Annotated in this window: 49 protein-coding genes and 9 tRNA genes (1 of these 58 running past the window's edge); 30 read left to right on the top strand and 28 right to left on the bottom strand. The window is 39.4% G+C overall.

Annotation, left to right across the window (positions count from 1 at the left end; all coding sequences use genetic code 11):
• The 4 genes from ABD985_RS09710 to ABD985_RS09695 form a co-directional block, all read left to right on the top strand.
• Nucleotides 1-1008, top strand: the 3' portion of a protein-coding gene (locus ABD985_RS09710) for a PD-(D/E)XK nuclease family protein (protein WP_345371280.1). 1923 nt of this gene lie to the left of the window's left edge; the window shows 1008 of its 2931 coding nt (coding positions 1924-2931); its start codon lies off the left edge, out of view; its stop codon occupies nucleotides 1006-1008.
• An 895-nt stretch (nucleotides 1009-1903) separates the two neighbouring features.
• Nucleotides 1904-2476 carry a hypothetical protein gene (locus ABD985_RS09705; protein ID WP_345371278.1) on the top strand — a complete coding sequence of 191 codons (573 nt, stop codon included), beginning with the start codon at nucleotides 1904-1906 and terminating at the stop codon, nucleotides 2474-2476.
• A 520-nt stretch (nucleotides 2477-2996) separates the two neighbouring features.
• A complete protein-coding gene (locus tag ABD985_RS09700; protein WP_345371276.1) occupies nucleotides 2997-3551 on the top strand; it encodes a heme NO-binding domain-containing protein in 555 nt (184 codons plus the stop codon).
• Nucleotides 3552-3598: 47 nt separating this feature from the next.
• Nucleotides 3599-4930: a response regulator gene (locus ABD985_RS09695; protein ID WP_345371275.1), complete on the top strand. Its 1332-nt coding sequence runs from the start codon at nucleotides 3599-3601 to the stop codon at nucleotides 4928-4930.
• 154 nt (nucleotides 4931-5084) lie between these two features.
• On the opposite strand, the gene ABD985_RS09690 is transcribed toward ABD985_RS09695, so the two are convergent.
• A complete protein-coding gene (locus ABD985_RS09690) occupies nucleotides 5085-5696 on the bottom strand; it encodes a 1-acyl-sn-glycerol-3-phosphate acyltransferase (RefSeq protein ID WP_345371273.1) in 612 nt (203 codons plus the stop codon).
• Between the two features lie 449 nt (nucleotides 5697-6145).
• Between ABD985_RS09690 and ABD985_RS09685 the strand changes: the two genes are divergently transcribed.
• The 3 genes from ABD985_RS09685 (at nucleotide 6146) to ABD985_RS09675 (ending at nucleotide 9757) form a co-directional block, all read left to right on the top strand.
• Nucleotides 6146-6418, top strand: a complete 273-nt coding sequence (locus tag ABD985_RS09685; protein WP_345371271.1) for a hypothetical protein — start codon at nucleotides 6146-6148, stop codon at nucleotides 6416-6418.
• A 327-nt stretch (nucleotides 6419-6745) separates the two neighbouring features.
• Nucleotides 6746-9142 (top strand): TonB-dependent receptor, encoded by a 2397-nt coding sequence (locus ABD985_RS09680; protein ID WP_345371270.1) that lies wholly within the window; start codon nucleotides 6746-6748, stop codon nucleotides 9140-9142.
• 6 nt (nucleotides 9143-9148) lie between these two features.
• Nucleotides 9149-9757, top strand: coding sequence for a hypothetical protein (locus ABD985_RS09675; protein WP_345371268.1), 609 nt, complete (start codon nucleotides 9149-9151; stop codon nucleotides 9755-9757).
• Nucleotides 9758-9841: 84 nt separating this feature from the next.
• On the opposite strand, the gene ABD985_RS09670 is transcribed toward ABD985_RS09675, so the two are convergent.
• Entirely contained in the window at nucleotides 9842-11302 is a 1461-nt protein-coding gene (locus tag ABD985_RS09670) for a M20 family peptidase (RefSeq protein WP_345371266.1), read from the bottom strand.
• Between the two features lie 83 nt (nucleotides 11303-11385).
• A complete protein-coding gene (locus tag ABD985_RS09665) occupies nucleotides 11386-12084 on the bottom strand; it encodes a DUF1707 SHOCT-like domain-containing protein (RefSeq protein WP_345371264.1) in 699 nt (232 codons plus the stop codon).
• Between the two features lie 235 nt (nucleotides 12085-12319).
• On the opposite strand from ABD985_RS09665, the gene ABD985_RS09660 reads away from it, so the two are divergent.
• The 3 genes from ABD985_RS09660 to ABD985_RS09650 all read left to right on the top strand — a co-directional run bounded on the left by ABD985_RS09660 (nucleotide 12320) and on the right by ABD985_RS09650 (nucleotide 15420).
• On the top strand, nucleotides 12320-12805 hold the full coding sequence (locus ABD985_RS09660) for a glutathione peroxidase (protein WP_345371262.1): 486 nt from the start codon (nucleotides 12320-12322) through the stop codon (nucleotides 12803-12805).
• 82 nt (nucleotides 12806-12887) lie between these two features.
• Complete coding sequence (locus tag ABD985_RS09655) at nucleotides 12888-13430, top strand: 2'-5' RNA ligase family protein (RefSeq protein WP_345371260.1); 543 nt, start codon at nucleotides 12888-12890, stop codon at nucleotides 13428-13430.
• A 667-nt stretch (nucleotides 13431-14097) separates the two neighbouring features.
• Nucleotides 14098-15420, top strand: a complete 1323-nt coding sequence (locus ABD985_RS09650; protein ID WP_345371258.1) for a M23 family metallopeptidase — start codon at nucleotides 14098-14100, stop codon at nucleotides 15418-15420.
• A gap of 166 nt (nucleotides 15421-15586) precedes the next feature.
• Here the strand turns inward: ABD985_RS09650 and ABD985_RS09645 are convergent, their stop codons facing one another.
• The 4 genes from ABD985_RS09645 to ABD985_RS09630 all read right to left on the bottom strand — a co-directional run bounded on the left by ABD985_RS09645 (nucleotide 15587) and on the right by ABD985_RS09630 (nucleotide 19941).
• Entirely contained in the window at nucleotides 15587-16984 is a 1398-nt protein-coding gene (locus ABD985_RS09645; protein ID WP_345371256.1) for a hypothetical protein, read from the bottom strand.
• 120 nt (nucleotides 16985-17104) lie between these two features.
• Nucleotides 17105-17479, bottom strand: a complete 375-nt coding sequence (gene rbfA, locus ABD985_RS09640) for a 30S ribosome-binding factor RbfA (RefSeq protein WP_345371255.1) — start codon at nucleotides 17477-17479, stop codon at nucleotides 17105-17107.
• A 41-nt stretch (nucleotides 17480-17520) separates the two neighbouring features.
• Complete coding sequence (locus ABD985_RS09635; RefSeq protein ID WP_345371253.1) at nucleotides 17521-18645, bottom strand: DUF3137 domain-containing protein; 1125 nt, start codon at nucleotides 18643-18645, stop codon at nucleotides 17521-17523.
• A gap of 540 nt (nucleotides 18646-19185) precedes the next feature.
• Nucleotides 19186-19941, bottom strand: coding sequence for a tRNA pseudouridine synthase A (locus tag ABD985_RS09630; RefSeq protein WP_345371252.1), 756 nt, complete (start codon nucleotides 19939-19941; stop codon nucleotides 19186-19188).
• A gap of 281 nt (nucleotides 19942-20222) precedes the next feature.
• On the opposite strand from ABD985_RS09630, the gene ABD985_RS09625 reads away from it, so the two are divergent.
• From ABD985_RS09625 to ABD985_RS09595, 7 genes are all read left to right on the top strand, one after another.
• Nucleotides 20223-20308: transfer RNA gene (locus tag ABD985_RS09625), tRNA-Tyr, on the top strand.
• 47 nt (nucleotides 20309-20355) lie between these two features.
• Nucleotides 20356-20428: transfer RNA gene (locus tag ABD985_RS09620), tRNA-Gly, on the top strand.
• Nucleotides 20429-20465: 37 nt separating this feature from the next.
• A tRNA-Tyr gene (locus ABD985_RS09615) sits at nucleotides 20466-20548 on the top strand.
• A gap of 102 nt (nucleotides 20549-20650) precedes the next feature.
• Nucleotides 20651-20723: transfer RNA gene (locus ABD985_RS09610), tRNA-Gly, on the top strand.
• Between the two features lie 33 nt (nucleotides 20724-20756).
• Nucleotides 20757-20839 (top strand) — tRNA-Tyr (locus ABD985_RS09605).
• Nucleotides 20840-20903: 64 nt separating this feature from the next.
• A tRNA-Tyr gene (locus ABD985_RS09600) sits at nucleotides 20904-20986 on the top strand.
• A gap of 102 nt (nucleotides 20987-21088) precedes the next feature.
• Nucleotides 21089-21161, top strand: a tRNA-Gly gene (locus ABD985_RS09595).
• 227 nt (nucleotides 21162-21388) lie between these two features.
• Here ABD985_RS09595 and ABD985_RS09590 read toward each other — a convergent pair.
• Nucleotides 21389-21694: a DUF3817 domain-containing protein gene (locus tag ABD985_RS09590; protein WP_345371250.1), complete on the bottom strand. Its 306-nt coding sequence runs from the start codon at nucleotides 21692-21694 to the stop codon at nucleotides 21389-21391.
• 323 nt (nucleotides 21695-22017) lie between these two features.
• Between ABD985_RS09590 and ABD985_RS09585 the strand changes: the two genes are divergently transcribed.
• Genes ABD985_RS09585 through ABD985_RS09575 form a run of 3 tightly spaced genes read left to right on the top strand, consistent with a single transcriptional unit; the run spans nucleotide 22018 to nucleotide 25173 of the window.
• Nucleotides 22018-22437 carry a sugar 3,4-ketoisomerase gene (locus ABD985_RS09585; protein ID WP_345371248.1) on the top strand — a complete coding sequence of 140 codons (420 nt, stop codon included), beginning with the start codon at nucleotides 22018-22020 and terminating at the stop codon, nucleotides 22435-22437.
• Nucleotides 22438-22441: 4 nt separating this feature from the next.
• Nucleotides 22442-23542 carry a DegT/DnrJ/EryC1/StrS family aminotransferase gene (locus ABD985_RS09580; RefSeq protein ID WP_345371246.1) on the top strand — a complete coding sequence of 367 codons (1101 nt, stop codon included), beginning with the start codon at nucleotides 22442-22444 and terminating at the stop codon, nucleotides 23540-23542.
• A gap of 26 nt (nucleotides 23543-23568) precedes the next feature.
• Nucleotides 23569-25173 (top strand): DUF8201 family protein, encoded by a 1605-nt coding sequence (locus ABD985_RS09575; RefSeq protein ID WP_345371245.1) that lies wholly within the window; start codon nucleotides 23569-23571, stop codon nucleotides 25171-25173.
• Nucleotides 25174-25192: 19 nt separating this feature from the next.
• Here the strand turns inward: ABD985_RS09575 and ABD985_RS09570 are convergent, their stop codons facing one another.
• The 3 genes from ABD985_RS09570 to ABD985_RS09560 all read right to left on the bottom strand — a co-directional run bounded on the left by ABD985_RS09570 (nucleotide 25193) and on the right by ABD985_RS09560 (nucleotide 27832).
• Complete coding sequence (locus ABD985_RS09570; protein ID WP_345371243.1) at nucleotides 25193-26173, bottom strand: hypothetical protein; 981 nt, start codon at nucleotides 26171-26173, stop codon at nucleotides 25193-25195.
• Between the two features lie 40 nt (nucleotides 26174-26213).
• Entirely contained in the window at nucleotides 26214-27353 is a 1140-nt protein-coding gene (locus ABD985_RS09565) for a hypothetical protein (protein ID WP_345371242.1), read from the bottom strand.
• A gap of 113 nt (nucleotides 27354-27466) precedes the next feature.
• Nucleotides 27467-27832 (bottom strand): hypothetical protein, encoded by a 366-nt coding sequence (locus ABD985_RS09560; RefSeq protein ID WP_345371240.1) that lies wholly within the window; start codon nucleotides 27830-27832, stop codon nucleotides 27467-27469.
• 436 nt (nucleotides 27833-28268) lie between these two features.
• Between ABD985_RS09560 and ABD985_RS09555 the strand changes: the two genes are divergently transcribed.
• From ABD985_RS09555 to ABD985_RS09530, 6 genes are all read left to right on the top strand, one after another.
• Entirely contained in the window at nucleotides 28269-29618 is a 1350-nt protein-coding gene (locus ABD985_RS09555) for a Na(+)-translocating NADH-quinone reductase subunit A (RefSeq protein ID WP_345371238.1), read from the top strand.
• A 51-nt stretch (nucleotides 29619-29669) separates the two neighbouring features.
• Complete coding sequence (locus ABD985_RS09550; protein ID WP_345371236.1) at nucleotides 29670-30851, top strand: NADH:ubiquinone reductase (Na(+)-transporting) subunit B; 1182 nt, start codon at nucleotides 29670-29672, stop codon at nucleotides 30849-30851.
• A complete protein-coding gene (gene nqrC, locus ABD985_RS09545) occupies nucleotides 30838-31569 on the top strand; it encodes an NADH:ubiquinone reductase (Na(+)-transporting) subunit C (RefSeq protein WP_345371234.1) in 732 nt (243 codons plus the stop codon). The genes ABD985_RS09550 and nqrC overlap by 14 nt, the downstream gene beginning before the upstream one ends.
• A gap of 64 nt (nucleotides 31570-31633) precedes the next feature.
• Nucleotides 31634-32281 (top strand): NADH:ubiquinone reductase (Na(+)-transporting) subunit D, encoded by a 648-nt coding sequence (locus ABD985_RS09540; protein WP_345371232.1) that lies wholly within the window; start codon nucleotides 31634-31636, stop codon nucleotides 32279-32281.
• A gap of 23 nt (nucleotides 32282-32304) precedes the next feature.
• Complete coding sequence (gene nqrE / locus ABD985_RS09535; RefSeq protein ID WP_345371230.1) at nucleotides 32305-32919, top strand: NADH:ubiquinone reductase (Na(+)-transporting) subunit E; 615 nt, start codon at nucleotides 32305-32307, stop codon at nucleotides 32917-32919.
• A gap of 201 nt (nucleotides 32920-33120) precedes the next feature.
• Entirely contained in the window at nucleotides 33121-34215 is a 1095-nt protein-coding gene (locus ABD985_RS09530) for a Gfo/Idh/MocA family protein (protein WP_345371228.1), read from the top strand.
• A 136-nt stretch (nucleotides 34216-34351) separates the two neighbouring features.
• On the opposite strand, the gene ABD985_RS09525 is transcribed toward ABD985_RS09530, so the two are convergent.
• The 6 genes from ABD985_RS09525 to ABD985_RS09500 are packed head-to-tail and all read right to left on the bottom strand — an operon-like array spanning nucleotide 34352 to nucleotide 40088.
• The gene (locus ABD985_RS09525; RefSeq protein ID WP_345371227.1) at nucleotides 34352-35518 is read right to left on the bottom strand and encodes a nucleotidyltransferase family protein; all 1167 of its coding nucleotides are present in this window, start codon (nucleotides 35516-35518) and stop codon (nucleotides 34352-34354) included.
• Nucleotides 35490-37166, bottom strand: a complete 1677-nt coding sequence (locus ABD985_RS09520) for an ABC transporter ATP-binding protein (RefSeq protein ID WP_345371226.1) — start codon at nucleotides 37164-37166, stop codon at nucleotides 35490-35492. The genes ABD985_RS09525 and ABD985_RS09520 overlap by 29 nt, the downstream gene beginning before the upstream one ends.
• Nucleotides 37153-37842: a glycosyltransferase family 2 protein gene (locus ABD985_RS09515; protein WP_345371225.1), complete on the bottom strand. Its 690-nt coding sequence runs from the start codon at nucleotides 37840-37842 to the stop codon at nucleotides 37153-37155. Before ABD985_RS09515 ends, ABD985_RS09520 begins: the two co-directional genes overlap by 14 nt.
• Nucleotides 37843-37900: 58 nt before the next feature.
• Complete coding sequence (locus ABD985_RS09510) at nucleotides 37901-38608, bottom strand: glycosyltransferase family 2 protein (protein ID WP_345371223.1); 708 nt, start codon at nucleotides 38606-38608, stop codon at nucleotides 37901-37903.
• Between the two features lie 41 nt (nucleotides 38609-38649).
• Nucleotides 38650-39681, bottom strand: a complete 1032-nt coding sequence (locus ABD985_RS09505; RefSeq protein ID WP_345371222.1) for a hypothetical protein — start codon at nucleotides 39679-39681, stop codon at nucleotides 38650-38652.
• Complete coding sequence (locus ABD985_RS09500) at nucleotides 39678-40088, bottom strand: hypothetical protein (protein ID WP_345371221.1); 411 nt, start codon at nucleotides 40086-40088, stop codon at nucleotides 39678-39680. The genes ABD985_RS09505 and ABD985_RS09500 overlap by 4 nt, the downstream gene beginning before the upstream one ends.
• Before the next feature lie 191 nt (nucleotides 40089-40279).
• Between ABD985_RS09500 and ABD985_RS09495 the strand changes: the two genes are divergently transcribed.
• The 4 genes from ABD985_RS09495 (at nucleotide 40280) to ABD985_RS09480 (ending at nucleotide 45866) form a co-directional block, all read left to right on the top strand.
• The gene (locus ABD985_RS09495) at nucleotides 40280-41479 is read left to right on the top strand and encodes a M20 metallopeptidase family protein (protein WP_345371219.1); all 1200 of its coding nucleotides are present in this window, start codon (nucleotides 40280-40282) and stop codon (nucleotides 41477-41479) included.
• Nucleotides 41480-41749: 270 nt separating this feature from the next.
• Nucleotides 41750-42364: a nucleotide exchange factor GrpE gene (locus tag ABD985_RS09490; protein WP_345371217.1), complete on the top strand. Its 615-nt coding sequence runs from the start codon at nucleotides 41750-41752 to the stop codon at nucleotides 42362-42364.
• Between the two features lie 264 nt (nucleotides 42365-42628).
• A complete protein-coding gene (dnaJ, locus tag ABD985_RS09485) occupies nucleotides 42629-43789 on the top strand; it encodes a molecular chaperone DnaJ (protein ID WP_345371215.1) in 1161 nt (386 codons plus the stop codon).
• Nucleotides 43790-44132: 343 nt separating this feature from the next.
• A complete protein-coding gene (locus tag ABD985_RS09480) occupies nucleotides 44133-45866 on the top strand; it encodes a T9SS type A sorting domain-containing protein (protein WP_345371213.1) in 1734 nt (577 codons plus the stop codon).
• Between the two features lie 130 nt (nucleotides 45867-45996).
• On the opposite strand, the gene ABD985_RS09475 is transcribed toward ABD985_RS09480, so the two are convergent.
• From ABD985_RS09475 to ABD985_RS09425, 11 genes are all read right to left on the bottom strand, one after another.
• Nucleotides 45997-47232 carry an alanine dehydrogenase gene (locus ABD985_RS09475; protein ID WP_345371211.1) on the bottom strand — a complete coding sequence of 412 codons (1236 nt, stop codon included), beginning with the start codon at nucleotides 47230-47232 and terminating at the stop codon, nucleotides 45997-45999.
• Nucleotides 47233-47307: 75 nt separating this feature from the next.
• On the bottom strand, nucleotides 47308-47736 hold the full coding sequence (tsaE, locus tag ABD985_RS09470) for a tRNA (adenosine(37)-N6)-threonylcarbamoyltransferase complex ATPase subunit type 1 TsaE (RefSeq protein WP_345371210.1): 429 nt from the start codon (nucleotides 47734-47736) through the stop codon (nucleotides 47308-47310).
• Nucleotides 47737-47821: 85 nt separating this feature from the next.
• Complete coding sequence (gene fmt, locus ABD985_RS09465; RefSeq protein ID WP_345371208.1) at nucleotides 47822-48739, bottom strand: methionyl-tRNA formyltransferase; 918 nt, start codon at nucleotides 48737-48739, stop codon at nucleotides 47822-47824.
• A gap of 18 nt (nucleotides 48740-48757) precedes the next feature.
• Nucleotides 48758-49471, bottom strand: a complete 714-nt coding sequence (locus ABD985_RS09460) for a TrmH family RNA methyltransferase (RefSeq protein ID WP_345371206.1) — start codon at nucleotides 49469-49471, stop codon at nucleotides 48758-48760.
• A gap of 363 nt (nucleotides 49472-49834) precedes the next feature.
• Complete coding sequence (locus ABD985_RS09455; protein WP_345371204.1) at nucleotides 49835-51589, bottom strand: ABC transporter substrate-binding protein; 1755 nt, start codon at nucleotides 51587-51589, stop codon at nucleotides 49835-49837.
• A gap of 243 nt (nucleotides 51590-51832) precedes the next feature.
• Nucleotides 51833-53365: a glutamine-hydrolyzing GMP synthase gene (gene guaA, locus ABD985_RS09450; RefSeq protein WP_345371202.1), complete on the bottom strand. Its 1533-nt coding sequence runs from the start codon at nucleotides 53363-53365 to the stop codon at nucleotides 51833-51835.
• A gap of 304 nt (nucleotides 53366-53669) precedes the next feature.
• Nucleotides 53670-54239, bottom strand: coding sequence for a phosphatase PAP2 family protein (locus ABD985_RS09445; protein WP_345371200.1), 570 nt, complete (start codon nucleotides 54237-54239; stop codon nucleotides 53670-53672).
• Between the two features lie 211 nt (nucleotides 54240-54450).
• Nucleotides 54451-54524 (bottom strand) — tRNA-Arg (locus ABD985_RS09440).
• 139 nt (nucleotides 54525-54663) lie between these two features.
• Nucleotides 54664-54737 (bottom strand) — tRNA-Arg (locus tag ABD985_RS09435).
• Nucleotides 54738-55008: 271 nt separating this feature from the next.
• The gene (locus ABD985_RS09430) at nucleotides 55009-55632 is read right to left on the bottom strand and encodes an SPOR domain-containing protein (RefSeq protein WP_345371198.1); all 624 of its coding nucleotides are present in this window, start codon (nucleotides 55630-55632) and stop codon (nucleotides 55009-55011) included.
• Nucleotides 55633-55779: 147 nt separating this feature from the next.
• Nucleotides 55780-57387: a fumarate hydratase gene (locus tag ABD985_RS09425; protein WP_345371196.1), complete on the bottom strand. Its 1608-nt coding sequence runs from the start codon at nucleotides 57385-57387 to the stop codon at nucleotides 55780-55782.
• Nucleotides 57388-57671 lie beyond the last annotated feature (284 nt).

Genomic DNA, 57671 nt, shown 5'->3' with positions numbered 1-57671 from the left:
AAGCAAGAAGGAATACGTTTTACCTTGAGTGAGCGAATTCTGCAATTGGATATGCCTGACCTTTCGGCACGTGTTCCTCAACAGGTTATTAAAGATGAGGTATTACTGACTAAAATTAAGGAGAAACTAGCAAAGGGCATTAGTCCGTCTTCCTTGAACCGATATATCAAAAATCCTCTGGCTTTTTTGGAGGATAAAATATTGGAGGTGAGAGAAGGTGAGGAGCTGGAAGAAAGTCTCGATCAGCGTACTTTTGGAACCTTATTGCATGAGTCTCTGGAACAATTGCTACTACCAAAGATAGGACAGTGGATTGATGAGGATTTTTTAATGAATCATTGTACTGCTGAGGAGGTGAGTAAACAGGTAGAAGTAGTTCTGAGTATTACCAAAAGTAAGGATGTGGCGACTAAAAATATGCGCTATGGAAAAAACTATATCCTGAAGAAAGTGGCGGAGCGCTTAACATTGAATTTTCTTGAAAAGCAACGACAAGAAGCACCCTTCTTTTTGGTAGCACAAGAGTCTTTTCATGGGCATACGATGAAGATTCCATTGCAGGATAGCTCCGTAATTCCGTTTAGAGTTTCTGGTATGGCTGACCGTATTGATATTGTTGGAAATACCATTCGTATCGTAGATTATAAGACGGGAGCCTATCATAAGGAAAACCTAAAGGCAAATAACTATCAAGAGTTATTGTTTCATCCCGAGAAAGAAAAGATTGTACAATTACTCTCTTATAAGTATATCTTGATACAGAATATATTAAATGGAGAACTGAAAGATTACGCGTTCCCTGCTGGGTTTGATCTACAAACCTGTAAGGTGGAGGCAGGTTTTTATTTCTTCCGAAAATTATCAGATGGGTTTGTTCAGTATCAGATAGCCGATGAACCTACGGACCGGGAGGGTTTTGTGAACTATGCAGAGAAGTTCTTTACACACTTGATACAGCATATGATGCGAGAGGATATGGCGATTTCAGAGGAACAAGCATTTGTCTAGTGGACCAATTACTAGGTCTGCTTATAGGTAAAATATACTGGTCTTAGCCTCTAGGTTAAGACCTTAAGCATAACTTGAGCGTCTTCGCTCAAAAAAGTAGAGAGTTCCTTGCGTTCATTTAATATTTAGACCACTAGTGGTCTAAACACTAAGTTTTCTGATAGAAATAAAGGTGCTACTTCCAAATGGATAAAGGAGGAAGGAAGAAGGATAAAGGATTACTATCCATAGGTTCCTTCCTCCTTAAACCCCTTAAAAGTAGCACTTAACTATAAGTATACTTATTATCAGTCTACTAGCTATTATCGTGTATTGCTTATCGTTGAATGTTAATATAAAGGAGAAGTAATACACGATATGTTAACCCAAATAATCATACAGTATCTCAATTAAAGAATAGAGGATTCACTTAAAATAGTGATGTATTTTTTATTAATTTTTTGTAGGAATACTGGGGAAAGTAATATTATTTTGATAAAATAGTATTAAAGAAAGTAATCATCAAACCCAATGTTATGGTTACAACCTTATACTAAAAGCTAAAACTGATATTTTGCTGAAAACGGTAAAGTCTATTCAATACTCATAAGAAACATAATGAAAGGACAAAATTGTACTTTCTAAAGGGATAATGCTTACTAGCTAGAGAACTTTACGTGCTGCCATTGGAAAAGTGATTATTACACTCAGATAACCTTTCAGGTTACACCCCTGTTTTATTTATGTTCTGTGCGATTAGAGGATGAATGACTCCATTTTCAGATCACCAACTATAGAATTGATCAAGAAGGACAATTGCGTCCAGTTTGCTTTCACTTTTTATTAATATCGGAGTGATTGTCCCCAATTGATGAATATATATAAATTAGTTTAACGTAAACTAACTGACTATCTTATGATTACTGCTATTGTACTTAGTGTCATCGGCGTATTGATACTATTTGTTGCTTATCGTTTATTTGAAGAGCGTGCATTGCATGCTTTAGCTAAAAGAAGTGAAAACCATCTGTATAAGGGGGTTTATCATGGTATGTTAAGGAGTTATCTTCAAGATGATGAAGAACTGACGACTGCTAGTCCTTTGGGGGATGTTAAATACCGTTTTTATCGCTTTATAGAAGGGCATCAACTGAAAAAAAGAAGTGTGAAAACCAGAAGAGTAACGGGTGTGATTTTAGAGCCTACCTCTTATGAAGGGAACACTTCCTCTGTTGAAAGTTACTTACTTTCAGAGGGTTTCGAGTATTCAACCTTATCTGAAGAAGTGGGGATTGCTGATTTAAAACTTACTTCTCTGACGAATATAGGAGAGAATAAGTTGTTGCATCATCCGACCAAAGAAGTGGTGTACGTGATTAATCAGTATACCGGTAGTATAGTTATTTTCCAAAGTTTTTATCTTGAATACTTACTGGAAAAGAAGCGTCAACAGAAAAGAGATAAGAAAACTCATAAGGTCGCATCTTAAGGGTTCTTATAAGGAAATGAAGAAAAATGAGTCATCCCATATAAACATTTAAGGGGTGACTCATTTTTTTTTATTTAAAAAGTGCCTTTATATATCTAAAAATGGCCTTGAAGAATTGCCGTTAAAATTTTTAATCGTAAAAGCGTTAAGAAAATTCCATTGTTTGAGCGTAGCGAGTTTGGAATTTTTAGCTTTTACGATTAAAAATTAGGTAAATTCTTCAAAGCCTTGATTTTTTTGCTTCGTTTTTTCATCAAGGAAAAAATGAAGAAACTCATAAAGGGCTTGTGAGATAGCTATAAAGTGATGAATTCTCAGAAAGCTAAACCATTTGTTAATATGGGATGATTCATCTTTTTTCGTTAGCTGCTTAAACAAAGAATAGGGTAAAGGGACTCAAGAGAATATATCGGAATCGTACAAATGTAAGGATTGTATGTAATTAAAAAGGAACAGGCGGGTAGATCATAGTATGTTCAAGGTAGTGTTTGGATGAATAGATTATGGTTTAGAATATTTTATGAAAGGAATTTTATTTACAGAGTTATTGGAAATGGTAGAAGGTCGCTTCGGCTTTGATGTGGCTGACCACATTGTCGTTGAGAATACCTTTCCTCACTTTGGTGTCTATACTGCCGTAGGGGATTATCCTTATGCAGAGATAGAATGCTTATTGATTTCCTTGGAAAGTGCAACCAAGGTTCCTATGGACCAATTACTCTATGATTACGGTAAACATCTTTTTACTGTATTTAAAAAAAGTCGTATTGATTGGCTCAAGGAGTGCACGTCTTCTGTATCCTTGATAAAAAAGGTTCTCCTTCATTTTCAAGAAGTATCAAGATGGACTGCAGAGTATCAGGATTTTCCGGAAATCTTATTGGAGTTGGATGAAGTTGGGCAAATTGTATTTAGACTTAAGGGAGATTACATACAAAGTATCCCTGAGGTGATGAGGGGCTTCGTTGATGAAGTAGTGTATTATTATCAGGAGACGCTTACATTGGAAATAGCACAGCGAGTAGCAGATTCATCTATTAGTTTTTCTCTATATAATAAAAGTTGTGTACTATGATCGATGAAAGTATAAGTTCGATAAGAAGGATCCTATCTAGAGAACGATTGGCTAGAAAAGAAGCAGAGGAAATTATAGAGCAAAAATCGATTGAGCTTCAAGAATTAAATCAAGAGTTGTTGAAAGCGAATCACTGCTTGGAAGAAAAAGTACAATCCAGAACACTTGAGCTAGAAACAACCTTGAGAGAGCTGAAAGAGTTGAATCAGGAATTATCCTTGGCTAAGGAAAAAGCAGAGTTGGCAATTAAGACAAAGGATAATTTCTTGGCGACCATGACACACGAAATTCGAACACCATTGAATGCTGTTATTGGTATTGCTTATCAACTGTTGAGAGATAATCCTACTGAGAAGCAGTCCAAGCATTTGGAAACGCTTCGTTTTTCTGCCGAAAACTTACTTTCTCTGGTAAACGATATTTTGGATTACAATAAGATGGAGGCAGAAAAACTGGAGTTTGAGAAAATTCCTTTCAATATCAAGTCACTCTGTCAGAAGGTAAGAAATACCTGGGCTATTAAGGCCAATGAAAAAGGGGTACGTCTAAAGTATGTGATGGACTCTGAAGTGGATAGTTTAGTTTTGGGAGACCCTACTCGACTTTCACAAGTTTTGAATAACCTATTGGGGAATGCCCTAAAATTTACAGAAAAGGGCAAAATCGTCTTGACAGTAGAGGAGGTGTTTAGTAATCAAGAGAAGTTACATGTATGTTTTCGGGTGAATGATACAGGAATCGGAATACCGAGTGCCAAACTTGAAAGTATCTTTGATCATTTTACCCAGGCAGATAGCAGCACATCCAGAAAATATGGAGGGTCCGGATTAGGGTTAGCCATTTGTAATAAGTTACTATTGCTACAGCAATCCCAACTGAAGGTGAGTAGTATTGAAGGAGAGGGGACAACCTTTTCTTTTGTTTTGGTTTTTGATAGAGCTGAAGAGTATATGGAGGAAGAGCCTCCAACAGTGATTGATCCTCAAGCATTGAATGAGGTAACTATCCTGGTCGTAGAGGATAATCAAATTAATCAACAGGTAATTCGTTGGATGTTGTTGGATTGGGGGTGTAAGGTGACCTTTGCAGGTGATGGATATCAGGCCTTAGAGCTAGTAAGTAAAGAGACCTATGATATTATTCTGATGGACTTGCATATGCCAATGATGGATGGATTGGAAACAACTAAACGAATTCGCTCTACTGATAATGATAATAAACAGGTACCGATATTGGCCGTGACTGCTGCAGCTATGATGGGAGAAGTACGAAATGATATCCTGGAAGCAGGTATGAATGGCGTGATTAGTAAGCCATTCAAGCCAGAGGAGTTGTTTGTACAGATACAAGAGGCTTTATCAGGAAAGTATAGTAGTTAATATTGGAGCAGTTGAATATTTGGGATGTATTTGTTCATATTGTTTAATTGAGCTTCGCTCGTTGATGATGTTTAGTTATTAGGCTCACTAAAAGTGTATCAACTAAACAATATGAACGAGCGAAGCTCAATTAAACAATATGAACAAACATTATTTAGAGAGCTTCTTGCTCTAAGGGGCGTGGACTGAAACGCTTATCCAAAGCAAAATTTTCAGGAACCTTCGCCGTCATATCTTTATAGAAGTCCATGATAATTCTCATGTCTTCTTCAAAATTACCGCTAGGATGTAATATTCTTCCGACACCAGCTTCTTTTTTGGCATAGTCCAAATAAGCTAGGGAAATAGGCACCTGGGCTTTTAGAGCCGTCTGATAGAATCCTTTTTTCCATATTTCTTTTCTTGAGCGTGTTGCTTCAGGGCAAATCAAGACTACCTTTTCTTTCTCCCCTTCAAAAAGTGCAGCCATGTCGTCGACCATATTGGTTCTTTTACCTTTATGTGATGCAGAACGATCAATGGCAATACCTCCCATAGGACCTATTGCTAAATTAAATGGAAAAGTCATCCATTCTTTTTTAATAGCGAATCGTAAAGGAATTCCCAATTGTCGACATCCTTCCACGCAAAAAACAAAATCCCAGTTAGAGGTGTGTGGTGCTGCCAAAAAGATACTCTTTTTGACTTCGTCGGGATTTACTCCTTCGGCGTATCGTGTACGCCACCCTTTCAGTTTAAAAATGAGGGCAAATAGTAGTCTGATCATGAAATAAGTATGGTTACAATATACATCTGTCGCATCAAGTCAATTCTGTTAAGAATCTAATGATACTTCTATTAAGTATTGTAAAAATACAAAATTAAATCAGGGTATAAGAGGGTGTTTACAAAAAGTAACTAATGAATAATTATTCATTATAGAATATATCATGGAAAATGGCCTGCTTATTGGTAGATGTTAGAGGTGTCTTGTAAGGGGTTAGTTATCTCTGATTAGCCTTTCAAGACTTATCTTTTTTTCTTTCAAGTTGCTTGTAAGTAGAGAGAAGAAGTTAAGGAATCATAAAAATTTGAAAGTAATATGTCTCTTTTGTCTTATGATTTGTCTTTTAATTACAATTAGTAGCAATAGGCAACTATACTCTGTGATTTTACGTGTATGTAAGAAGTGACTGAAAAAGGAATGTTAATGTCAACCATCATAGCCTAAGTCTTATGAATACGATAACGAAAGACAAGGTTCGAATTCTTGTAGAGAACGAGATCCTTAACAAACACTATACTACCCCAAAAGATTTATTAAGAACCCTGGAAGAAATGAATTATGAAATTAGCCAGCCAATTTTGGTAGGGTGGTTGCATCAGTTCGTAAAGCAAGGACTATTGGATTATATTCCGGCAGGGTCATTCAATATATATTATTTTACAGAAGATACGATGAGCCATTTGATAGCGCTGGAAGAAGATTTAAAGAATACGATGGCCTAATGTCATCTGTTCATGATGTTTAATTGAGCTTCGCTCGTTCATGATGTTTAGTTGAGAAAAAATAAAACAACTAAACATCATGAACGAGCGAAGCTCACCTAAACAATATGAACAAAAAAGTACCAATTTAGCTAAAAACAGATTTAATGCTTCTCAACGCAAGTAGAGGAGTCGACTAACTTGTCTTTGAAATTAGGAAATAAATGCAATTCTGTTGCATTTATTTTTTTTCGTTATATTTTTGCAACTATGTCGCAATATTATTTTCACTTTATTTGTCAATAACCATATGATTATGTAAAACAATTGCTTCTGTACAAAATATCAATGAACTATAAACTAGGAGTAGCATTACTTATTTTTTGGAGTCTATATTTTTCTGCAATAGGCATTGCTCAACAACAAAATTGTATTTATACGGTAGAGGGAAGGGTCCTGGATGTAGAAAATAGACAACCAATACCTTTTGTCACGGTACGCTTGTTAGGAGAATCTAAGGGAGCGGTGACGGATGCAGAAGGGTATTTTCAGGTAAGACATTTGTGTGAAAAAGAATTCAATCTTCGGTTTTCCTGTGTAGGGTACAAGCCGATTGTGCATCATCATGATGGGCATCATGCTATGCCAACCATTTATATGGCGACAGATGTGTCACAGCTAGAGACTGTGGTCATAGAGTCAGAAGGGGAAGAATTATTTTTTGAGTCGGCGACTATAGATAAGATCGATTCCCGTAGTTTGGCAATACGTCCTGCTTCCTCGTTGGGGGAAGTATTAAGTGAAATTGAAGGAGTTTCCTTTGTGGCGATAGGGAGTAATGTACAGTTACCGATTATCCATGGGCTTTATGGCAACCGCATCTTGATCGTAAACAATGGGGTTCGTCATGGATTCCAGAACTGGGGAGTGGAGCATGCTCCCGAAATAGATCTAAATAATGTAGAGAAGGTCGCGGTATTAAAAGGAGCAGCAGCAGTACGTTTTGGTCCGGAAGCGATGGGAGGGGTTGTATTGGTAGAAGGAAATGGGATGGAGCTGTCCACACCCTTGAGCGGGATGATCAAAACAGGTTTGGAAAGTAATGGCAGGGGAGGATATACGGCTGCTAACATACAGTATGGAGGAGATCGTTGGAGTTATCACCTAGGTGGAGGATATACTCGTCTAGGAGATCGGCATGCACCTGATTATTCCCTGACAAACTCAGGTAAGGAAGAGGTGGCAGTGAATGCAGGTGTTCGATTTCACTTCAGAGATGGTGATGCCCGATTGTCCTATAGTTTGGTAGATCAAAAATTGGCGATATTGAGAACCTCCATATTTGGTAATGGAGAGGACCTGATAAGAGCATTGGATGCGGAGGAGCCGCTGATTATCCAGGATTTTTCTTATGAAATCAAACCACCTTATCAGTCAACAGCGCACCATTTTCTAAAGGCTGAAGCAGATTGGAACAGACCGGGAGGGGTATGGCACTTGATATGGGGTGGACAGTGGAATGCAAGGAAAGAGTTTGATGTTCGAAGAAACGCAGAACGCCCTGTGATTGATCTTGAATTATGGACCAATGATTTACAGCTAGAATGGGAGCATGTGACCTGGGGGCCTTTTGAAGGGGCATTTGGGGTGCAGTTATTTATGCAGGATAATGACAATAACCCAGGTACAGGAACTACTCCATTTATCCCGAACTATAATACGAATAGGGGAAGTGTGTTTGTGATTGAAACCTTGGAAAGGCCACATATACGCTATGAACTAGGGGTAAGGGGAGACTATGAAGTTACCTCTGTGCGAGGACGGGAAACTAATCAGGATACTTTCAGTAATGAGTATTCTTTAGGGAATGCGACTTTATCCTTTGGTGTGGTCAAGTCATTTATGGATTGGGAGTTTAGGTCTAATTTCGGTACCGCCTGGAGAGCCCCCAATGTGGCTGAGTTGTATAGTTTTGGTCAAACGGGCTATAAATTGTCCTATGGATTGTGGCGCTATCAGTTTAATGAAGATGGACAGTTACAAACCAATAAGATCTTGACGGAAGAAGATGAGGCACTACTTCCTGAAAAGGGATATAAGTGGATGAATGAACTTAAATGGGATAAGGGGATACATCAATTGAATATCTCAGCTTACCTCAATTTGATAGAAAACTTTGTTTACGAACGCCCTATCGGGTTGACTAGTACGGTGAGAGGGCCTATGCCAGCCTTTATTTATGACCGGAATGACGCCCTCTTTACTGGAGTTGATGTCACTTGGAAGACTAGTTGGTCTCCTAAACTAGAAGGTGTGCTAGGGGCAAGCTATTTATGGTCAAGAAACATCGATAAGGATGAGCCATTAATTAATCAGCCACCAAATTATTTGCGATATGACCTGAGCTATAAAGTTTGGACCACAGAAAAAGCACAATTGATCCTTGGAGCAGATGCACAGTATACCTTTCGACAGTATCATGCGCCCCAAGAGGTTAATCCAGAAGATATTGTTAATGGAGTAGTAGAAATCAATGAGGATACGCCGATTTTCGATTTTAGGGAAGCACCGGATGGTTATTTCCTGTTAGGAGGAAGCATTAATGGAACCTGGAAGAATTGGACAGGTCAATTGTCTGTCTATAATGCATTAAATAAAAGTTATCGTAACTACCTCAATGAGATGCGCTATTTCGCAGATGAGGTAGGGAGAAACCTTGTACTTAATATTAATTATAAATTTTAAACAACTATGTTCAGTAAAATCACTAAACCATTTGCTTACTTATTACTAGGGCTAAGTGTTATGACTTTCACTGCTTGTGATGATGATGACGATTTTCCAGAAGAGGAAAATGACCTGGAAGTGATCACCAGAGTTACATTGTCTTTCACTAATGATCAAGATGCGGGAGATGTAGTGACAGCACTTGCGGTAGACCCGGACGGAGCAGGTATTCAGGATTTGGAAGTACTGGAAAATATTGTATTAAAAGCGAATACTACTTACACGTTGGAAATGGAACTCCTGAATGAGCTTGACCCAAATGATGTAAAAGATATTACAGCAGAAGTGAAAGACGAGGATGATGAGCACCAGTTCTTCTTTGCTTTCACTGAAGGCGTATTTACTACACCTACAGGAAATGGAAATGTTGACGGAGAGGGAGAGGTGAATTATCTGGATCAGGATGGTAATGGAAATCCTGTTGGATTGGAGACTTCATGGACTGCTGCTACGGCAACAACAGGTACATTCAGAGTCATCCTTAAGCATCAGCCTGGCTTGAAAACTGCTACAAGTACAGTGAACGAAGGAGGTACGGATATAGACGTAACTTTCGATATCACAGTGGAATAATGGATCATTAAGAATGAAGAATTAAAAATGAAGAATTAAGAGTTAAATACATCTTACTCTTCATTTTTAATTCTTCATTCTTCATTAATAATTCACCATCAGTTGGTAATAGAATCTGATAGATTCTTCAAAGTCAGATAGTGCAATACGCTCATTGATGCCGTGTAGTCGATCCAGATCTTCTCCAGTGTAATGGGTAGGAGAGAAGCGATAGACGTGATCACAGATAGTTTCATAATATCGACCATCAGTCGCTGCAATCAACAAGAAAGGCGTAGAAATCGTAGTCGGGTAGATTTGATGAATCGTTTTGCGTAAGCTATTGAATTCCTCCCCTTGATCTGGCGAAACATTGGATGGGTTTTTTCCAGACCCAACCGTGCTAATACTCACCCTTTTATCATCAATTACCTTGGTGGCATGATTAACCACATCTTTGACGGTTTCTCCCGGTAATATTCTAAAGTTAATCGTCGCTTCTGCGGTAGATGGAATCACATTTTCCTTGATACCACTGTTAAATATAGTAGGGGTATGTGTGGTTCGGATAGACGCTCTTCCTGTATTACTTTGTCTATAGTTGTCAAGAATAATTGGTTCAAACAACCATTGGTTGGCCATGGCCATTTTTAGTACAAAAGGCATCTCAGGACCAAGGTAACGCAAGAAGCCTTTCACCGGAAGAGATAGCTGATCTTCCATAGGCGTCTCTTGTAGCTTGAGAATTGCCTGACTAATAACCTCAATAGAGTTTTCTTTACTTGGCATAGAAGAGTGACCGGCTTCCATTTTGGTTGATAGCTTTAGGGTAACGGCTCCTTTTTCGGCACTACCAATCAGTGCTACTTGTGATTCCTCAATACCAGGAACAATTCCTTTGGACACCATACCTCCCTCATCTACAGCCATTCCTACTCGCACACCTCTTTGCTTTAACAATTCAGCCATAGCCATTGCTCCTGAGCCTCGGGTTTCCTCATCGTGGCCAAAGGCAAGGTAGATGGTACGTTTTGGCGTGATACCCTTTGAAAGTTGTAGTTCAACTGCTTCCATAATGGCGATGATGGCATTTTTGTCATCGATGGAGCCTCTTCCCCAAAGGTAATCATCATGGATATTACCACTCCAGGGACCTTGCTTCCAGTTGGATAAAGTAGCCTCTTCTACTGGAACCACATCCATATGCGCGGCAAGTAGTAGTGGTGCTAGTGTTTGATCACTACCTTTCCAGGTATATAGTAAACTATAGCCATTGACTATTTCTTTCTTTAAATGCTGATGTAGCAATGGGTAAGTACTTTCCAGGTATTGATGAAACCCTTCAAAAGTACTATAGTCTATTGTGGAAGTATCGTAATGAGAGATCGTTTGGAAAGGAATAGCTTCTGCCAAGTGGTGGATGGCTTCCGTAGGTACAGATAGCTCCTCGGCAGGAGGTAACGCATCGGTATCCATCTGTAAAGATTCAAAAGTAAACGTATTATATAAGACAACACTTGTCAGGGAGAGTACTCCCAACAAGATAAAAAATAGCACTTTCTTCATGAGAAATTTAGTGAATAAAAAGTATAATTGAATAGTTTGTACGTTACTTTCAAAGATAGAGGGAAATTAGAAATAATTGTACATTATACATACATGATTTTGATCTCACTTAAGATATTTAATCCTTGCAGTGTTAGGGTATACTCCTGAGGAGGGGTAAGCTCTTCTTCTCTCTTGCCAAAAATGCCTCTCCATTTTTTCTTTGTCTTCTGTGAGAGATGCCCCAAAAAGTTCTGGGTATGGTCCATGATTCTTACGCCTTTTGGAAGAATAAGGCGAACTTCACTAGCTAAAGAGTTAATGTTGATCGTAATGTGTTTTCCTTCTAGTATTCCCTTACTCAAATCAATGTCGGTATTACTCAAACCTCCCCAGATCGTAAGCTCAAGGTTATTCTCTTGGATGTACTCTTCAACAAGTTGTAATTTACTTTCTCCTAACAATGTTTGTACAATAGTACCTTGGGGAGTTTTGGCAAGGGACAAACTCCTTTTACTACTGCTAAGAAAGGTTGTTACGGTAGATAGATTGCTACTGAGAGAGGAGGAAGAGGCTTGGGGGCGCTCAAATTCAAAGGAATGTGTGTTGTGTACTCTTTTTTGATACCCAGGGAAATCATGTACAATATCTTCCAAAGCCTCTATTGATTTAGCCTCATAGGCTTTTTGTAGGCGCTCTTCAAAGTCAAATTCTTCCAGATTGTGCTCTGTAAAGGCTTTTTGTAGTAGTTGTATGATCTCTTCTCTTTTCTTGGGAAGTCCGAAGGTAGTCTTTTCTTTCATATTGATGCGCTGTTTGCGATAGTTACTTCTCTTAATATACGTTTTCTAAGAAGTTCCTGTTGTATCTTCTCTAGGGGTATTATAACTATTTTTTTAAAAAAAAATGTTTTTAGGGTATAGATATATTTTTTCAAGATGAATCATTGAAAAATTTTTGGGTATAATATAAATCTTACTATTTTTATATCGTAAGCGATATAATTTATTTTCTTTAATATATTAAATATCAATAAGAATGAGCGCACCATTTTATCAGTTTTCAGCAAAGTCCCTTCAAGGAAAGGACGTATCAATGGAGGAGTTTAAAGGAAAGGTTGTTTTGGTAGTGAATACCGCCAGTAAGTGTGGATTGACTCCTCAATATGAAGGATTGGAAGCCTTATATGAAAAATATAAAGATGAAGGGTTAGTTATTTTAGGGTTCCCTTGTAATCAGTTTGCAAATCAGGAGCCTGGAGATGCTAAGTCAATTCAGGAAGGATGTTTACTGAACTATGGAGTAACTTTCCCAATCTTTGAGAAGATTGAGGTCAATGGATCAGGGACACATCCTATCTTCAAATACTTGAAGGATAACCTTTCTGGTTTCTTGATGAAACGCATCAAGTGGAACTTCACCAAATTCATGTTGGATAAAAATGGACAACCTTATAAGCGTTTCTCCCCAACGACTAAGCCAGAGGATTTAGAAAAGTACGTAGTAGAGCTATTGAATAAATAGTGAGCAGTGTTAAGTTATGAGTTATGAATTATGAGTTTTAAATTTAACTCATAACTCATAACTCATAACTCCCAACTCACCTATGCTTTATTTCATTGCTATCCTACCTCCTGAGCCTCTACGATCAAAACTGTCTGCCCAAAAGCAACTTATTGCAGAGCAGTATAAGACTTATAAAGCACTCAACTCTCCTCCTCATATTACCCTTTTTCCCCCTTTTCAAAAAGATGCCTCTCAAGAAGAATATTTTCTACAAACCTTGGAGAAGGAAATGTCTACAGTACAATCTTTTGATATTACTCTAAATGGTCATGGGGCATTTCCTCCTCGAGTAGTTTATGTTGCGGTTGAGTTGACAGATGCCTTGCAACAACTTTATGAACAGATCAAATTATTGGTGAGGGAAGTATGGGAGGTAAAAGAAGAGCGATATGGTGGCCGTCCCTATCATCCACATTTGACGTTGGCGTTTAAAGACTTGAGCAAAGGTGCTTTCCACAAGGTGTGGGAAGTGTATCGTGATACTTCTTTTGAGGCTACCTTTACAGTGTGTAAAGTAGCTTTGTTAAAACATGATGGTAAGGTGTGGCAAGTTTTGAAAGAAATTGGATTAAAAAAGGAGTGATTGTAGATAGGTAATATTGATCATCTATTATTTTATTGCACTTTTTTAATAAAAAATATATTTAATGGAACGATTTTTTTGTATTTATCTTAAGAGTGCATACTTTCGTTATGCGAGATCAAAACATATAAAACCTAATTTTTAGCCCTTATTAACCGCTATTAGCCCATTAAAATATTGTTTTTAATAACTCGAAATCAATCACACTTAGAAGTCTTGAGATTTTCTCAAGGCTTTTTTTTATATACTTTTTTCAATATTGATTTTCTAATAAATAATTGCATTATAATAATATCACTATAGGGGTTGTATTCATGAGTTATAGTATTATTTAAAGTGCAATGTGTTATTTGTAAGGGCTTGGTTAAATAGATAATTGATTGAACTTATTATTATTAACCTTTGTTGGTTCACAAGATGTTGTTTATTTATTATAATATCTTTATTCCGTACTATATAAGGCTTACATAAAAACGATAAGCCAGATGCCGACTTCATGGCAGATTTAATTTCAATGCTATAAAAAAAGAGAGTGAGGGATATTTCATAAGGCCTTTTGATAGGCAGGGGTAAAATAGTATGTTTGAGATTATTAGAATTGTAGACAAAAGCTAACAAATAACAATCCATATCAACTAAAGATATGGGTCTAATGTCCTAGAGTAATATGCAGCAGAAAAAAATAGTCCTGATCATACCAATATTGGTGGTGTTATTGATTATTGGGTGGATAAGTATGGGCGTAAACCGTCCTGACTTACAATTTGTAGAAGAAGTAGAGGAGGCTAGCCTGAAAATAGAGGAGTATGTGCCAGATTCGGCTTATGGAATTCCTGTCGATAGTCTGGAAATATTGGAGGGGGTAGTGCAAAAGAATGAAACGTTGGCCGATCTTCTGTTGCCTTATCAAGTGGCATTCTCTACCATTCATCAATTAGAGAAATTATCCAAGGATGTTTACAATACTAGATATATTAAGGCAGGACGTCCTTATACAATATTGACCTTAGGGGACTCTCTTCAAACGGCTCAATATTTCATTTACCATAAAAACCCTAAAGAGTATGTGGTGTATGGCATGAAGGACTCTCTTCAAGTTTATGAGGGCAAAAGAGAGGTAGTCTTGGAAGAGAAAGTAGTAACAGGAGAAATTAAGTCTTCTCTTTATAATGCAATCCTAAAAAATGGAGGGGGTTCTCAAGCTTTGGTAAATCGCTTGGAGAATGTATTTGCATGGCAAATTGACTTCTTCCATATCCAAAAGGGAGATCGCTTCAAGGTGATTTATGAAGTAGAGAAAATAGAAGGCAAGGAAGTAGGACTTGGGCGTATAAAAGCGGCAGTATTTGAACACAATGAAGAAACATTTTATGCGTTTCTATACGAGCATCACGGTGGGCAGCCAGAATACTATGATGATGAAGGCAATAGTTTGCGTAAAGCTTTCCTAAAGGCTCCTTTGAACTTTTCCCGTATCAGTAGCCGATTTAGTAGAAGAAGATTTCATCCCGTGCAAAAACGTTTCAAGGCACACCTAGGAACAGACTATGCAGCACCAAGGGGAACACCAATTTATGCAGTGGGAGACGGAACTGTAGTCGCTAAGGGATATACCCGTGGCAATGGAAACTATGTAAAAGTAAAGCATAATGGAGTGTATACTACTCAGTACCTGCACATGTCAAAGTTTAAGTCAGGATTGAGAAAAGGACAGTTTGTCAAGCAGGGACAGGTGATTGGCTATGTAGGAAGTACAGGATTGGCCACGGGGCCTCACCTATGTTTCCGTTTCTGGAAAAATGGCCGACAAGTGGATTGGTTGAGGGAAAAGCTACCAGCATCAGACCCTATAGAGGGAATATATCGGGAAGAATATGAAAAGCATATGGTCGTGATGAAGAAGCAGTTGGATGATCTATTGTACGAGGATGATTATTCTGATGAGCTAGAACCTTTAGCAAAAGGAAACGACATTAAGGACGAACAATGATAAATAATCGACATACTACTAACCAGCTTTGTTGAATCGTTGAATCGTTGAATTTCACCTTCGGTAAGTTGATTCGAGTTGAACTGTTGATTGATATATATACTCTTACAACATATCAACTCGAATCAACGAGCGAAGCTTAATTCAACGAATCAACGATTCAACTTTATTTAATCAAATGGTACTGATTTGGATAGGTTTTATCCCTCTCGTAACGATTTCCGAGTTCAGGAATTAATTTAAATAACTTTGGTGCCATATTCTTGTGATCTAAGATAACCTCAGGCTCATGAGCTTTCAGTTCTTCGTAAATGTCGCTAATGATGGCGTAGTTATTTAATTTGTTAAAATGCTTTTCGGAGATATTCCAGTGAAAATAACGTGTCGCTAAGGTGTTGCCTTGATAGTCATCCATATGTTCACCTAAAACAAGTATTCGCTTGTTTTGAACTGAAGCCCCTTTTGAGAAATACTGACTGTAGTCTAGCTTTCTAAGTTTTGGTATAAACTGGTAGTAGTGCACGTACATTCCTCCAATGGTGGCAACGAGCATGATAGTAAAAGAAAGCTCCCGGAAGAATTTTTTCTTTTGAAGTAAAAGATAATGCCCCACGAAGAAACTTAATGGAGGAACGAATAGGATTAACTGATAAGGAGTGAGTTGATCAGTAAAGAATAAGTTTAGGGTGGCTGTAATAGCCCATATAATCAAAATTTGTTGACAACTTACCTGAAAGTTGACAAAACGAAAATCCGTAAGTGTCCTAAGTATAGTAAGGATTAACAAGACCGCTGGAATAATCCCTATTTGCAAAAGATCTCCGTAAGAAAAATATTCATGTGTAGGGAAGGTAAAATAGGTATAGACATACATTTCTAAAAACCCTTGCAGTGAGTCATTGAAAAATGCATATAACAAGTAGATTGCTATAACAAAGAAAAATCCATACACACTAATAAATAGCTTTCGAATGGATGAAATTCTAAATACAGCCAAGCTGAAAAGGAACATTCCCAGAAACAGAATACTTGGAATATAAATAAGGGCGGCTATTCCAGAGTAAAATCCAATATTAAAGACCTCTTTATCAAGACTTCGGTTATCCAATCGAATAACAATACGCAAGGCCGATAGTAAAAAGCTTAAGGCAATTAATGGTGGTGAAAGTGTAAAAAAGTCAAAACTCAAGCTCATAAAGACACAATACAACATCGCTGGTAAGTAGGTCTTTTGATTATAGACCTCATTTCGCAGCATATTGACATTGAATATATATGCTTGATGCATGACAAATAGAATGGCTAAAATTTGATAAGTCAATTGTGACTTTCCGAAAATCAAGTCTACTAACCAATAAATTCCTGCAGCAAGAGGCCCTGTGTTATCCCAAACCTCAGAGTACATGTTTTTGCCCATAGCAAGAGCTTCCCCTATAGTGAACCAAGAAATTTCTGTCAGTGTCTCTGTGGTGCCATTGATCATAAATGGAAGACGGATGGCGATCAATATCAAGAAGGCGACAATCAGTCGGAAGGGATCATTGATCCTAAAAAAATCAACCATAAAAAAGGTAAAAGGTAATAGGTAAAAGGTATAAAGTAACAGGCAATAGGTGAAAAGTAATAGGCAAAGGGTAATAGGTAACAGCTAAGCTTTTACCTATTACCTTATACCTTTTACTTTCTACTCCTCCTCGTCTTTCTTATCCTCTGGAATATCCAGGTCTTCAAAGATCTTATCGATACGCGCTGCCTTTTCTTCGGTATCGTCAATATAGAAGTTTAGCTCAGGAATGATTCTGGCTTGATGACGAATACGTTGGGCAAGTAGGTTACGGATTTGTTTTCCATGTTCCTTGACCATCTCCAAAGAGGCTTCTTTGTCCTTAGACATTAGGAAACTCAAGTAAACTTTCGCCAGTCCTAAGTCTGGAGAAACAGTAACATCAGTTACGGTAATAAAGGCGCCACCAAAAAGCTTGTTAGCATTCTGTTGAAAGATTTCACCTAAATCTTTTTGGATGAGTCTCGAAAATTTTTGCTGTCTTTTACTATCCATGATATGTTGGTTTGCATTACTTTTTAAGAAGAGCTACCTACTTAATCTTCATCAAATTGTGGAAAATGATTATCATAGCGGCCTTCGGACACTTCTTCTTCTATGACTGCATCATCTTCTGCATCCATGTAGTCCTCCAACAAGACGTCGGATTCGTTTCTTGTTGGCAGTTCCAGTTCATCGATATTTAAGTCTTCAATAATACTAAAGATATACAGTAGCTCATTGTAGAAGTTTTCGACAAAACGATGATTGTACAAAGGTCTTGCCGTGTTGACTTGGAATAGCTCTTTTCGCAAATCTACGGCAACATATATTTTATTACTAACAATAGAACAATAAACAGGTGTATTACTTCTCTTTTTCAGAGTAAGCATTTTTTCCATGAGTTCTTCTGTGAGTAATTCTTCCCCTTCCAGTTCGTGGTCTGCATAAACCACATAGTTCTGTTTGAACTCATAATTTTGTGGGTGAATGTACTTTCCCCGGATCAGGTTATTCTCCTGAATGATACGTCCCGCATGTCCCAAGGTCTTTTGTAAAGTATCAGGAAGGATAAACATACGTCCCTTAATGGACTTTGGATACTCTGCTGCTAGAAAAATACCATGAAATAGGGTTTCCCATTGCTCTTTCCGCTCAAAAGTAGCAAGGAAACGCTCCAGTATATTTCGCTCTTTCCGCTCGATCACCTTCAGATTATTCTGAACAATGATTTCAGATAATTGCAATGGAATGCCGTCAATGGTACCGACAATTAAATCATCTCCTTCGTACTTATCAGGAATCATAGGAAACAAAAAGCTGGCTTTCCAGGTGTCGTAAGGGACAAATTGCGTGTGGGTATATTGTAAAGAAGGATCCATGAAATGGAGCATTTCTTCTACAACTACTTTTTTGTAAGTATCCGAAATATCCGGATTATAATAATGCTTCATATAGAGCCAAAACCCTACAGAAGGGGCTGTCAATACCATGAATGCAATGGTATAGCTATGTAGAAGTCCCATATGTACCATGATCCAGGTCAAAAAGACAGCAAGAATGGATAGTCCCCCAACTTCAATACGCTTATTGTGCATGTCTTTACGACTCTCTTCTAGTTCTTGCAGCTCGTCGTAGACATGCTCGCTGAAGTGGCGCTTAAATTCCTCCAGTGTTCTCATGGGTAGAAAGAGTAACAATAGGAAGCAAACTTCTTCCTAGATAGTTTCCGTGATGATTTTGATTCCACACTATAATTAGGGTTTATCGGTTACCGCTTATCGTTTATTAAGTAGTAACGGATAAACTACAAGTCACGTAAGCTAATTTTACCTACTATAGTAGCGGAGATGTGTGAATGATTAAAATTCAAAATTTGTGTTAATGTAAGGAATATACGTGAACCTTTGCAACTATAGTATCCTGTACGGGTGCAATTATTAAGTTTGAATAAATAACCGTCATACTACCTGAATGGCTTTGTTGAGGCGGCTAGCACCGCTGGTTGAGTGGCAGTACGTGCCGTTGAGTAGCCCTCCGGGCTGTTGAGAAAGAGCAGTAGTGTAAAACCTCAACGAAGCGAAGCTTTACTCAACGGCACGCAGTGCCACTCAACCAGCGGCGCTAGCCGCCTCAACTGTCGGTTGTTTATTCAGCATTAATTATCGCACTCCAAGAAAGAGGTGAGAAACAACTAAACAGCATGAACGAGCAAAGCTCAATTAAACATTATGAACAAAAATTTCTTCAGGGTAAATCACCTCATTAAGGTATAAGCCATGACCAGGCACTAAATATCGGGCAGCTGCCTTTCGATTACCGGTCTCCAAGGTTTGTATAAATTGTTCTTGGGTCATTTTACCTAATCCAACCTGTAGTAAATTTCCTGTCATAATACGAACCATTCCTCTCAAAAAGCGATTGGCTTTTACATGAAAAAAGAGTTTATCACCTTTTTGCTCCCAATAGGCTCCCATGATATCGCAGTTATGAGTGTATACTTCAGAATGAAGCTTACTGAATGCCGTATAATCAATATGATTTAGTAATAAGGCTGACGTTTCATTCAGTGTTTTTAGATCAGGTGTCCATGGTAAGAAATGTTCGAGTCCTTGTGCAAAAGGATCTTTCCTTAAGGTGATCTTATAAACGTAGGCACGACTGATAGCATCAAATCGGGCATGCGCTTCTGCTGTCACTGCGTATAGGTTACGAATAAGGATGTCTTTAGGTAAGAAAGCGTTAGCTTTGTGTAAAAACTGTTTACTATCTAATGTTCCTTCGTAGTCAAAATGGGCATATTGTTGGAAGCAATGGACGCCAGAGTCTGTTCTGCCACTTCCGGTTACCTGAATGGGTGTTCTGAGTAGCTTACTGAATACATCATTGATCACTTCTTGTACAGTAATGGCATTTGGTTGTACTTGCCAACCATGATAGGCTTTACCATGATAGGCGACTTCGGCAAAATATCGCATAGAATTGTATTTTTAGTGCAAAGGTAGAAGGTTAGAAGTAAAAGGTAAAAGGTAAAAGATAAAAAGTACCCCTTGTGGTTGCTCAATGAACCCATACGGGTGCGATTCATTACGCCCCTACAAAAAAAAATGATTTTTTTTAATTATTTCAAGGTGTTGTAAATCTGTTTTTTAAGGTCTTTTAGGGTTATTCATTGAACTTTTGTTGAAAAAATAATTTTGCAGATTTAAAAAACTCCTTTACATTTGCACTCGCAATCAAACAAAAAGCAACGTTTGATGGAGGGATACCAAAGTGGCCAACTGGGGCGGACTGTAACTCCGCTGACTTATGTCTTCGTAGGTTCGAATCCTACTCCCTCCACCAGAAGCCTTAGCAAGAAGTGCTAAGTGTTTAAAAGAGCAAAATTAGAAGCGGGCGTAGCTCAGTTGGTAGAGCGGCAGCCTTCCAAGCTGCAGGTCGCGGGTTCGAGCCTCGTCGCCCGCTCTTTTAAAATATTGAAATTACCAGAATGTGTAATTCTGGAGGGATACCAAAGTGGCCAACTGGGGCGGACTGTAACTCCGCTGACTTATGTCTTCGTAGGTTCGAATCCTACTCCCTCCACAGCATGGGCGAACCTTGTGGTCGCTCCGAAAAATACCAACAGCATCCTTGAGGGTGCAAAAAAAAAGCTTATTTGGGTACCCACAAGGGGTACCCCTACAAGCGGGCGTAGCTCAGTTGGTAGAGCGGCAGCCTTCCAAGCTGCAGGTCGCGGGTTCGAGCCTCGTCGCCCGCTCTTTGAAATATTGAAATTGTCAGAATAATACCTGGAGGGATACCAAAGTGGCCAACTGGGGCGGACTGTAACTCCGCTGACTTATGTCTTCGTAGGTTCGAATCCTACTCCCTCCACTTCTTTTTTTTAAAAAGTGGTAGGGTATAAAATTCTGATTAATTAATGATCTAATAGATCTTTGGAGGGATACCAAAGTGGCCAACTGGGGCGGACTGTAACTCCGCTGACTTATGTCTTCGTAGGTTCGAATCCTACTCCCTCCACAGCATGGGCGACCCTTGTGGTCGCCTCGTAAGGCATCAACAGCATCTTTGGTGCAAAAAAAAAAAAGCTTAGTTGTGTGACCGCAAGGGTCGCCGCTACAAGCGGGCGTAGCTCAGTTGGTAGAGCGGCAGCCTTCCAAGCTGCAGGTCGCGGGTTCGAGCCTCGTCGCCCGCTCAAAACCTACTCAGAAATGAGTAGGTTTTTTTTTGTTCAAAATGTTTAGGTGAGCTTCGCTCGTTCATACCGCTACACGGCGTATGTTAGTTGAGTGTTGAAGCAGTTTATACTGCTTGTCAAATGCATTCAACTCACCGAAGGTGAAGTTTAAGAATTCAACTAACATACGCCGTGTAGCGGTATGAACGAGCGAAGCTCAATTAAACATCATGAACAAAAGGTGCTTAGCTGTTCTGTGGTTTTAAGTACTTATGATCAAACCAGAAAGTACCAAAAGGAATTACAGAAGCTGCTAATCCCCATAGGGTTTGTCCCATTGACCATTTGTCAACCCATGTTCGTTGAAGGACCATGATGACGTAAAGGATGAAAAGCACACCGTGTATCATGCCTACCACTTTATTTGCTTCAGGATAGTCAAACCAGTATTTGAGTGGCATAGTAATAAATAAGATAACCAGAAAAGAAACCCCTTCTGCAAAGGTCAATAATCTAAATCGCCCAAGTGGCGTAGCGATGGATTGAAGCATAAGCTGTTAGTTTTATTATTTTTTAAAGACTGATTGTTAACTTATTAAGGAGCAAAGGTAGAGAATTTGCAAGGGATTTGTAGTATCAGTAGATGGAATAGTATGGCAGTTAGTATATATTCGGTTATCGGTTATCGGTTATCGGTTATCGGTTATCGGTTATCAGGGTACTTAGGTCTTTTCTTTAAACGGTAATAGGGTTAGCTTTAAATGTTATATAGTATCTTCGTTAAGATGGAAGCTGTCGCATGATATCTGTTTATTGTTTATAAGCGATAAATATTTCTCAATGACAGGAAGTACCTCTCAATTTTTCAATATCCATGAAGTATCCTGCACCTTATTTGATAGACTTTCCTTGTATAGGAGAAGCTAGTATTGGCTTTATTTCCGTGGCGGAGTATGAGCAACAGATTCCTTTTAATATCCAAAGAGTATTTTGGACGTATGGAACTCCTGAACATGTGGTGAGGGGACAGCATGCACACTATGAGACCGAGGAAGTGGTTATCGCAGTAGCAGGAACAATAGAGGTAAGGACTGAGTCACCGGAGGGCGTGAAGGAACACTTTGTACTCAAGACTCCAGGTGTGGGCTTGTATCTACCACCTCATTATTGGAGGTCTTTGCATTATCATTATGGAAGCGTACAGGTAGTACTAGTTTCTACTCTGTATAAAGAGGAGGATTATATCCGTTCGTATGATAACTATGAGAAAGTTTATCGCCTGAAAAGTCAGTAAAACTATGCAATACGAAATACCATTTTTGGATTTTACAGAGATCAATAAGCGGATAGGGAAAGAATTGGAGGATACTTTTCATAGCTTTCTTTATGCAAATAATTATATCCTGGGGGACCAATTAGAATATTTTGAAAAAGAGTATGCCATGTATACTCAAGTTGCATACAGCATAGGAGTATCTAGTGGTTTAAGTGCCATAGAACTATCCTTGCGTGCATTAGGAATAGGCCCTGAAGATGAAGTGATTTTACCGGCATTTACTTTTATTGCGACAGCTTTGGCAGTTTCCCATGTGGGTGCAAAGCCTGTTTTTGTGGATGTGGAAGAGGAGTCTGGGTGCATTGATAGTACAAAGATTGAAGCAGTAATAACGACCAAAACTAAGGCTATTATTCCCGTACATCTATACGGTTTTGCTTGTGATATGGATGCGATTACGAGGATTGCCGAGGGACATGGTTTATATGTTATTGAGGACAATGCTCAGGCTCAAGGAGCAACTTGTAAGGGGAAAAGAACAGGAAGTATAGGCCATATTAATGCGACGAGTTTTTATCCCGTAAAGAACTTAGGGGCCTTGGGAGATGGAGGAGCAATCACAACCAATGATGATACACTGGCAGAAAAGGTCAAAAGCTTAAGAAACTATGGAAGCTCAGAGAAGTATAGGCATCAGGAAATAGGCTTCAATGCAAGGCTGGACGAGTTACAGGCTGCTTTTTTAAGGGTTAAACTAAAATATCTGGATCATTGGGGCCTGGAGCGTCAGCAACTTGCTAATATATATGATAAATATTTACCGGAGACTATTCATAAAGTAAGAAAGGGAAACGTAGCGGATGGAGTAAGTCACTTGTATGTGATAAGGCACAATGATCGGGATCATTTACAGGCCCATTTAAAGAGAGAAGGTATACAAACGCTTATTCATTACCCTATTCCTATTCATTTGCAGGAAGCGTATCATTTTTTAGGATATAAGAACGGTGATTTTCCCATTGCTGAACGACTTTCAAAAGAAGTGCTGAGTTTGCCCTTGTATCCTGGGTTGAGCGAGGATAAGATTCAGAGAGTTTGTGAAATTATTATAGCCCATCATTAAGGGGGCTATTTTTTAGATAAAAACATATGTTAGGATTATTGTTGGTAGGCTGTTTGATTGTCTTTAATTCATTGGGAATAAGTAAGTTATTATTTTTATTTCAGGGTAGGGGAATAAGAGAGTACCAGCTTGTGCCATTAGTGTTAGTAGGGAGCTTTTTTCAAATGTTCATATTATCAGTACTTCATTTTTTTACGCCTATAAGCTTTTTTACCCTGACGATCACTTCTATTCTTGCATCAGTGGGGTGGATTATGGGAAGGCAATCAGTCTTGATTAAGGTTAATACAGGAAGTCGATGGCAGCGAGTGCTATTACTGATGATGTTGTTTTACATATTGGTGACAGGAGCTCAGGAACCTTCTTGGATAGATAGTTATTTGTATCACGCACAGGTAGTACAGTGGTATAATCTCTATCCCGTTACTAAAGGAATCGCTAATTTATTTTGTGCCTATGGTTTGAATTCCTATTTCCATTTATTAGTTGCCAATTATACTTTTCGGTTTACAGGATTTAATATACCAGCAGCGGTAACCAGCTTTTATATACTGACATTTTCTTACTATTTCATTATGGAGTCAGGCAAATATAAGTATGGGGCGTTATTGATATTGTTATGGTATTTAGTTGCTTTTTGGGGATGGGAATCTTCAATCTCTCCCGATTTAGTTTTATGCGGAATTATTGTGGTGGGAATACTGGAGTACCAAAGAAAGGATAGGACTTTTGAGGGTGAGATCTTACTGATTGTATCTTGTGCAATAGCGCCTTTGATCAAGCAGTCTGGTTTTATTTATAGCTTTTTATTGATTCCTGTTTTAATTAATTCAAAGTATCATATAAGCCGAATGGTTTTTGTGATGATAGTTAGTGTTTGGTGTAGCTGGGGTATCAGGAACTTGTTCTTATCAGGTTATCTACTTTATCCATTGCCTTGGTTCGATTTGTTTGATTTTAAGCATAAAGTACCATTACCATTCATTACTCAGTGGTTGGAGGATATCACGTTTTTTGCAAGAAGGCCACTAGATGATAGTTGGCAATTAGTGATCGGGAAAAACTTTTTAGAATGGATGCCTACTTGGTTTCTGCTACATAGAAAAACAGATCAACTATTAATGCTTTTAACATTGGTGGGAATATTTATTGATGGGTTTTTAGTTTGGAAGCACAATGTATTTTTGGATAGGATGGTTTGGCTTTTAATTGTTGTGGCCATAGGCTTTTGTTTATGGCAAACGCCAACGATGCGTTTTTTGTATCCTTATTTATTCATTTTGTTGATAAGAAATGTTCATCATATGGCGACGATGATAAAGCTCCCAAGTCTACATACCCTACAATTAGGTACTGTAATATTATTAATAAGTGGGATGGGATATGTCCTTTTGACGAAAGGGATGGTGTGGGAATACCCTAAAGATTATAAAAAAGTGGAGCAGCAAATAAAATATCAAACCCCGGAAGGCATCACAGTTCTTGTAGAAGGTACTGATCGTTGTGGAGATATAGCAATTCCGTGTGTCTATCATTTGCAGCGTAAAGACTTACACTCATTTTCCGATGACTTAAAAGATGGCTTTTACATGCATGCAAAGCCTTGGAGTAATGATGATATAAAGCAATAGAATTAAGTATCCCTATTCACTAAGAATAAAGCACCTTTTTTTGAAGGATCAATTCATCTATCAACTTATTTTTTAACCACTTGATACCTTTGATCCACCAAGGGAGGTTATTGACATGCAATAAGGGAATTTGAACTTTTTTAGCTCCAAAATATTGAAAGAATTGATTAATGCTTTCAATATGACTGCCACAAAAGTCTAGAGTTTTATTAGTGTTAGCATATTTTTGGATGATATGGTCCATTAATAATGTAGTACACCCATATTTTAACCCTTCAGCTGTTGTGAAGCTGGTGTAAATATCAATTTTGTATTTCGAGACCATAAAGCTCATTCCCCCTATGATGTTTTTCTCTCTATCGATAGCGTAAAAACTTTCTAGTATCCCATGATAATAAGCAGCTTCAATTACATTCAATAGGTCTTTTCCCACATGATCTTGATACCCTTCATTCCGTTCAGCAATTAGCCGGGTGTATCCATCACAAATATGTCGATAGTTGTTGGTCTTTTGAATGGTGATTCCATTGTTAATAGATTTTCTTAATGCATCTTTTCGTCCTTTTGAGTAGACGCTTTTTAAGGTAGGGTAAGGTGAGTTTAAAGACAATATATGAGTGTTCATTGTACGTGTTGTACGGATAGGGTTAGCGTGATGGAAGAAATACTTTCCCACGTACTTTTGATCTTTCAAATAGTCAAAATAAGGCTGAAAATCTCTTGTACTGAATGACTTTTTGGTAGAAAAAACACCTAGCTGTTGACAAAATGGACTCTGAAAAATATGCTTAATTCCCCATGCGTAAGTTACCTGAAAAGGCATGACAGTTAAGTATTCATTTGTTTGCTCGTCAATTTCTACCAAGGCTTCCCATTCCATTCCAGCTGCATCCAAAAACCAAGATAACGCAAAATGTTGAGGATTTTGGGAGTTCATGATACAATTGTCCCATGATTTAGTATTCAGGCCTGTTCTTTTAACGTGTTGTAATGCATTCATTGCTTACGGTATTTTTTAAGGGACTTCATGAAGTATATCATTAACCATTCTTATATTTTTTCATAAGAAAAGTACTACCTCCTATACCTCCAAATACAGCCATAACGGGAATCACAGGTAGTATGAATCGCCCATCAACATCCGCAATCGTTAACATGACTGTTATACCCTGAAAGAGTATAAAACTTAGTCCTAAAAATTTGATAGGGGAAGGGATGCTTCTGTGAAGTATGCCATATATGCCTAGAAAGTACAGCGTACTTAAGGATGTAATGGAAAATAAATTGTTCCACACAGAAAAGTAAGGACGTATATTAAAGGTAAATAGTAGCAATTTGGAGAATGCTAGTTGTAATCCATATAAAGGATTATAAAGGTAGAAGAGTATAATCCGAATCAATGGACTATGACTTCCGGAGGGAATATATAGATCTGTAGGAGGTGTTATGATTAAGGATTCAAATTTGGGTTGATGTATTAAATGTCCTTGAGCGTACTCCATATCAATCATCTGAAATGTCGTAAGCATATAATTTACTAGTGTTAGTAGAGATATTCCAAGAATACATAGTAGGCTGATTGAAGACCAGGAAAGTTTAGGGTTTATCCTTGATATACCATAGGTGACTATCCCAATTAAAAGACCAATTCCTGTGGGGCGTAAGAAACAGGTGAAGAGACTTATCACAAGGGTGAGGTAAAGCTTAATGGTAGAAGGCTTGTAATGATAGGATATCCATAGGTAAAAACTGATGATAACGCTACTTATAAATAGAGATTCTGTGCTGATGATGAAATTCCAGATAAATAGCTTAAAACATCCAAGGTAAAAGAATGCGGTAATAAGACTCCCAGCATGGCTTTGAGTGATTAAATAGACTGTTTTCATTAAACTGAGCATCCCTAGTAGGGAGATGCATAACTGAATGCCAATGATCCAGTATTCAGCTAGCTGTAAGTAGCGAAATACAGATAGGAATAAACCATAGCTAAAATACCATTTGTAATGGGAGAGGTCAAAGTTCTCTAAGCCTAATATAGTGTCAGCCGTCAAGTAATAGTAAGTGGTATCAGGAACAGGGCGTACACCGAATTTGTAGTAATAAAAAAAGTGTATACTTAGCCAAAGTATACCAATCACTCCATAAAATAGAGATGTGATGTTTTTGGGGAATCTCATAGGTGATGCTCGAAGAGGTACTCGGAAGCGACTAGCTTATTAGGTATGAGGTACATTGAGTAGTTAGGGATTAGTCTACAGTATACTATAACCTAATCCCTAGCCCCCAAACCCTATATATAATGTACCTTCAACGCAATACTCTTGCTCTCAGGATTAAAAATTGGATCGATATTCAAAGTCTGTAGCTTTTCATTAAGCTCAACTTTCAATAATACTTGCCTTTTTAGTGTACTGTGCTTTAAGCGCACATAATTGTACTGATTAATCTCTACAAGCGTCTCTTGCGGATCGTGGTGTAGGGATTCAGCAATAGTGATCTCTCCTTTAAGCGCGTTCCATGTCACGATAAAGGCTTTTTCCAAAGGATTAGCATAAATTCTAACGAAGTGTAGATCGCTAATCTCCAATACATCGTCTCTATGCAAAATCTCATCCCAAATAGCTTTGATTTGAGTATCATTCATACTTCCTGTCATAGGTATAAGTTACTTTTTGGTTGATTCCTTCCTGTTGGCTCAAGCATGTAAGGTTGTATGCCAAAAGGAAAGTAAAGGTCTCAAGTATTCTCTGTTTCGTAGACTTTCTTGGCTTTGAGTTGGTGAAAGTGAAAAAAAATACCAGAAATAGTAAAAATTATATGATGATTTTCCTCACCAAAAGCAAGTCTATTAGTTTAACTGAATAATAAGGAGAATATTATGAAAAATCATGCTTTATCCCTAATTAATCACAATTATTTCTAATTTTTTTGATTTTATCAAAACCCTCCTCTTTAACAAACAGTTTGCCAGATAGATGAGAAAGTTAAAGAATATTGTTTTTTAAACATAAAATACTTGTTTCATCCTAAAATGTAATTTTGTAGATTTGCAGCAAATTTTTGGAGCGTTAAAACACTCATAATAATATCCAATGTCTGTAAATATTAAACTTAAGAAAGGTTTTGATATCAAACTGGAAGGGGCTGCGAACTTAAGCGTGGCTTCGGTTGATCAGCCAGAGACATTTGCCGTAAAGCCATCGAGTTTCGTGGGGTTCCAAAGACCTAAGATGCTGGTGAAAGAGGGAGATGTTGTCAAGGCAGGTGACCCTTTGTTCTTTGATAGAAAACAAGAAGGGGTAATGTACACAGCCCCAGTTAGTGGAGAAGTTGTAGCCATCAATAGAGGGGCACAGCGTAGATTGTTAGAAGTAGTTATCTTGAAAGATAAGGATATCGAATACAGGGAATTCCCTAAAGTATCGGTAGATAGCCTTATTAAAGAAGATGCTAAGAAAACAATGCTGGAGTCAGGTGCTTGGTTGGAACTAGTGCAAAGACCATTTGCCGTAGTTGCCAACATTGAGGCAGATCCTAGAGCGATCTTTATCTCAGCATTTGATACGCATCCGCTAGCTGCTGATACGAACTTTGTGTTGAAGGGACAAGAGCAGTATCTGCAGGCTGGTATTGAGGTGTTGAAGAAATTTACTTCTAACATCCATATCAACGTAGACAATAGCTCAAACATCATGGCTGGACTGAAAGGTGCAACCATCAACACGTTCGCAGGGATTCACCCAGCAGGTAACGTAGGGGTACAAATTCACCATGTAGACCCAATCCGTTCAGGAGAAGATGTTGTTTGGACATTGACACCACAAGGCTTGGCGATCATTGGTAAGTTGTTTACGGAAGGACGTTACGACACAAAGAAATTAGTAGCCATTGCTGGTTCTGAAGTTTCTAATCCAGAGTATATCGAAACATATGTAGGTGCTCGTTTGGACAAAGTATTGTCTAAGAAAGTATCAGGATCTAATGTTCGTGTGATCTCAGGAAACGTATTGACTGGTGAGGCAATCGCTAAAGACGGTTACTTGAATCACTATGACAACTTGGTTACGGTAATTCCAGAAGGAAACAAGCCTAGATTCTTCTTGTCTGATGGGTGGTTGGCACCGATCTTTAACCGTTTGAGCTTCCACAAAGCATTTGGATTGTTCGCAGGATCATCTAAAACATATAAGTTGGATACTTCTTTGAACGGTGAGGAGAGAGCATTTGTATTCTCTGGTCAGTTTGAGAAAGTATTGCCAATGGATATCTACCCTACTTATTTGCTGAAAGCGATCATGGCCAATGACTATGACGAAATGGAAGCATTGGGTATCTACGAGTTGGCAGAAGAAGATCTGGCACTTTGTGAGTTTATCGATGTATCAAAGCATGACGTTCAGGCAATCCTGAGACGTGGCTTGGATGAGTTGAGACTAGCTTAATAATAGGATTAAAGGAGTTCTTAAAGCTCTGGATTATAAATTTTTCCATAGATGAAATTCTTACACGATTTATTAGAAAAACAAAAGCCCATGTTCGAAAAGGGTGGTAAACTGGAGCAGTTTTACTACTTGTTCGAGGCAGGGGAAACGTTCTTGTTTACACCTTCTACGGTGACAAAAAGCAAAGGCGTTCAAGTGAGAGATGCAGTGGATTTAAAGCGTATGATGATGACCGTGGTGATCGCTTTGGTTCCTGCTTTGTTGTTCGGTATGTGGAACGTTGGAGAGATGCACTATCTTTCACTAGGAGAGGAAGCGTCTTTCATGGACAAGTTCCTTCACGGACTAATCATTACCATTCCAGTGGTATTGGTAGCATATACGGCCGGTGGTTTGGTTGAGGTTGCATTTGGTGTGATTCGTAAGCACCCGATCAACGAGGGATTCCTGGTAACAGGTATGTTGATTCCTTTGGTGATGCCTCCTACAATTCCATTGTGGCAGGTAGCATTGGCGACTGTATTTGCCGTTTTGATCGCAAAAGAGATCTTTGGTGGTACAGGTATGAACGTACTAAACATTGCCCTGACTGCTCGTGCATTCCTATACTTTACTTATCCTGGAGATATCTCTGGTGATACTGTATGGGTATCAGGTGCACCTGATTCTTTCTCTGGAGCAACATTCCTAGGCTTGGCGCAAGCCGCTTCTAACGGTGGTGTAGCAGTAACAGACTATATTGCAAGTGGTATTACGAACTTCGACTTCTCGGTAGAGAGCTTGGTAATCGGTACGATCCCAGGGTCAATTGGTGAGACTTCAGTAATTGCTATCGGAATTGGTGCAATCATCTTGTTGGTAACACGTGTAGCTAGCTTCAGAATCATGGCAGGTACTGTATTGGGTGCTATTGCTATGGGATTGGTAATGCAAGCGTTTGCGGCAAACACATATATGTCTCTACCGTTCTACTATCACCTAATTGCTGGTGGTTTCGCTTTCGGTGCAGTATTCATGGCTACTGACCCAGTTTCAGCAGCACATACAGGCGCTGGTAAGTGGATCTACGGGGTGTTGATCGGTATTATGACAGTGATCATCCGTGTATGGAACCCAGCATATCCTGAGGGAATCATGCTAGCGATTCTATTGATGAACGTGATGGCCCCACTTATTGATTACTATGTAGTGAATGCTAACAAAAAAAGAAGATTAAAACGTGCGACAGTCTAACGGATATATTATCGGGTTTGCCATAGCCATGACCGTGATTATGGGTGGTTTGTTGGCATTTATTTCAGAGTCATTGAAAGAAAGACAGCAGCGTGAGATCTTGCTTGATACTAAAAAGCAAATCTTGGGTGCTGTGGATATCACAGGAGATGACAAGGCCGCTTTGTCAAAACAATTTGACGAGCAAGTAGAAGCTGTAGTAGTAAACAGCAAAGGGGAAGAAGTAGCGTACGAAGGAGAGATTCTTAAGATCAACATTCAGAAAGAATGGAAGAAGAAAGATGATTCTCAGAAACTACTTCCAGTTTACAAAATGAAAGGTGAGGGCGGAAAAGCAACTGCCTATATCCTTCCAGTTTATGGTTATGGTCTTTGGAATACGATCTGGGGTTATGTAGCCTTGGAGGAAGATCTTAAGACGATCAAAGGGGTGGTATTTGATCACGCCGGTGAAACACCAGGTTTGGGTGCTCGTATCGCTGATGCGGACATTCAGGAGCGTTACGTTGGTAAGAAAATCTTTGAAGAAGGTGATCTAAAGCCAGTTGTAATGGTAAAAGGTGAGGGTAACCAAATCACTAGCGACTACAAAGTAGACGGTATGTCAGGTGCTACGCTTACGGCGGTAGGTCTAAACGACATGCTTGCAGACTACCTTGAGTTGTACAAGTCTTATATCAAAGACCTGAAAGGAACTTCTGCGGTATCCATGAACTAAGCGTCTGGAGTTCCCTAATTATAAATTGTTTATTTGTAAAACCTCTGAATAACTATACTTAATCATGAGTACAGAAACTGCAGAAGTGAAGAAATCAGAGGCGTTGCTATCAAAAAGAAGGAGAAATATTGTAAAAGATCCTTTTGATGATAACAACCCTGTCACCGTTCAGGTACTAGGTATCTGTTCTGCATTGGCGGTAACGGCGAAAATGGAGCCGACACTGGTAATGTCTATTTCAGTAATGTTCGTAGTAGTATTTGCGAACTTGATTATCTCTTTGTTGAGAAACGCAATTCCTCAGCGTATCCGTATCATCGTACAGCTAGGTGTTGTAGCGACGTTGGTAATTATCGTAAACGAGGTGTTGAAAGCATATCTTTATGATGTCTCCAAAGTAGTAGGGGTTTATGTAGGTTTGATCATTACCAACTGTATTGTAATGGGTCGTTTGGAGGCCTTCGCAATGGGTAATAAGCCTTATGACTCTATCTTGGATGGTTTCGGTTCAGCAATCGGTTATGCATGGGTGATCTTGGCAGTAGCTTTCTTCAGAGAGCTATTCGGTTCAGGAACCTTGTTTGGCTTTCAGGTATTGCCAGATGCATTCCCTAAAATGGGCTTGATGACTTCTCCAGTAGGTGCCTTCATTATCATTGGTTTGATCATTTGGGTACAGCGTTGGAGAAACGGCTATGTAGAATCAGAGTAATCACTTCCTAAACGCAATTAAAAATGGATTTAATAAATCTTGCAATAAAATCGATCTTTATCGAGAACATGATCTTTGCATACTTCCTGGGAATGTGTTCATACCTGGCCGTATCAAAGAAAGTGTCTACTGCAATGGGTCTTGGATTGGCGGTAGCCTTCGTCCTTACCCTTACTGTACCGATCAACTGGATGATCAATGAGTACATCTTGAAAGAAGGTGCACTAGCATGGATGGGACCATCTTTTGCTTCTATTGACCTATCTTTCCTACAGTTTATCATGTTTATCGCCGTAATTGCCTCTTTCGTGCAGTTGGTGGAGATGATCATCGAGAAGGTTTCCCCAGCCCTTTATGGTTCTTTGGGTATCTTCCTTCCATTGATCGCGGTAAACTGTTCTATCTTGGGTGCATCATTCTTTATGGTACCAAGAGAGTATACCAACATCGTTGAGCCTACCGTTTACGGTTTGTCTTCAGGTATTGGTTGGTTGCTAGCGATCATCGCTCTTGCAGCGATCCGTGAGCGTATGAAATACTCTAACGTACCTGCACCGTTGAAAGGTTTGGGAATCACGTTCATCATCACTGGTTTGATGGGCTTGGCATTCATGTCTTTCATGGGTATCTCTTTGTAATCAGATTGCTCTCTTGGAGAGTAGTTGAATATAGAAAGGCTTTCTTCTTCGGGAGAAAGCCTTTTTTATTGGAACATAAAATAAAACCTGTTAACACCTGTATATATAAGTAAGAGTTTTTTTATTGCATAACCCAAAAGCGATAAGTAGTAACTTTCAATTAGAGTTTGCAAAGTTGCTTCATTACTTTAATAAACGACTATGAATCATTTACAAACAACCCGCCGTAATTTTTTACGACAGGGAGGGACGTTGGCTGCTGGTATAATGTTACCTTCTTTTTTAAACCTTTCTTGTGCAGATCAGAAATCAAAAAAACTAGGAGTGGCTTTGGTAGGATTGGGCCGGTATAGTACCAATGAACTAGCCGTAGCTCTACAAGCTACTCAAAGCTGTTATTTGGCAGGGGTAGTCTCTGGTACTCCAGAAAAGCGAGACTTCTGGGCTGATCAATATAACCTAAAGCCAGAAAATATCTATGATTACGACAATTTTGATCGTATAGCTGATAATAAAGATATTGACATTGTGTATGTGGTCTTACCTAATAGCATGCATGCGGAGTTTGTGATTCGTGCTGCTCAGGCAGGAAAACATGTTATTTGTGAAAAGCCATTAGGAATTTCTTCTGCGGAATGTCTACAAATGATTAATGCCTGTAAGAAGCATGGCGTAAAGTTGTCAGTAGGATATCGTTTGCACTTTGACCCATATCACCAGTACTTGATGCAGTTATCCGATAAGGTTCAATACCTGGAGGCAAGTAATGGGTATACCTTGAAGGATCATTCAGAGTGGAGAATGGATAAGAGTTTAGCTGGGGGAGGGGCATTGATGAATATCGGTATATATTGTTTGCAAAGTGCCTGCTATGTGACCGGGAAAACACCTATCTCAGTGACTGCCCAAGCCACTAAGACCAGACCAGATCTTTTTAAGGATATCGAAGAAACCTTGAGTTTTCAACTACAATTCGATCGTGGGGTATCCACTAATTTTGTAACCAGTCACCAATTGCCTATGAATCGTTTGATGGCTATCTCTGAAGGTAGAGAATATACTTTATCACCAGCGTTTTCCTATCGTGGAATCGGAAAAAAATACGCATTTGAGCAGTATAAGGAGTTAAGTCAACAAGCTGCTCAAATGGATGACTTCGCTACGGTGATTCGAAAAAATAAAGTTTCTAGCGTATCAGGAGAGATGGGGCTAAGGGATTTACGAATTATTGAAGCAATATATGAGGCCGCAGACGCAAGGAAACCAATAAGTATTTCGGATAAGTTATATACTTAAGAATACAAACAATGTAGTCTAATGATTAAGTTTGTTTATAGCCTCTTACAGCAGAGTTTTTAGTGATTGGTGATTAGTATGGATATCTAGTAAAACGAATCACCAATCACCAATCAGGTATTTAATAATCACAGCACTAGCTTCGAGAAATAAACTTAGTATTGATCTTCTTTAGTATTAAAATAAGTAGTATGATATTGCTATCACAGTTCCAGGTATATTGATAATGTCGTTTTAGTAGACGTAGTCCTGCTATAGGATTATCGGTTAAATAAAAACTCAGGTAAGTAGCTCTTAAAAATTGAAATTTAGTGGCTAACCTAGTTTCCATCAGAGAGAAGAAATCTACCTTTTTTGTATTAGATAAATCCGTCAGAACCTGATTAGGGATGGTACAAAACCCTTTTTCGTTTAAATACTGTAATGCTTCAAAAAGAGGGCTTTTTAGCTTATTATCCTGTGCAAAACGATACACAGTGTCCCAATTTATATTCCCTGTTCTTAGGATATTGACAGCATCCGTCACCCAACGAATCGGGCGCATAGGATTTAGTTTAACGCCATGTACGATGATTAATATAAAATTTAAGGTATCGTTAAGGCACCTCATTTCTTTTGTAGGGTTTTCTACATATTGAAATATTTCTGCTTTACTCCAATTGACGTGAAAGACACTATGACTAAAACGCCAGTGTAGATCTAATTGAAAATTTCCTTTTACAAACGTCAAAGCATGTAAAACATGAGAAGCAGGAATTTTTCTATGATCTCTATGAGGAAGAAGGGGTTTCCATCCTGACTTTTCCAAAAGTGTAACAGTTTCCTCCCAATTCTCTTGTTTGATAACCATATCAATATCTGAGGTAGGACGGGCACCAAAATCTTGGTAATAACGAGTAATCAAAGGAAGGCCTTTAGTAAGGAAGTAATCAATATTAGCTTCGTTTAGCATTTGGGTGAAATCGGTACACTGTTTTCTGAGTAGTTGGTTCTTGTACCAAGTATGTTTGTAATACCCTTCAAATTGTTGGACGGCACGATGCTCCACTCCCAGTTGCTTGAAGTTCTTGTAGACTAAAGGGAGTAATTTTTTAGACCCCATTTCCAATGAGTCATAAATTGTCGGAAGAATATGTCCTCTAGGAATTTCTTCGACCTCAAAACCATGGAAGTCAAGCCATAAATTAAAATTCTCTAAGGCTTCTTCTTTATGTTGAGATAAACAGGCCTTCAAGAGCCATTCTTCTTCTTGGAAAGGTAATATTATTGAGGATCTAAAAAATGGTTTCAGTAAAGGGTTCATGTTCTTGAAGCGTTTTGTTAGAAAAAAGGAAACAATGATCTGCCAAAGGAATGACCGCAGGATCATGGCTTATAATAATAATGGTCATGTCTTTACATTGGCTTTTTAGGAAGGAAAGTAAGCAACCAATCGTTTCTTGATCTAAATGATTTGTAGGCTCGTCAAGGATCAATAGGGATGGATTATTGAGCAATGCCCTGGCGATCATTAGGCGTTGTTTTTGTCCTCCTGAAATACTATTGTTGATAGCACCAATTTCTGTATAAAGTCCATTGGGTAGTTCTGTAATCCATTCTTCGGCATTTACTATTTGCAATGCTTTTTTGATAGAGCTTTCTTTAATCTCTTTATTGAAAGTGAGGTTGTCATATATAGTGCCTTTGAATAAGGATTGATCCTGAAATACAACACCAATTTTTTGTCTATAGTGATCGATATCCAGAAAATGGATAGGTGTATCATTAATAAGTATACCTCCTTGATTTTGCTGAATAAGGTAGGTGATTAATTTAATGATCGTTGTTTTCCCGGAACCATTTTCACCAGTAAATAAATTGATTTTATTGGGCTTAATACTAAAGTTCACATGTTGAAGGACCTCCTGATTGCCGTAAGTAAAACTCACTTCATCAAATACAATATTCTCAATAGACGACAGACGTATATCACCACTTTTTTCCTGATGGTTAAGGGCAGAAATAATAAAATCATCTACACGTCGGAGCGCACTTAGTCCTTCAGAAATGTCAATGCTCTGGGTAATGAGTTGTGTAAAATATTTTCGGAGTATAAAGAGCATGAAGTAAAACGTCAATAACTCCTCCAAAAGAAGGTCCCCCTTGATCACCTGTATTCCGCCGATCAATAAGATGACTGTAACTATGACAGATTGTAAAGCTTCTTGTATCTGAGAAGTATATGTAAAGCCCATGACCATATTGACGCCAAGTTGACGAAGTGATGCCAAGTGTGATGTAATGGAACGAAAGGTAATCTCAGAGGTACCAGACATTTTAATCGATACATGTTGTTGGGCAACAAAGTCGGATTGCTCTCCCCATTGGAGTAATCCTTCATGATACTGAGATAAATGCTTATTTTTCTTCTTTTTGATAGGTTGAAGTGCAAGGAATAGTATAGGTAGTGTAATTATAAACAAAAAGGTAAGTAGTCTATTAAATATCACTAAAAGGCAAATAATGGTGATAGAGATAATGAAGGCAGGCATGATCTTCGTCAGAATAGTATTGAAGAGCCGATTCGTAGCCTCCGTGTCCATTAAAAGAATTTTTTGAACCATAGCAGGAGTATAAGTGTCAAAAAAGCTCGAGGAGGAGCCTAGCAATGCCAATATAGACTTTTCACGTAATAGCGCAACCTGCCTATTGGTAAAGTAAATACTTTGTCGTCGACTGTAGACTGCTAAGCTTGCTTGGATCAGAAAAATGGTAATGAGAAGAAAACCGTTTTGTGTCAAGCTTTCAATATTTCCTCCTGCTTGAATATCCTGAAGTAACTGTTGTAGTAAATAAGCGGTTGGGATAAAGCTAAGTGAGTGTATAGCGCTAGTGATTAGACCGATATATGCCTTTTTATCCCAAGGGAAAAGATATTGTTTTATCAGGGAAATTGGGCTATTTTTCTCCATTTTGTTCTCTTCGTCTTTCTAGGATCTGTTTTATTACGGAAGGTAGTTGTTGGTATTTTTTGGCCTCCTCTCCTAACATCATATTATTGCCGTGAATACGACGTTTGGCTAACACCTCTTCATGTACTATGGATGTTACCCCTAGATCTTTAGCCCTGCTGTACCACTCAATAAACTCTGAAGTATTCAGTCCTACTTGAAAGGGACCAATCTGCTTAAGCGCCGTTTTACTGGCAAGTAAGGTCGATCGATGATACCCGTTAAATATTTCTTCCCGACACAGGTATTTTCCTTTTAGTTCTGTTGCGATATCTTCTGATTCAAATTGCTGAATTTTGGAAAAGACCAAACCAGCTTTTGGATTCTTTCTGAGTATTTGAATCTGTTTTTCGAGCTTTTCTTTACTCCAGAGATCGTCAGCATCCAAAAAAGCAATATGTGTTCCTTTGGCTTGATTGACTCCAGTATTAAGTGCATCAGGTACACCGCATTTACGCATATTGATTAATTTAACTTGCTCAAAGCTTTTGACAATAGTAGCTGTTTGATCCGTAGACCCATCATTAACTACAATGATTTCAGTAGGCTGTAGCGTTTGGGAGATAACACTGTTTAGTGCTTTACCTATGTATTTTTCTCCATTGTATACAGGAATGATAACAGATATTTTTTCCATTTGATTAAGGTGTTTGATGTAGTACCGACTTTCAGAGATATGGCTTGTTCTTTTATCGTTAAAAGTTATCCAAAGTATTTTTTCCCGTTTCTCTTCTACGATCCAGTGATTTTTTAAGTGCTTGAAGAATACCTAGGGATTTGGTGCCTTTATTGGCAGTAATTCCTTTTTCATGAATACGGTACTGAAGGACTACCTCATCGATTATGTGGGTTTTTATTCCTAGTTCCCGGACTTTCATAAACCAATCCTGATCCTCTGAAAGCTGTAAAGTTTCGTCCAATAATCCGGTCTTTTCGAAAACGGACTTTTTGACGATAACACTGGATAACAGTATATGGAATGTTTTCTTTTCAGCACTTCGGTACAGCTCCTTCCTGTACATACTTTCAGGCATAAATTGATAGGTTGTCATACCACTTACAATTTCAAGACTGGGATCTTCCTGAAAAGCGTTGAGTTGTAATGCAGTCTTACTAGGTAACCATTGATCATCCGCATCTAAAAAAGCGATCAAAGGACCTTTTGCAATTTGTAAGCCTTTATTTCTTGCAGCTGCAGGCCCTGTATTTTCCTGCTTGACATAAACTACTTCTGGAAACTGAGAGTGTATGATGGTAGCGGTTGTATCTGTAGAGCCGTCATCAACCAGAATAATTTCACCGATAGGAGATGTCTGTTTTTTTATACTTTGAATAGCTTCATATAGGTACTTATCAGCATTAAAAGCAGGGATAATGACTGATATAGAGAGGGATTTATCCATGATATAGTAATCAAAAAGAGAGTGCTTAATGAGCGATTTTATCAAAGTGTTGTTACAAAAGCAGCGATTGCTTGACCAACTTCCAGAGGGTCGCTTCCAAGATGAACTTTATAAGTGGGTAGCCCCTTGGTAAGTAAGCTACACTTTTGAAAGGTTTCTTTTTGTAAGCCAGGGAGCTGAAACATGGTGGATGGCGTTAAATTACGCATTCCGTGTTCCTTGCCTATAAGTTCAAAAGTAGTTACTGTAGAGTTGGTGATCACAGGAACTAAATGGGCCTTAAGAGGACTATTGGAAATGAGCTTTCCTTTTAAGCCAGTGTTTAAAGAGACCAATGCTTTTTCTTGATTTTTTGAAACAGGAGCAACGAAAGAATTAATAGAAGGAAAGCGTTTCCTGTTATCCAGATTGATCTTGGCGTAACCATAAAGGCTATATGCCCGTAGTTTTTCAGAATCTGCCAATACATAATCATCCCCTAGGATATCCATTCCGGCAAGAGCACAAGAGAGTGTCGTGGATGACTTACCAGATCCACTATTCCCAGAGATTAATACTGCTTTTGCATTTGCTGCAACAGAGGCAGCGTGAAGTAACTGTAAAGAGCTTACTTCTGACCGCCAGTGAAAGATGTTTTTAAAAGGAAAACTTTGCTCCCAATAGGGTATTTGCTCAGGAGTATTTATCAGGTAGTAGCCGATAGATCGTTGCCTGTCATAAAATACAAAAGAAGCAGCACCATGTTGAAAGGCTGCGTAGAAGCGATCATTGTTAAACCCTTTTAATAACCCTTGCTCTTGATAGTCCTCCTTTAAGAAAGGTAGGTTTATGTGAAAAGGAGCTTGGTTGCTCCAACAGTAGATCGTCAGGTCTTCCTTTTTTGGAGGTAGTTGCAAATGTGATAAAGCACTCCCCAGACAATTCTCTAGTGAGGGATCTCCTGCGAAAATTACTTTTGCCGTTTCGCTTCCTATACTAAAGTATTGATTGATAGAAGACACCTCAGATATTTGGGTAGCAACCTGATTCAACTGTTCAAAAAAATTGATAGGTACTAGTACTTCCTCTCTCATCCTTCCTTGTTTTCATGTGGCCAACCTTTTGCATCTACCTCATGAATCGGGTCGAGTAATATGAGTTCTTGCATATCATTGAAGACTTCAAATGAAATTTCCTGATAATTTACCTTTTCGATGTTTTCTTGCCCGATAAGAGGAGATTGTGTTTGCTCTAATAATAGGTTCTCCGAAAGCATTTGCTCAATTAAAGAATCAATTTGAAGTGCTTGTTCTTCCGTTAAGTCTACAAAGTAGTTTTTTAGTGTTGAGGTGGTATGAGAAGAGAATTCAAGGCAATTGAAAATATGAATGGCACTACCTTTTAAACTATAATAGCTTCCTGTAAAAAGGTTGACAACAATTGTTTCCATATCAAATTTATCAGAAACAATTTTCTCTGAGTTAAGGGTTATAAAACGCATATAATTTTGGATTAAATTAATTTTCAGTGAGATAATTTAAATATTTTCTTTTAAAACTTATAATGAATCATGGAATAAGTGCTATTGGTAATCTTAAATATGTTAGTAGAATTGAGGATTCATTTTCTAAACTTCCTTTTCTTTATTCATCATTGCTATCTTGCATTACAAACTAAAAATCCTGATAAACGATGAACACTTTAAAAGACAAAATTCAACAAAGAGCAAAGGCCTTACACGCCGAAGTCATTGCCAACAGAAGACATTTACATGCCAACCCTGAACTATCTTTTCAGGAGTATAATACCGCTGCATATGTAGAAGAGTTACTTCGTTCTTATGGAATTGAGAAAATCGAGCGATTAGCGGAAACAGGTATAGTGGCCTTGATTGAAGGGAAGAATCCTGAGAAGAAAATTATTGCATTAAGGGGAGATATGGATGCCTTACCGATCATTGAGGCGAATGATGTAGATTATAAATCCAAGAATGAAGGGGTGATGCATGCTTGTGGACACGATGTGCATACTTCTTCATTGTTGGGAGCTGCAAAGATTCTGAATGAGGTAAAGGAGGAGTTTGAAGGGACGATTAAGTTGATTTTCCAGCCAGGGGAGGAGAAGGCTCCAGGTGGTGCTTCTATCATGATTAAGGAAGGAGTATTGGAAAATCCTAAGGTAGAGAAGATTTTCGGCCAGCATGTGATGCCTCTAATTCCAGTTGGAAAAGTAGGTTTCCGTAAAGGGATGTATATGGCAAGTGCCGATGAAATTTATATGACCGTAAAAGGTAAAGGAGGGCATGGTGCCGTGCCGGAGATGTGTGTAGATCCTATTCTAATTACGTCCCATATTATTGTTGCTTTACAGCAAGTGGTAAGCCGTATTGGCAGTCCAAAGATTCCATCGGTACTAACCTTCGGAAAGGTGATTGCGGAAGGTGCAACCAATGTGATTCCAAATGAGGTAAAGGTAGAAGGAACATTCCGTACAATGAACGAGGAGTGGAGAGCGAAAGCACACCAAAAGATCAGAAGTATCGCAGAAGGTATTGCAGAAGGTATGGGCGGAAGTGTAGATCTTGAAATTAGAGTAGGATATCCATTCCTAGTCAACGAACCAGAGGTGACAGAGCGTGCCATGAATGCTGCCAAGGAGTATCTGGGTGAAGATAATGTAGTAGACTTGGACTTATGGTTGGCTGCAGAGGATTTCTCATTCTATTCTCAGGAAGCAGATGCATGTTTCTATCGATTGGGAACCAGAAATGAAGAGAAAGGAATCGTATCTGGAGTGCATACCCCAACGTTCGATATTGATGAGAAAGCCTTGGAGATAGGACCAGGATTGATGGCATGGCTTGCAATTAATGAGTTAAGAATTAAGAATTAAGAATGAAAAATATCGGTTTAATGATTCTTCATTCATAATTTTTCATTCTTCATTAAAAAAAGCCTGTCATTCTGCCACTGTCAAAAAAGACAATTTCACCTTCGTTTAATGAAGGATTGCTGTCATATTGTCCTGACTTTTGGCTTGGCAGTAAAATTGATACACCGTAGGTGTTAGGGGCTAGGGATTAGGTGTTCGTGACTTATCGACTAACTAACACCTAATCCCTAATCCCCAATCCCTAACTTCAACATTAAGTATTTATAGATTATGGCAAAAGACGAGATCAAAAATAAAGCGGAACAAGAGGAAGCAAATGCAAAGGCTCAAAACGAGGAGAAGGTAGAAGGAAATGAGGAGCAGACAGTAGATGAAAATATTGAGGAGCATCATGAGCATGAGGAAGTAGAGATGGTAGAGGAGTCTGAAGCTGATAAATATAAGAAGGAAGCACAGGAGGCAAGAGATCAGTATCTTCGTTTATATTCTGATTTTGAGAACTTCCGTCGTAGAACCTCTAAGGAAAAGCTGGATTTTATGAAGAATGCCAGTGAGGACATGATCGTTGCTCTGCTGCCAATCGTAGATGATTTCGAGAGAGCACTAAAGCACGCTACTGTAGAAGATGGACAAGAGGCGTTTCAGGGTTTTAAGGAAGGAGTAGAGCTTATCCATAATAAATTAGTGAAGGCGTTGGAAGCTAAAGGCTTGAAGCCTATGGAAGATGCTATCGGAAAAGAGTTTGATATGGATCTTCATGAAGCGATTACACAAATTCCAGCACCTTCAGAAGAACTGAAAGGAAAAGTAGTAGACGTAGTGGAAAAAGGCTATGTATTGAATGAGAAGGTAATTCGTTACGCAAAAGTAGTGGTAGGAAACTAATCGGTTGAATCGTTGAATTTCACCTTCGGTGAGTTGAATTGAGCTTCGCTCGTTGATTCGAGTTGAACTGTTGATTGATTCAATTTTAATTGAATACTTAACCATAATCGATCAATAAACAAATCAACTCGAATCAACGAGCGAAGCTCAATTCAACGATTCAAGACACCGTGTAACGGATTCAACAACTAAATATTTAGATCAATATTCGGTATAGGGTTCCTCTGTGGAGGAGTCCATAGAGGAAAGCATATATAAATAGCTATGGCAAAGAGAGATTATTACGAAGTGTTAGGAGTAAGCAAGGACGCTGACGCATCGGCCATTAAAAAGGCTTATCGTAAAGTGGCGATCAAGTTTCACCCTGACAAAAACCCGGGAGATAAAGAAGCAGAAGAGAAATTCAAAGAAGCAGCAGAGGCTTACGAGATCTTGAGTAATGAAGAGAAGCGTGCACAGTATGATCGTTTTGGTCACGCAGCCTTTGATGGAAGCGGCGGCTTTGGCGGTGGCTTCGGCGGAGGAGGTATGAACATGGAAGACATCTTCTCCCAGTTCGGTAATATCTTCGGTGGGGGCTTCGATGATTTCTTTGGCGGTGGCGGAGGTGGCGCCCGTGGGGGACGTCGCGTCAACAAGGGGTCCAACCTTCGTATTAAGCTGAAGCTTACCATGGAAGAAATTGCACAGGGAGCGGAGAAGAAGATCAAGGTAAAACGTTATGTTTCTTGTGATACTTGTGGTGGTTCTGGTGCAGAGAGCAGTGCAGATGTAGAAACTTGCCATACTTGTCATGGTTCTGGTCAGGTACAGACTGTGAGAGATAGTATGTTTGGTAGAATGGTTTCTCAGGCCGTATGTCCTACTTGTGATGGAGAAGGTAAGATTGTCAAGAAGAAATGTAAGTCTTGTCATGGGGAAGGTCGCATTGCAAAAGAAGAGGTGTTGGAGGTGAAAATCCCAGCAGGGGTTTCAGATCGTATGCAACTGTCAATGTCTGGAAAAGGTAACTTCCCTAAACACGGAGGTGTTCCTGGTGATCTATTGATCGTTATTGAAGAAATTGAGCACGAATACTTCCACCGTGACGGCAATAATATCCACTACGATTTACATATCAACTTTATTGATGCAGTCTTGGGTGCTAGTATTGAGGTACCTACCTTGACAGGAAAGGTAAAAGTGCCAATCGATGCCGGTACGCAGAGCGGTAAGATCCTTCGCTTAAGAGGAAAAGGAATTAAGGATGTAAATGGATACGGCGCAGGAGATCAGTTGATCCATATCAATATCTACACTCCTACAAAAGTTTCTTCTGAAGAGAAAAAGACATTGGAAGGCCTAAGAGACTCAGCCAACTTCCAACCGGATAATAAGAAAGAAAAGAAAGGCTTTATCAATAGAATGAAAGAGTTCTTTGAATAGTCGGTTTGGTTTATCGGTTATTGCTTATCGTTTAAAAAAGGTTTATCGGTTATTGCAGGTCGTTTAGGAGTGAAATAATTTTCTTAACTGATAACTGATAACTGATAACTGATAACTGATAACCGATAATCAAAAAAGCTTCACCCTTCAAAGGTGGAGCTTTTTTGCGTATAGGAGTTTTTGACCGACAGTATAGACTTATTCATAGTGCTTTGTTAATGTTTGTTTACACTAAAGAATAGTCATTAATAGCAGGAGGGGGTATACTTAGTTTTCAATTATGTAAGGCATCATTTTGACGCCATATAATTGAAAGTATACTTATTAACCCCAACTGTAACTGATGGAAATTAGACCTTTAACCCTAATTGCCTACCTATTCACATTTTTGATGGTAGGAAGTGTAACCCATGTATTGGCTCAAGACTATCAAGATTATGAAGTGCCCTATGTATCCTGTGAAGTAAAAGCGGCCTCCTCGGAGAGTAGTATGGATGGTGTAATCAGCTTTTCTTATGGAGGAGGAGCTGGAGGACCTTACCGTATTGTCGTCTTCAATGAAAATGGGAGCTATTATGAAGAATTCGACAAGGAAGAAGCTGGAGAGATGACGATTAAGAACCTACCTCCGCAGTTTTATGATGTACGCGTATATGACAATCAATTTGTTGATGGCGTATGTTTTCCAACCATTGGTGTAGAAGAAAAAGAGGAGACTCCTCCTACCAAACCAGATGAGCCTACAATCCCCAAAAATCCTCAAGAACCGACCCAGCCAGAAGAACCAACAACTTGTGAGGATATACGAATGAAGTCCTATCCTAAGTTTATAGAGGAATCCTCAAGAGATGCATACGATGGAATGATTGAGATTACGGTTGAAGGAGGTATGGGAAGTATGATGTATGAGTGGACAGGACCCAATGGGTACACTTCTTATGAGAAAGATGCTACCGAAATGACCGCAGGTCGCTACACGGTAAAAGTAACAGACGAAAGAGGGTGTGTAGCCTACTTCACTTATTACATGAGAACAGCTGTAGATGAAGGAGTAGAGGAAGAGGTTGCTTGTGATATGACCGTAAGAGTAAAACACTCAGATGAAACAAAAGCTGGAGCAAAGGATGGATTTATTCATGTTGAAATTAATGGAGGTGAAGCACCCTATCAAGTGACATGGATGGGGCCAGATGATTATTACACCACAGAAGAATCTAGCAGTAAGAGTCAAGCGAGCGGGTTAAAGAAAGGACAGTACTACCTTTATATAGAAGATGCCAACGGCTGTGAAAATAGTTTTAGTTACTACATTTATCAAGGAGAAGCGGCCGAAGAGAATCTATGTGACAAGGTGGATATATTTCTGACTGAAATCACTACAGGAAATATCATGGATGGATACAGAGATAAAGGCGATATTTATGTAAAGGCAATAGGAGGTACAGGGCCTTATCAATACTATTGGAAAGGACCGAATGGTTATGAAGCTGAAGGGGAGTTTATTGACAACCTGTCACAAGGAGTCTATCAGGTTACGGTAGTTGATTATAATGGTTGTTCATATGCGGAAGAAATCTTAGTGGCCAACTATAGCTGTAATTACGCTGACTTAGAAATCAAGGTAAAGAAACCATCAAGTATAGATGCTGCTGATGGTGAGCTAGAAATACTAGGCAGTGAAGAAAATCAGTACTTATGGATTTATGACAACGGAAGCCAATTTGCAGAAGGCACAAAAGTAACAGGAGTACCTGTCGGAGAAGTGTGGGTAGAAATCATTTATCCTAATTCTTGTGTACAAGAACAATCCTTATACTTGGATTATGAAGCGGCAGAAGCCCGTTTCACGACCTATCCTAATCCTTCCAATGGAGTATTTAACCTGAAGTTTCCAGCAACTGTTAATAAGGCTATTCCAGTTGAAGTGCTAGATCTTTCCGGGAAAGTGGTCGCAACGATTTCGTTGGAGGGATATAATATTCAGCAAGTTTCCTTGGAGAGCTTAGAGAAGGGGATCTATATGATCAAAAGAGCGGATGGAGACCGCATAGAGACAGAAAGGATAATTATCAAATAACCGTTTGCAGTGAACAGTGAACAGTGAACAGTGAACAATGGGCAGTGAATAATTGAAAATTAAAAATTAATACCACAGCGCTCGCAATGATACACCTAAAGCACCAATCTCACTGTTCACTGCTTACTACTTATATTCTTGCCGCCAAAATCAACTCCAGATTCATACAAGGCATATCATATTTCTCTGCAATAAATTTATTTGTGACACCACCTTTATAAGCATAAACCCCTTTCGTGAAGCCAGGGTAGTAACGAATCATCTGATCCGTACCGCCTTTTTCGATCAGTTTTGTCAACATAGGAGCAAAGATATTGCTCAAGGCTGTAGAGGCAGTCCTAGCAACTCTTGAAGGAATATTAGGGACACAATAATGAATAACACCGTGACGGTGAAAGGTAGGTTGATGTAAGGTGGTAGGTTCAGAAGTTTCAAAGCATCCTCCTTGATCAATACTCACATCAATAATAATAGAGTTGGGTTTCATATAAGAGACCATCTCCTCGGTCACAAAGGTTGGTGTACGTCCTCGGTTGGTGTGTACTGCTCCAATAACTACATCTGCTTCTGCTAATGCCTCTGCTAGTTTGCCGTTGTCAATCACGGAAGTATATAGCTGAGGGTTCCCCAGTATATTCTTCAATCTTCGGAGACGATAAATATGATTATCGAAGATCTTAACTTCGGCTCCCATACCCATACTGGTGCGGGCAGCGTATTCAGCTACAGTTCCAGCTCCCAGAATAACCACTTTGGAAGGAGGAACACCGGTGATGCCACCTAAAATTATTCCTCGACCCTCATTGAAACTACTAAGGTACTCAGCAGCAATCAGCATCACCGTACTACCAGCAATCTCACTCATGGCACGCACAACAGGCAGGCCTCCTACTTTATCCTCTAGTAGCTCAAAAGCTAAACAAACAAGCTTTCGTTGTGTGACTGCTTGTATATATTCTTTGGATAGCTCTTTGGTGTATAGTGCGGAAATGACCGTTTTTTGTCGCTTAATATGCTTAATTTCTTCCAATGAAGGCGGAGATACCCTCAGTATAATATCTGTACCAAAAGCATCTTCAGGGCTGTATACGACTTTAGCACCTGCATCACTGTATTCTTTATCAGTTAAATTGGCCGGTAGACCCGCACCGCTTTCCAGTAGTACGTCATAACCATTATTGACCAATATGGCTACCGCTTCAGGCCTAAGCATAATCCGTTTCTCATCAGAGCAGGATTCTTTGGGTAAGCCAATGGCAATAGGGTCTTTGCCTCTGTTGGGGCTTTTGACCATCATTTCCTGAGGGTGATATTGATATACTTCCTCAGCGGCTTTTTTGAAGCCCTCTTTTTCTTGATCGCCCATGATAATTTGAGTGTTTAGTTCGGGTATAAAGTCATAGGTAAAAGGTAGGTGTGCGATTGGTCGCACACCTACCTTTTACTTCTTGATTACCGTGATGCTTCGGCTATCTGTTCCTGTGATATCAATATTGATAGCAAGATGTTCATCAGGAATCAGATTAGGAATCTTGGAAGGCCATTCCATTAGACATAAGGCTCCGGAGGTTACATACTCCTCATATCCTATATCCATGGCTTCTTCTTCATCATTTAATCGGTAAAAATCAAAATGATAGATCGTGGCATCATCTTCAGTACTATATTCATTGACAATACTGAAGGTAGGGCTATTGACCAAGTCAATAACTTCTAATGCTTCACAGATCGTTTTTATTAATGTCGTTTTTCCGGCGCCTAAAGTGCCTTCAAACGTCCAAACAGCTCGATCGTATCCAAAATCAATGATTTTCTGAGCAACTTCCGGCAGTAACTCTTGATTTAGACATTCCAACTTTATTTGTTCCATATATTACTTTAAAAAGGTAAAAAGTAATAGGTAAAAGATAAAAAGTAAAGGAAAAAAACACACCTTTTACTTTTTACCTCTTACCTTAAAACTGCTTTCCTCTAAGGAAGTCCTCAATTTTCATGCGCTTTTTCCCTTGCATTTGCCATTCCTTTACACTGATAAAGCCGTCTTGGGTGGTAAACCAGAAATAGGTTTTGTTATCTGTAAGGTAAGCTTTTCCTTCTGCAGTGGCAGGGTCTTCCATGACTTTTTCGGTATCATATACTTTGTAAGTAGTTCCTTCTACAGAAGTCCAGGCAGCTGGGTAAGGACTTAACCCTCTAATGAAATCATATACCTTGTCAGTAGGTTGGTCAAAGTTGATCTCACAAGTCTCCTTAAAGATCTTAGGGGCAGGGATAGCCTCTCCTGTTTGTGGCTGTAGGGTATAGTCTCCTTCTTCAATACGTTGTACGGTCTTAACGACTAGATTAGCCCCCTTAAGCATCAAGCGTGTATAGACATCTCCAACATTATCACTTTCATGAATAGGTTCTGAGTCTTGAAGGATAATATCACCGGTGTCAATCTCATGTTTTAAGAAGAAGGTAGTTACCCCTGTTTCCTTTTCACCATTGATAATCGCCCAGTTAATAGGAGCAGCCCCTCTATATTTAGGAAGCAGTGACCCGTGAAGGTTGAACGTACCAATCTCCGGCATATCCCATACTTTTTCTGGCAACATACGGAAAGCCACGACCACTTGTAAGTTAGCGTTGTAGGAGCGTAGTTCTTCTAGAAATTCGTCTGACTTTAGATTTGTGGGCTGTAGGATAGGAATATCATGGCGCAAGGCACATTCCTTTACTGGAGATATTTGAATCTTTCTTCCTCTTCCGGCAGGTTTATCCGGAGCCGTAATCACTGCGACAACGTTATAGTTATTCTCAACAAGCTTCTCTAATGAAGGTACCGCAAATTCTGGTGTACCCATAAAGATAATTCTTAGCTCTTTTTTCATGGTTGGTATGTTGAATTGCTATTTATTTTGACCTCTCTTAATATATTCTCGAAGGTAAACATCGGACCTTTTGATGTTTTTTAGTACCCAGATCGTCTCTAATTCTTTTCTTTCTTCCTCAGACATTTTCCAGTCAATATCCGGGCGATGCCTTAATTTAGTAATAATATGATTGAAGCATATAGCAGCACTGACAGAGATATTAAAACTTTCTGTAAACCCGTACATAGGAATCTTAATGCGATAGTCAGCTTCTTCCAATGCGGTATCCGTAAGCCCATTACGTTCCTGCCCAAACATTAGAGCAACTTTGTTATCCAGTGGAAGGTCATCCAGTTCCATATCGGTATGAGGAGTAGTCGCAGCTACTTTATAGCCTTTATCCTTTAAGCTCTGAATGGCAGTAGAGGTATCAGTATAATGATGTCTGTCGATCCATTTAGAGGCACCCCTAACCACTTTTGGATTAATTTTATATTTATGATTTATCTCTACGATATGGACGTCCTGTACACCAAAACAATCGGCAGAACGCAACACAGCACTGGCATTTTGAGGAAGGTATAGGTCTTCCAGTAATACCGTGAGGTGTCTTGTACGGTGAGAAAGAACCTCTTCAAAAAGAGCTTTCTTATTCGGTGTGACGAATGTTCTAAGATACTGGTAAAGCTCATCATCTTGTAATACCTGTTCGACGAGCTGCGGATCAATCACTTTATCCTGATATAGCATTATAAGGTAATAGGTAAAAGGTAATAGGTAAAAGTAGGGGCGACCCCACGTGGTCGCCCCCGTCGGTAAAAGGTAAGGGCGCGATTATTAAGTTTGAATAAATAACCGTCATACTACTAAATGGCTTTGTTGAGTGACACTGCGTGCCGTTGAGTAGAGCTTCGCTCCGTTGAGTAGCCCTCCGGGCTGTTGAGAAATAGCAGTACTGTAAAATCTCAACAGCCCGGAGGGCTACTCAACGGCACACAGTGCCACTCAACCAGCGGCGTAAGCCGCCTCAACTGTCGGTTAATTATTCCACCTTAATTATCGCGCCCCTCCACTACAATAATTGAAAATTAATAATTGAAAATTAAAAACTCCCTATTTCTCTTCTTCCTCAACATCTATGTCTTCGCCTTCTGCGATAGTAATGACTTCCAGTTGCCCATCAATAAATCTAACAATTGGAATGTACTGGTTATCCTGACTGTTACGGTAATCGTGTTGAGGGTATAGATAGCCTTCTTGAGGAGGAAGGCTGCTGAGTTTCAGGTAAAATTTCTTTCCATGCTCTTGAAGCATTTTTCCAAAGAAGTAGACCGTTTCAAACCCTTGATAGGCGTATTTGTCGGGTGTGTCGAAGTAGGTGTCTAGAAATTCTTCTTCAAACATACGGGCATTACGGCTGTTTTCTTTGGTATAGTTAGGAGCCACAATGTTCACCTCTCCACTTTCCAGTAAATCATATCCTAATTGATTATACTCCAACCACGTGTCAGGAACATAAACAGGTGCTTTAGCATTCAGAGACTGAAGTGCTCCTAAGGCAGTTCTGGAAGGAGCTTCTCTGGTAAGACTGATAAATACATGTGCAGAGGTACTATCCAATGCTACGCCAGTACTATCGTCCATTTCAAGTGCTCTAAGGTCTTCTTGTGCTGTAATAAATCCTCTGTTGGCGTAATCATATTCTGAATAAACCGCTACAGTGTCTCCTAAAGAGTCGTAAGTGTCCAGGTAGGTCTTGGCCATGGCTTTTTCACGACTAGAAGCCCCATAAATGATATAAGCTTTGGCGGTGTCTCGTTGTGCGTGGTGATATGAAGCTAATTTTTCACCCAAGGTTTCGTAGCTTGAGGATAGCAGAAAAGAATAATCAGCATCTTTAAAAACCAAAGAGTTCATGGAGATAGGATTCACCATAGGGGTTTGGGTCTTGTTGCTATAGTTTTTGACCATACCAAGTGTTTCCCCATACAAAGGCCCAACGATAAGGTCTACCCCTTTCATATCTGGATTTTCCAAGATCTCTTTTACGATACTGGTATCGCGCTGGGTGTCAAAAGGCAGAAGGTTGATTTCTATCCCTTCTTTTAATAACTGCTTTTCTGCCAGCAACATCCCTTTATAGATGTCATAAACAAACTCATTGCTGATACGCAGATTTTGGGGATCTGTTTTTTCTTGGAAGAATGGGAAGAAGACCGCAACATTATAGCTGCTTTTTCTTCCAGAGTTAAGATAATCCTCATAGATCGCCTGCTCATTTCCTCCGTATTGTTTGATCAGTTTTTCCATGGCTGTTTTACTCATGACATCCTCAGGAGATAGGAGTACAGCATGAAGGGCGCTTTTACCTAGGAGCTTATTTTTAGGAAATTTTTCTTGTAATGCGACTAACTCTTCCGCGCTCAGGTGTTGAAGAGCTGTTTCATAGAGTAAATGCATCTCAGGGGTAAGTTCCCCTTCTGCTACAGGAGAAAGTAGCTCACAAATTCGGGTATATGCTTGTTCTTCAGAAGCAATAGTAGCCAGGAAAAAACGAGCGTCATTAGCCTTTTCCCATTTATTATGTTTTTGAAGAATGGTTTCCAGGCTTAAGGTAGCTTTGGAAACTTCTTTGTTGTGATAAGCCGCAACAGCATGCAGGTAAAGCGTGTTTGGCTTGATTAGGTTTTTATCGTTGTTCTTAAGTAAATCCTCCAATACCACTTCAGCAGCAACATACTTTTGTTGCTTTATGAGCTGACGGGCATATTCATATTTGTTTCGGATAACTTTAGCGGATTGTCCGTAAGTGTTAAGGATGCCAAGGCAGCTTACTGACAGGAAGATCAAAAAAAAATGCTTTATCATTTTGACTAGGTGTAAAGTAAATATCTAGGGTAATGCTATTCTCAAAATTAATTTGGCTTAAAGATAGTCAATTTACCTTTGTCAATACGGATTGATGGGTAGAATTTGCTCACTGCTCACTGCTCACTGCTCACTGCTCACTGCTCACTCTAAACAAAAAAGTGGCCAGTCACTCCTAAAGGGTTACCCATTCAAGAATTACTGACCACCAATCACTAGTCACTAACAACTAATCACTAAAATTTATTCCCACTCAATCGTTGCAGGAGGCTTAGAGCTAATGTCATACACTACTCTGTTTACCCCTTTGACACGGTTGATGATATTGTTACTTACATCAGCAAGGAACTCGTATGGAAGGTGTACCCAGTCTGCAGTCATACCGTCCAAACTAGTTACAGCTCTAAGAGAGACGACTTGCTCATACGTTCTCTCATCGCCCATCACACCTACGGATTGTACTGGAAGAAGGATTGCTCCTGCTTGCCATACATCTTTGTATAGGCCTGACTCTTTCAATGAAGAGATAAAGATATGGTCTACTTCCTGAAGGATTCTTACTTTTTCAGCATCTACATCTCCAAGGATACGGATACCTAGTCCTGGTCCTGGGAATGGGTGACGTTGCAAGATCGCATCATCAATTTCCAACGTATGTCCTACAGCTCTAACCTCATCCTTGAAAAGGGTATTTAGAGGCTCTACCACTTTTAGTTTCATGTAGTCAGGAAGACCACCTACGTTGTGGTGAGATTTGATGGTTGCAGAAGGGCCTTTTACAGAAACAGACTCGATTACATCTGGGTAGATAGTACCCTGACCCAACCATTTTGCGTTTTCTACTTTCTTAGACTCCTCATCGAATACGTCAACGAATACTTTACCAATCGCTTTACGCTTCGCCTCAGGATCTTTAATGCCTTTAAGGGCATCGTAGAATAATTCTTTAGCATTAACACCTTTCACGTTCAAGCCCATGCCTTGGTAAGATTCCAAAACATCTTCGAACTCATTCTTACGCAACAAGCCATTATCTACGAAGATACAGTGAAGGTTTGGTCCGATTGCTTTGTGTAGCAATACTGCAGCCACAGATGAATCAACTCCACCAGACAATCCAAGGATTACCTTGTCATCTCCGATCTTAGCTTTAAGCTCAGCAACGGTAGATTCAACAAAAGACTCAGGAGTCCAGTCCTGTGAACATCCACAGATACCTACCACGAAGTCTTGAAGCATCATTTTGCCATCCGTAGAGTGTGTTACCTCTGGGTGGTATTGCAAACCAAAAGTAGGCTCGCCTTCGATACGGTAAGCGGCAACTTTCACACTAGGAGTACTTGCAATAACCGTGAAGTTCTCTGGCAATTCCAAGATAGTGTCTCCATGTGACATCCACACTTGAGAGTCCTCAGGAATACCTTTTAGCAATGGACTTGTGTGGTTGATGTAGCTCAACTTCGCACGTCCATACTCTCTTACCTCTGAACGGGCGATCTTACCACCGTTTTGGTGAGCAAGCATTTGCGCTCCATAACAAACAGCCAATAGAGGCATTTTTCCACGGATATCGCTAACGTCAAAGTTTGGAGCTTCATCTTCCAATACAGAATGCGGGCTTCCAGAAAGGATTACCCCCTTGTACTCAGAGTGGTCGATGCGAGGTGTGTGATTATAAGGATAGATCTCACAATATACATTCAACTCTCTGACCCTGCGGGCGATAAGCTGTGTATATTGAGATCCGAAATCGTAAATAAGGATTTTATCAGCCATGTTGATAGAATGAACAGATGGTAATTGACTTAGATTCAGTTCTCTATTATGGGGCGCAATATTACGTCAATTATTAATAGAAAGCCAATTTTCAATTATCAGTTATTAATTTTCAATGATTAATTTTTAATTATCAATAAATAACAGACAGTTGAGGCGGCTTGCGCCGCTGGTTGAGTGGAGCTTCGCTCCGTTGAGTAGCCCTTCGGGCTGTTGAGAAAACGCAGCACTGTAAAATCTATGCACTGGTCTTAGGCTCCAGCCTAAGACCTGCAGCGGGCTTGCACTACGCTTTCTACATGCACTATTTCCTAAAGTGGTCTTTTATTGTGCTAGTTAAAACAAATATACTCCAGCTACACAGTATTCCTATCAGCATACCTCCTAATATATCCCCCGGATAGTGTACACCGATCGCAATACGGCTGTAGGCAATCAATATAGCCCATGGAAATAGAAGTGTTACCCATTTAAAGTGCTTATGGGTGTAAAGGTAAAGAGAGGTTGCAACAGCCATGGTCGTAGAGGCATGAGAAGATACCAATCCATACTTCCCTCCCCGATAGCCATTCACCAAGTGTACAAGTCCTTTTAGTTCTTCGGCATGGGAAGGACGGGGGCGTTCCAGCCAGGGCTTCAGAATTCCGGAGGCTATATAGTCTGCCAAACCTACGGCAGCACCAGTCCCTGCCAGAATGATCAGACCATTCTTCCAACCATATTGTCTGATGACCAGAAAGGCAAGGAGTAGGTATAAAGGAATCCACGTTTTGCTGTTGGTGATTACCCAGAAAAACTGATCACTTGCAGAAGTGTGCATGCTGTTGAACCACAGGAAAAGCTCCTGGTCCCATTGATGGATAGTCTCTATCATTGTTGAATCCGTTACACGGCGTCTTGAATTTCAATACTTTGTATTGAGTTGAATCCATTGCATGGCGCCTTGATTTGAGTTGAATTGTTTATTGAGTTCAATCAACAATTCAACTCAAATCAACGAGCGAAGCTCAATTCAACTCTCCGAAGGAGCAATTCAACGATTCAACAAAAAAAGGACCCTTGAATAATCAAGGGTCCTTGTGAAGTGACCTCGCCAGGATTCAAACCTGGAACCTTCAAAGCCGTAATCTGATGCTCTATTCAGTTGAGCTACGAGGCCATTTGCTTATGGCAGCAAATATATGTGATATTTACAGCACTTTCCAAATAAGATTTTTTAATTATTCTTATCTGTTTGATTTATAGGTGAAAATTTTTAATCTCTTACCTATAACTTATTACCTTTTATTTAAAGGTAGTGACCTCGCCAGGATTCAAACCTGGAACCTTCAAAGCCGTAATCTGATGCTCTATTCAGTTGAGCTACGAGGCCGTTTTGCTGTAAAGCGTTGCAAAGGTAAGCAGAGATTTTTAATATGCAAACCCTTGTGTGAAAAAAGTTCAAAAAATATGATTTTTTTTAGTTGAACCGTTGAATTGAGCTTCGCTCCATTACATGGCGTCTTGATTCGAGTTGATTTGTTTAATGACTCGATTACAATCGAGTTCAATATTTGATTAGAATCAATCAACAGTTCAACTCGAATCAACTCACCGAAGGTGAAATTCAACGATTCAACCAGCAGCGCAAGCTGCCTCAACAATTATGGTCTTGTTCTTTTCTTTTGCTCAATCGCCTCCGGATCCATTCCTTGAGAGCGAAGTGCTCCCTGAATATCAGTCCTGATATTGTCTTCATAAGCGACAATCCAAGCGTCTTTTACACCCATCGCACGAATGTATTTCTTGAATTGATCAGCCTCTTCGTAGTCACGGAAGTTAGCAATCGTATATTTTTTCAGGCCATCCTGATCTTCAGTCCAGAAATTACCCTTGTCTTGAAACTTGCTCAGGTTACGGTTTTTGAAGGCACCGATCTGTACTTTGTATACAACGCCCTTAGCGAAGTTGTCTCCTTGACCTTCTTTCAGTTCAGCCATCTCGTTACGTAGCTTACCGATCTGAGAGTCTTTCTCGCTAACTTGTGCTTTTAGTTGTGTAATGGTTTCCTCTTGTGTTTTTACTTGTTGATGAAGCGCCGAAGCTTCTTGTTGCAAAGTGTTTTTCTCTGCTGTTAGTGCTTGAAACTGCTCCGGGGACATGCCCTTTTTCATTTTCTTCCACTTCTTACGCTCTTTACGGCTCATTTTCTCTTGTGCATACACAGAGGTAGATACCGCTCCAAAAGCAAAAGTAAGGCACAGTAAAACTGTAAATAGTTTTCTCATTGCTTGTAAAGTTATCGTTTTATTATAGTAGACTTTGTAAATAATAACAGGAGAATGTGGGGAATATTGTAAGTAATTAAGAATGAAAAGTGAAGAATGAAGAATGATAAATAGTACTATTCATAATTCTTCATTCTTCATTCTTAATTATTTCAACTCTGCAAAGAAGTCATGCCCCTTATCATCACAGATAATAAAGGCAGGGAAGTTCTCTACTTCGATCTTGCGAACAGCCTCCATTCCTAGTTCCTCGAAGTCAACTACTTCAACAGACTTGATGTTATCGTGCGCCAGGATAGCTGCCGGTCCACCGATAGAGCCCAGGTAGAATCCTCCGTGCTTGGCACAAGCATCCGTTACTTGCTGAGAACGGTTACCTTTGGCCAGCATAACCATAGAGCCACGGTGGCTTTGGAACTCATCTACATAAGGGTCCATACGTCCTGCTGTTGTAGGTCCGAAACTACCTGAAGGCATTCCCTCTGGTGTTTTTGCAGGGCCTGCGTAATATACCGGGTGGTTCTTGAAGTACTCCGGCATAGGCTCTCCATTGTCCAACATTTCTTTGATGCGGGCATGTGCTACGTCTCTCGCCACAATCAAGGTGCCGTTCAAGCTCAATCTCGTTTTGATAGGGTGCTTGCTTAGCTCCTTCAATACCTCATCCATTGGCTGGTTCAGGTTGATCTCTACGGGTTTCTCCAAGTGAGGTGCTTGTGCTGGAAGGAACTGGCGAGGGTTTTTCTCCAGTTGCTCCAGGAAGATACCTTCTGAAGTGATTTTACCCTTTATGTTACGGTCAGCACTACAGCTAACACCCATCCCTACCGGACAAGAAGCAGCATGACGAGGCAGACGGATCACACGTACGTCGTGTGTAAAATACTTACCACCAAACTGTGCACCAATCAAACTTTTCTGACAGATCTCCTGCACCTTTGCTTCCCATTCCAGGTCACGGAATGCTTGTCCGCCTTCATTTCCTTCTGTTGGAAGGTTGTCATAATATCCTGCGGATGCTTTTTTTACAGCAGCCAAGTTAGCCTCAGCAGATGTTCCACCAATCACCAATGCCAGGTGATAAGGGGGGCAAGCGGCCGTACCCAGGTCACCAATCTTATTTTGGATAAATTCTGTTAGATTCTTTTCATTTAGTAATGACTTGGTCATTTGGTAAAGGTATGTCTTGTTGGCAGATCCTCCACCTTTTGCCAGGAACAAGAACTCATAACTATCTTTGCCTTCTGCATAGATGTCGATCTGTGCCGGAAGGTTTGTTCCACTGTTTTTCTCCTCGAACATCGTCAAAGGCACCATTTGAGAGTAACGTAGGTTACGCTCCTGATAAGTGTCATAAATTCCTTTGGATAGAGCTTCCGCATCATTGCCTCCAGTCCATACACGTTCTCCTTTTTTACCCATAACGATTGCTGTACCAGTATCCTGACAGCTAGGTAGTTGTCCTTCTGCTGCAGTGGTCGCATTCTGCAATAAGGTATAGGCTACGAATCGGTCATTATCTGTTGCTTCCGGATCTTCCAGGATGTTGGCCAACTTTTTTAAGTGTGTCGGACGAAGATAGAAAGAAACATCCTCCAATGCTCTTTTGGCTAAAAGTGTCAATCCCTCTGGATCTACTTTCAGTACTTTTTGTCCGTCTACTTCGATTGTACTTACAAAATCACTGCTGATTTTCTCGTAAGGGGTCTCATCCTTTAGGATAGGAAATGGTTTTTGATATTTAAATTCAGCCATAATTGTTGTTTTGCTAAGATTAATTGTTCGTTTGCTAATATAATAGGTTTGAGGGGAATATTTTGATGATAGTAGTCGGGGTTTTAGGAATTGAGGTGGAAGGGCAAAAGATGGCAGTTGCTAAAGAGCAATCCTTCTACCCATTGTCAGAACCGGGATCTTAAGGATCTACGGGATTTTCAGGATTTTTTGGTAGTGTCATGAATTAACTGAACTAGATCTTTGTTGTTAGTGAAACAACCCTTTTGAATATGGAACACTACCTGCAAATATCTTGTCCTGAG

Origin of the sequence: Algivirga pacifica, from assembly GCF_039543525.1 — a bacterium.
Classification (GTDB): Bacteria; Bacteroidota; Bacteroidia; order Cytophagales; family Flammeovirgaceae; genus Algivirga; species Algivirga pacifica.
The sequence above is the reverse complement of the archived record's forward strand: the minus strand, read 5'-3'. Positions and strand labels throughout refer to the sequence as shown.

Excerpts from the sequence above, each read along its gene's own strand:
- ABD985_RS09685 (WP_345371271.1), top strand. The coding sequence starts at position 6,146 with ATGAATACGATAACGAAAGACAAGGTTCGAATTCTTGTAGAGAACGAG.
- ABD985_RS09425 (WP_345371196.1), bottom strand. The coding sequence starts at position 57,387 with ATGGCTGAATTTAAATATCAAAAACCATTTCCTATCCTAAAGGATGAG.
- ABD985_RS09495 (WP_345371219.1), top strand. The coding sequence starts at position 40,280 with ATGAACACTTTAAAAGACAAAATTCAACAAAGAGCAAAGGCCTTACAC.
- ABD985_RS09670 (WP_345371266.1), bottom strand. The coding sequence starts at position 11,302 with ATGAAGAAAGTGCTATTTTTTATCTTGTTGGGAGTACTCTCCCTGACA.
- ABD985_RS09655 (WP_345371260.1), top strand. The coding sequence starts at position 12,888 with ATGCTTTATTTCATTGCTATCCTACCTCCTGAGCCTCTACGATCAAAA.
- ABD985_RS09590 (WP_345371250.1), bottom strand. The coding sequence starts at position 21,694 with ATGCTTCAATCCATCGCTACGCCACTTGGGCGATTTAGATTATTGACC.
- ABD985_RS09630 (WP_345371252.1), bottom strand. The coding sequence starts at position 19,941 with ATGCGATATTTTGCCGAAGTCGCCTATCATGGTAAAGCCTATCATGGT.
- ABD985_RS09550 (WP_345371236.1), top strand. The coding sequence starts at position 29,670 with ATGAAATTCTTACACGATTTATTAGAAAAACAAAAGCCCATGTTCGAA.
- dnaJ (WP_345371215.1), top strand. The coding sequence starts at position 42,629 with ATGGCAAAGAGAGATTATTACGAAGTGTTAGGAGTAAGCAAGGACGCT.
- ABD985_RS09510 (WP_345371223.1), bottom strand. The coding sequence starts at position 38,608 with ATGGATAAATCCCTCTCTATATCAGTCATTATCCCTGCTTTTAATGCT.
- ABD985_RS09570 (WP_345371243.1), bottom strand. The coding sequence starts at position 26,173 with ATGAATGCATTACAACACGTTAAAAGAACAGGCCTGAATACTAAATCA.
- ABD985_RS09530 (WP_345371228.1), top strand. The coding sequence starts at position 33,121 with ATGAATCATTTACAAACAACCCGCCGTAATTTTTTACGACAGGGAGGG.
- ABD985_RS09520 (WP_345371226.1), bottom strand. The coding sequence starts at position 37,166 with ATGGAGAAAAATAGCCCAATTTCCCTGATAAAACAATATCTTTTCCCT.
- ABD985_RS09500 (WP_345371221.1), bottom strand. The coding sequence starts at position 40,088 with ATGCGTTTTATAACCCTTAACTCAGAGAAAATTGTTTCTGATAAATTT.
- ABD985_RS09560 (WP_345371240.1), bottom strand. The coding sequence starts at position 27,832 with ATGACAGGAAGTATGAATGATACTCAAATCAAAGCTATTTGGGATGAG.
- tsaE (WP_345371210.1), bottom strand. The coding sequence starts at position 47,736 with ATGGAACAAATAAAGTTGGAATGTCTAAATCAAGAGTTACTGCCGGAA.
- ABD985_RS09505 (WP_345371222.1), bottom strand. The coding sequence starts at position 39,681 with ATGAGAGAGGAAGTACTAGTACCTATCAATTTTTTTGAACAGTTGAAT.
- rbfA (WP_345371255.1), bottom strand. The coding sequence starts at position 17,479 with ATGGATAGTAAAAGACAGCAAAAATTTTCGAGACTCATCCAAAAAGAT.
- ABD985_RS09635 (WP_345371253.1), bottom strand. The coding sequence starts at position 18,645 with ATGAGAACACTGGAGGAATTTAAGCGCCACTTCAGCGAGCATGTCTAC.
- ABD985_RS09585 (WP_345371248.1), top strand. The coding sequence starts at position 22,018 with ATGAAGTATCCTGCACCTTATTTGATAGACTTTCCTTGTATAGGAGAA.
- ABD985_RS09460 (WP_345371206.1), bottom strand. The coding sequence starts at position 49,471 with ATGCTATATCAGGATAAAGTGATTGATCCGCAGCTCGTCGAACAGGTA.
- ABD985_RS09650 (WP_345371258.1), top strand. The coding sequence starts at position 14,098 with ATGCAGCAGAAAAAAATAGTCCTGATCATACCAATATTGGTGGTGTTA.
- ABD985_RS09660 (WP_345371262.1), top strand. The coding sequence starts at position 12,320 with ATGAGCGCACCATTTTATCAGTTTTCAGCAAAGTCCCTTCAAGGAAAG.
- ABD985_RS09455 (WP_345371204.1), bottom strand. The coding sequence starts at position 51,589 with ATGATAAAGCATTTTTTTTTGATCTTCCTGTCAGTAAGCTGCCTTGGC.
- ABD985_RS09515 (WP_345371225.1), bottom strand. The coding sequence starts at position 37,842 with ATGGAAAAAATATCTGTTATCATTCCTGTATACAATGGAGAAAAATAC.
- fmt (WP_345371208.1), bottom strand. The coding sequence starts at position 48,739 with ATGAAAAAAGAGCTAAGAATTATCTTTATGGGTACACCAGAATTTGCG.
- ABD985_RS09575 (WP_345371245.1), top strand. The coding sequence starts at position 23,569 with ATGTTAGGATTATTGTTGGTAGGCTGTTTGATTGTCTTTAATTCATTG.
- ABD985_RS09690 (WP_345371273.1), bottom strand. The coding sequence starts at position 5,696 with ATGATCAGACTACTATTTGCCCTCATTTTTAAACTGAAAGGGTGGCGT.
- ABD985_RS09645 (WP_345371256.1), bottom strand. The coding sequence starts at position 16,984 with ATGGTTGATTTTTTTAGGATCAATGATCCCTTCCGACTGATTGTCGCC.
- ABD985_RS09565 (WP_345371242.1), bottom strand. The coding sequence starts at position 27,353 with ATGAGATTCCCCAAAAACATCACATCTCTATTTTATGGAGTGATTGGT.
- ABD985_RS09475 (WP_345371211.1), bottom strand. The coding sequence starts at position 47,232 with ATGGGCGATCAAGAAAAAGAGGGCTTCAAAAAAGCCGCTGAGGAAGTA.
- ABD985_RS09675 (WP_345371268.1), top strand. The coding sequence starts at position 9,149 with ATGTTCAGTAAAATCACTAAACCATTTGCTTACTTATTACTAGGGCTA.
- ABD985_RS09580 (WP_345371246.1), top strand. The coding sequence starts at position 22,442 with ATGCAATACGAAATACCATTTTTGGATTTTACAGAGATCAATAAGCGG.
- ABD985_RS09445 (WP_345371200.1), bottom strand. The coding sequence starts at position 54,239 with ATGATAGAGACTATCCATCAATGGGACCAGGAGCTTTTCCTGTGGTTC.
- ABD985_RS09540 (WP_345371232.1), top strand. The coding sequence starts at position 31,634 with ATGAGTACAGAAACTGCAGAAGTGAAGAAATCAGAGGCGTTGCTATCA.
- ABD985_RS09665 (WP_345371264.1), bottom strand. The coding sequence starts at position 12,084 with ATGAAAGAAAAGACTACCTTCGGACTTCCCAAGAAAAGAGAAGAGATC.
- ABD985_RS09680 (WP_345371270.1), top strand. The coding sequence starts at position 6,746 with ATGAACTATAAACTAGGAGTAGCATTACTTATTTTTTGGAGTCTATAT.
- ABD985_RS09480 (WP_345371213.1), top strand. The coding sequence starts at position 44,133 with ATGGAAATTAGACCTTTAACCCTAATTGCCTACCTATTCACATTTTTG.
- ABD985_RS09430 (WP_345371198.1), bottom strand. The coding sequence starts at position 55,632 with ATGAGAAAACTATTTACAGTTTTACTGTGCCTTACTTTTGCTTTTGGA.
- ABD985_RS09700 (WP_345371276.1), top strand. The coding sequence starts at position 2,997 with ATGAAAGGAATTTTATTTACAGAGTTATTGGAAATGGTAGAAGGTCGC.
- ABD985_RS09525 (WP_345371227.1), bottom strand. The coding sequence starts at position 35,518 with ATGAACCCTTTACTGAAACCATTTTTTAGATCCTCAATAATATTACCT.
- ABD985_RS09705 (WP_345371278.1), top strand. The coding sequence starts at position 1,904 with ATGATTACTGCTATTGTACTTAGTGTCATCGGCGTATTGATACTATTT.
- guaA (WP_345371202.1), bottom strand. The coding sequence starts at position 53,365 with ATGGCTGATAAAATCCTTATTTACGATTTCGGATCTCAATATACACAG.
- nqrE (WP_345371230.1), top strand. The coding sequence starts at position 32,305 with ATGGATTTAATAAATCTTGCAATAAAATCGATCTTTATCGAGAACATG.
- ABD985_RS09490 (WP_345371217.1), top strand. The coding sequence starts at position 41,750 with ATGGCAAAAGACGAGATCAAAAATAAAGCGGAACAAGAGGAAGCAAAT.
- ABD985_RS09555 (WP_345371238.1), top strand. The coding sequence starts at position 28,269 with ATGTCTGTAAATATTAAACTTAAGAAAGGTTTTGATATCAAACTGGAA.